This window comes from Streptomonospora sediminis, assembly GCF_054778995.1.
The window spans coordinates 1-41193 of record NZ_BAAGYZ010000001.1; the positions used below are offsets into that span (position 1 = coordinate 1).

A 41193-nucleotide genomic window follows, 5' to 3' on the forward strand; every position below is an offset into this window, starting at 1 on the left:
TGCGCCCGCCGCCCGCCCGCTCGGCGCCGCACGCGTCCGGCCGCCCGAGCGGGCGCGCGCGACACGCCGCTTCCGCCGCCTTGCGTGCAGTGACCCCTGGTGGGGCGGGAACTCGGCGGCAATGTGGACCATTGGTCTAAACCTCCTGTCTAGGCCAACTGGCCTGATGGCCGTGGTGTAAACGATGATGCGGACTGACGCTGACGAAGGAGCCGATGTGTCGCAACAAGTGACTCGCCCGGACGTGGTCCCCACGGAGCACAAGGAACTGACCGAATGGGTCCGCGAGGTCGCGGCCCTGGCCCGGCCCGACGCGGTCGTGTGGTGCGATGGCTCGCAGGCCGAGTGGGACAGGCTCACCGGTCTACTGGTCGAGCACGGCACGTTCGTCCGCCTCAACCCCGAACTCCGGCCCAACAGCTTCTACTGCCGGTCGGATCCGAGCGATGTCGCGCGGGTCGAGGACCGCACGTTCATCTGCGCCGAGCGCGAGCAGGACGCCGGGCCCACCAACAACTGGGTCGCCCCCGCCGAGATGCGCGCGACCCTGGCCGGCCTCTTCGACGGCTGCATGCGCGGCCGCACCATGTACGTCGTCCCCTTCTGCATGGGACCGCTGGGCGGCGATATCTCCCAGCTCGGCGTGGAGATCACCGACTCGCCCTATGTCGTGGTCTCGATGCGCATCATGGCCCGGATGGGCGAGCCCGCCCTGCGGCTGATCGAGGAGCGCGGGACGTTCGTGAAGGCGGTGCACTCGGTGGGTGCCCCGCTGGAGCCGGGGCAGGCCGACGTGCCCTGGCCGTGCAACAGCACCAAGTACATCTCGCACTTCCCGGAGACCCGGGAGATCTGGTCGTTCGGTTCCGGCTACGGCGGCAACGCGCTGCTGGGCAAGAAGTGCTACGCGCTGCGCATCGCCTCGGTCATGGCCCGCGACGAGGGCTGGCTGGCCGAGCACATGCTGGTCCTCAAGGTCACCCCGCCCCAGGGCGAGCCCCACTACGTCGCGGCGGCCTTCCCCAGCGCGTGCGGCAAGACCAACCTGGCGATGCTGGCGCCGACCGTGCCGGGCTGGCAGGTCGAGACGATCGGCGACGACATCGCCTGGATGCGCTACGACGACACCGGCCGGCTGCGCGCCATCAACCCCGAGGCCGGGTTCTTCGGCGTCGCACCGGGCACCGGTGAGACCACCAACCTGAACGCCGTCAAGGCGCTGTGGGGCAACAGCATCTTCACCAACGTCGCGCTGACCGACGACGGCGACGTGTGGTGGGAGGGCCTCACGCAGGAGCCGCCCGCGCACCTGATCGACTGGAAGGGCCGCGACTGGACACCGGACTCCGCCGAGCCCGCCGCCCACCCCAACGCCCGGTTCACCACCCCCGCCGATCAGGCGCCGACGATCGCGCCCGAGTGGGAGGACCCCGCCGGGGTGCCGATCTCGGCCATCCTGTTCGGCGGCCGCCGGGCCACTGCCGTACCGCTGGTCAACGAGTCCTTCGACTGGCAGCACGGGGTCTTCCTGGGCGCCAACGTCGCCTCGGAGAAGACGGCGGCGGCCGAGGGCACCGTCGGCGAGCTGCGCCGCGACCCCTTCGCCATGCTGCCGTTCTGCGGCTACAACATGGGCGACTACTTCGGCCACTGGTTGGAGGTCGGCCGTGCGGCCGATCCGGCCAAGCTGCCGCGGATCTTCTACGTCAACTGGTTCCGCAAGGACAGCGGGGGCCGCATCGTATGGCCCGGTTTCGGCGAGAACAGCCGGGTGCTGAAGTGGATCGTCGAGCGCCTCAACGGCACGGCCGAGGCGCAGCAGACGCCCATCGGGCGCGTGCCGGCGCCGGGGTCGCTGGACACCAGCGGGCTCGACCTGTCGCGGGAGGACCTGGAGTTTCTGCTGTCGGTCGACCCCGGCACGTGGCGCGAGGAGGCGTCGCTGATCCCGGAGTTCTTCAAGACCTTCGGCGACCAGCTGCCGGACGAGCTCTGGGATGAGTACAACGCCCTGGTGAAGCGGCTGGGCTGACACCGGCGCCCGCAGGGCGGGCGCGGACAAGCACCAACAGGAGCGGGAGGTCCCTGCGCAGCACCGCACCGGCGGTAGCGCGCACCAGGGGTGGGACCTCCGCGGCGGACGGCCGGGGACGGCCGGAGGCGATGCGCCTTCGACCGTCCCCGGCCGTCCGCTTTTGTGCCCGGTCGCTTTGGGGCCCCGTTCCGCAGGCGCGGGCGCCGGCCCCGGGGTGACAAGCGAGCTTGACACTCGCGGGCATGTAAAGCACGCTTGTCATGTGCGTAGCGAAGTCAAAGAGCTGCGGGTCTCGGTCGGGATGTCCCAAGGGGCGCTTGCCGGAGTCCTCGGCGTCTCGCGTCAGACGATCAACGCGATAGAGACCGGGCGCTACGACCCATCGCTGTCACTGGCGGTACGGATCGCCCGGCATTTCGAACGAACGGTTGAGGAGGTCTTCCATGTCGATGACTAGGACGATGACCAAGCGCATGTGGCTGGTGGGGACCGTGCTGCTGGTGGCCGCGGCCGCGTTCGCCGCCATGGCGTTCATCACGATCCCCAACTGGTACATGCCGGTCATCCTGACCGTTGTCCAGTGCATCGGCCTGGTCAGTATCTTCCGGGTGCATCTGCGGCCGGAACAGGCCTCCGACTCCCAGCGCGCGACCTTGGGCGGCTTTCTGGACGAGCGCGACCGGGAGCTGACAAAGGGCGCATTCGCCATCGTCGGCGCGGTCGCGCTGCCGTTCAGCGTGGTCGCCGCCTACGCGGCGCTGCTGTTCGACGCGGACGCGCAGACCTTCGTCACCGCGCAGTTCCTGGGGCTGCTCCTGCTCTACCCGGTGGCCGTGCGGTACCTGGCGCGGCGCCGGTAGCACCCGCCCCGCCCCCGGCAGTCCGCCGTCCATCGCCGCGGTCCGCGTACCGGGTCCGGACGGCGGTCGCTGGGGTCCGCCCGCGCTACTCGGCCGACGACTCCGGCGACTCCGCGGATTGCGCCGGCTCGGGCGAGTCCGCCGACTCGTCGCCCTCCAGTTCGACGCGCTCCATGCGCCGCTCGCCGCGCACCGTCTGCTCCTGGGTGACCTGGTGCTTGCGGACCCGCACCCGTTCGACGGGCACGGATTCCTTCGAGACCGTGGCGCTCTCCGCCCGCAGCGTGATCTCCTGATCCTCGGTCTCCATCCGCGTATCGCCGAGTTCGGAGCCGTCCACGGGTTCACGCTCGATGGTGACCTCCTCGTGGGTGACGGGGACGGTCTCCTCGAACTCCTCGGTCTCGACGTACTTGCGCAGGTGGAGGTGGCTTGCCTCCGCGGGCTCCGCGTGGACGCGCACCTGCTCCTCGAAGCGGGTCATCACGGCCGCATCGGTTCCGGCGCCCGTTTCGGCCCCGGGCCGAGCAGCGGCCTCCGGGCCTGCCGCGGCGCCCGCACCGGCATCCGGTGCGGCTTCTGCGCCCATGCCGGCTTGCGCACCCGGCTCGCCGGCGGCGCTCGGTGCGGCCTCTGCGCCACCCGTTCCGGCCCGGGTGCTCATGGTCGCGGCGCTGGAGGCTTCATGGCGGCCGGAACCCTCCGCCGCCCCGCCCGTCTCCTCGGCGCTGCCGCGCTGTTCCGGTACGCCGGAGTAGGGGAGACCGTAGTGCTCGTAGATCCGCCGCTCCTCCTCCATGGAGATGCGCTGCCCGACGTCGAAGTGCGGGGCGTTCTTGATGGTCTGTTTGTCGTAGGGCACCTGGATGGCCTCTTCGGCCGAGCGGGCCCCTTGCAGCGGCACAAAGCTCTCCCGCGTGCCGAACAGACCGGTGCGTACCGTGACCCACTTCGCCACGTCGGTGTTGTCGTCGTAATAGACCTGCCCGATCTTCCCGACACTGCTGCCGTTGCTGTCCAACACGCGGTGGCCGATCAACCCACCCGCTCCGGTGCTGGTGGTCATGGCGAACTCACCCCCGAATCGCTGCCTCGCCAACGGCACGCTCGGTCGAGCGTGTCCGGTGTCTGGACCGTAAGCACCCGCTATCCGTCGCATCACCGGCAATTCGGACATGGTGTAATCCAGGGCCACTCTGGAGGTGCCGTTTACCCCTGCCGGACCACCGGACCTCCGGCGGCCCGCCCCGGTCATGGCGAGCCGCGCAGCCGGTCGCGCCCGCCGGGCAGGGACCCGCCGTGCGCCGGCCGCCGCCATGTTCCCGGGGTGCTGCCGTCTCTGCGCAGGAACGCGCGGCAACCTCGCAGCCGGCGAGGGCATGGACCTGACACGGTTCCTGAACCGCGGCGCGACGCTGCGCACCATCATCGTCGGCAGCCGCGGCGACTTCGAGCAGATGAACCGGGTCATCGGCCGGCACCGGCTGCGCCCCGTCATCGACCGCGTCTTTTCCTTCAGCGAAGCGCCCGACGCGTTCGCCTACTTTGCAACGGGAGCACACTTCGGCAAAGTCGTCATCACGAACCAGCAGTGTGCCTAGCAGTGTGCCTTGGACAGGTCGGACCGACCTATCCCCCCGGTGGGTCGGCCGTGCCGTGCCGCCCGGATGCGGCGCCGGATCCGGGCATTGATTCGCGAGCGGTGGCTTTTCGGTGCGAGGCGGCAGCGGTGGCCGGTGCGGGGCGGAACGGGGACTTGGTGGCCAGGTCGAGGTGTGCAATGCGGCATGGCGGCTGCGGATCGCGGCGGTCGGATCGGTGCGGGTGGGGCGCGGTCCGCGTCCGAAACGCAAGTTCCGCATGCATCGGTCGAGGTTCCGGAATAGCAGGGAACCGAAATAGCGAACCTATTTAGACCGAATCGCGGATTCTAGTGGGATCGCCGGATTCGGAAATACTGGTTGTGGCTGAAGTTGCAGTGGGTTCCATGGTAAAGAATGGGCGGTGATCCGCCGATTTGGTCGGCGGTCACCTGTCGGCGGGGCCGATGTCCGAACAGCCGTGGAACCCACTTTTCAGGAGAGCCATGACGCTCAACCCGATCGCGGTGTTCGTCATCCTTGCTGTGTTGCTGATCACCGGGATCGTGGTCGCCCGCAAGTTCGTCATCTCCGCCGACGACTCCGAAGGCCCGATCGGCGTCCTCATCGCACCCTGCGTGCTGTCCATCTACCTCATCTCGCTCGCGATGGGCCTGGTCATCGGCTGGGAGAACCACCGGGGGGCGGGCGATGCCGCAGTGGTCGAGGCAGGGCACGCAACGGCGCTGTACTGGAACACCGCCGCACTTCCCGAGGAAGAGGGCGCGCGGGTGCGCTCCGACGTGCGCGACTACGTCCGCGCGATCGTGCGCGCCGACTGGCCGGCAATGCACGAACGGCGCGAACTCGACCACAGCGCCGCGGCTGCACTCGACCGCCTGCGTATCAGCGTCAACGAGGTACCCGACGACGATGCGGCCAGCGCCCTGGAGAACCTCCACGCGCGGCAGAACGTGACCGAACTCGTGCAGACCCGGGTGGAGCGCGCCGAATCCGCAGCCGACACGATTCCCCGCTTCGTCACGGGGGCAGCGGCCGTCAGCGGGCTCGCGGTAGTGGTGCTGCCGTTCGGCATGCGGGTGCGCGGGTCGCCGACACGGATCTTCTGGGCGGTGGTGAACACCCTGTTCGTCGCGGCCACGCTGTTGGCGCTGCTGCTGCTCGACAACCCCTACGCCGGGGCGCTGGCGACCGACTCCGGCGCGTTCCAGGACGCGTTGGCCGGATTCGACCGCATCGACGCCGCGATCGGGGGCTCGTGAGTAGCCGACCCCTGGGCTGAAGGGGCCGGGTCGGTACCGGTCCGCTGTGCGGCCTTGCGGTCTGCCGAGCGACGGGTGTTCTGCAGACAAAAGCGGCTCCGAGGGCGGTCGTCGGCCCGGGCGGGTCGGCGTGGGCTGTAGTCGGCGATGACCATGCAGAAATGCCCGTCTCAGCTCGAATATGCTGGCATTTCTGCAGGGTCATCGGTGCGCCGGGTGGACCGCCCCTTGCGGGCGGGAGCGGTGGCCGCCCGCTCGCGGCCGTTGCTGCCGCTTTTCAAGTCCAGATCACCTGTGGGCCGACCGCGGGCAGGGCCGCCCAGCGGGCCCGTTTCCGACCGGATCACAAGCCCACCGATCAGGACATTAGCGGCGGCCGCCTGCGGTCCCCACGGCCGCGGCAGCGGCGATCAGCACGACGATGACCATGATGTGCATCGGCTGGAATCCGTCGGGTCCGGGCTGCTGCCGGCTTTCGAGCGGTGGGGCACCGACCAGTTGCGCCTCCTGCGGTGGCTCGGTTTCGGGGCGGTCGGGCGCCGGCGGTGATGGCGATGGCGCCGGCCCCGCGGGCGCCGACTGCTCGAAGGCGCGCGCCTGCGACAGGAGAGCGGGTTCGGGCTCGGGAGGCCCCGGGGGTCGTTCGGGCGCGGCCGCGGGTGGATCCGCGGGTTCGGGCGCAGGTGGCCCCGGTGGTTCCGGCGGCCCCGGTGGTTCCGGCGGGTCGGGTGGCTGCGGCGGGTCGGGGGGTTCCGGCGGCCCCGGTGGTTCCGGCGGGTCGGGTGGCTGCGGCGGTTCCGGTGGTTCCGGCGGGTCTGGGGGTTCCGGCGGGTCGGGCGGCTGCGGCGGGTTCGGCGGATCCGGTGGGCACGGCAGATCCGGTGGTTCCGGCGGATGCGGGGGACCGGGCGGCCCCGGTGGCCCCGGTGGTTCCGGTGCCGCGGGAGGGGCGGGCGGTCCCGCCGGCCCGACCGGTCCTGCAGGTCCCGCCGGGGGAGCGGCAGGACCGGACCTCGTCGGCGCGGCCGCAGCGGGCGCGGCTCCCGCCCCGGCTGCGAGCGCGGATCCGATGGCGAACACGGCCAGCACGCACGCGCACCAGCGCAAGCGGCGCCGACCGACGGTACGACCTCGGGGCATGGGCGGCGGAACTCCTCATCCGGGGCGGTTTCTCGCTGATCGCCCACCTTGTAGCACGGTAACGGAGGGGCGGGCGTGTTCACCGGGTCGCGCGGGAAGCGCCACCGGCAGCGGAGCGGCTGTTGCGTCCATAGGCCCCAGGGGTTTCGTGCGCGACCGCAACCGGCTGAGGTCGGCGGTTACCGAAGCGGTGCGTGCCCCGGTAACGCTCCCGGACCGTATCTCGGTCCGTCGCCGCCTCGGCAGGATCCACTGTGCACAGGACCCGGCCTCCCGACCGGGTGGCCAGGTCGTCGCTCCGCAGCCGGTGCACGGCCGCCGGAACGGGTCGCGGGGTGGCGAAACCGACGTTGTGCGCCCGGCCCGCGGGGTAGCAACCCGGGCATGAACGCAACCGACCCCGCCGGCCCGCCGGCAGATCCACCCCGTGTCGCCGTGCTCGGCACCGGCATCATGGGCGCACCCATGGCACGCAACATCGCGGCCGCCGGCATGCCCGTCCGCGTGTGGAACCGCACCGCCGCCAAGGCCCGGCCGCTGGCCGACCACGGCTGCACCGTCTGCGAAAGCCCCGGCGATGCCGTCGCCGACGCCCAAATCGTGGTCACCATGCTCACCGACGGCGACGCGGTCGAGTCACTGATCGCGGACCTCGTACCGCCCCGCGGCGCGGTCTGGGCGCAGACCACGACCGTGGGAACGGCCGCCACCGCACGGCTGGCCGAGCGCGCCGCGCAACTGGAGTTGGAGTTCATCGACGCCCCGGTGCTGGGCACCCGCGCGCCCGCCGAGCAGGGCACACTCACTGTGCTGGCCGGTGGCCCGCAGCATGCGCGGGCGCAAGCGGCCCCGGTGTTCGACGCGATCGGTTCGCGCACGGTCGCCCTGGACGAGGCGGGGGCGGCGAGCCGGCTCAAACTGGTCGCCAACAGTTGGGTGCTGGCGCTGACCTCGGCCACTGGCGAGGCGCTCGCGCTCGCCGAAGGCCTGGATGTGGACCCGCGCAGCTTCCTGGACCTGGTCGCGGGCGGTCCGCTCGACAGCGGCTACCTGCACGCCAAGGCCGATGTCATCCTGGGCGGCGACTACACCCCCAGCTTCTCCGTCGCCAACGCCGCCAAGGACGCCCGGTTGGTGCGCGAGGCAGCCGAGGAGGCGGGTGTGCGCGCGGATCTGGCCGCGGCGTCGGAGAACCGCATGCTGCGCGCAACCGCCGCGGGCCACGGCGGCGACGACATGGCTGCGGGCTACTTCGCCAGTTTCCCGCCGTAAGGCCCGGCTGGAGCGGACCGCGCGGGCACTGCGGCCGCCGCCGCGCCGATCTTGGCCTGATCCGGCCAGAGCCGCGGGGTTTGCACGCTGGAACGGCAGGTTGCCCACGGCAAAGGCCGGGGCGGGGCCGCTATAGCCCCGCCCGGTACGGGTGCGCTGCGTGCCGACGGATGTTCCGACGGTCATTCCAGGGTCAAGTGCGGGTAAAAAGTGGGCCATGGACGCACTTAAGTCGGGCATTCGCCTCCACTGCACCAGAGCCGCGGTCTGTGTCGCACTGACAGCCGCGGCCACCGGCGGGTGGAGTGCGGCCGCGCATGCGGCGGCACCTCCGGTCGCGGCGCCGGCGGCCCAGGAACAGCAGGCCGAACAGCCGCTGCTGAATCTGGGCGACTCCGGTGGCGCGGTACGCGAGGTGGAACAGGATCTGCAGGAGCTGGGCTACTGGCTGGGGCCGGTCGACGGCGAGTACGACGTCCGTACCAGCCAGGCCGTCTTTGCCCTGCAGAAGGCGGCGGGTATCGCGCGCGACGGCGTGGTGGGCCCGGATACACGGGCGGCCCTGGCGGAGGAGCCGCGCCCCGAGGCCTCCAGTTCCTCGGGGAAGGCGATCGAGATCGATCTGGACCGCCAGTTGCTGCTGGTCGTCAAGGACGGCGAAGTGCAGCACATCCTGAACACCTCCACCGGTTCGGGCGAGACCTACACCTCCGAGGGGCAGCAGAAAGTCGCCGTAACGCCCACCGGCGAGTACGAGTTCTTCCGCCATGTCGACGGCTGGGACAAGGGCCCGCTGGGCTCGCTCTACCGGCCGGCCTACTTCAACGGCGGGATCGCGGTGCACGGCTACTCGTCGGTGCCGCCCTACCCCGCCTCCCACGGTTGCACCCGGGTGAGCATCCCCGCCATGGACTGGCTGTGGGCCAACGGCCACATCACCGCGGGAACACCCGTCATCGTCCGCTGACCCCCGTATGTGCGGGATCAACGAAAGAGCGGCGTCCGACTCCGTTGCAGGGGTCGGGCGCCGTACTCGTACCGGGGGGGGAGGGGCCGAGCCCGCGGCTCCCCGCCGGCCCACCGGACCCTGCGCCCCGCGGCGCCGAATCGGCTGGGACGGCCGAACCCGTCGACTGAATCGTTTGAAGTCCATCGCCGCAGGTGGCCGCACTGCTCCGGCCAACCGCCGAAGGCACCCGGCGAAGGCGGGTTGCCACGGTGTGTGCCCGTTGTCATACTCGCAGCATCGGTAAGCGCTTACCAAGCAGTGCAGCACTGGCCCCTTTCCTCCCTCCCCCTACTGACAGGAGCGAATGATGGGACTCCACAGCGCACGATCCGGCACGCCCAGCCGCCTGCGGAAACCGGCACTGCTCGCGGCCGGCCTGGGATCGGCCTGCGCACTTGCCCTGGTGGCCGCCGCGCAGGCGCCCTTCAGCCCGGCCGAACCGGCAACGGCAGCGGCGGCCGCCGGTGGTGCGGGAACCACCGCCCAGGCCGCCTGCGGCGACGGTTCCTATCAGGCCGAAGCCGTACGCGAGGGTGACACCTGGACCGCCCGCAACGGCGGTGAAACGGTTTACACCGGCGGCAGCATGCTGGAAGCGATGCGCGCGGCAGTGGGCAGCCTGACGCCCGGGCGCACCTCGATGGAAGGCGTCGTGGTGCGCGGTTCGGGGACGATGAGCGCCGGACGGTCGCTGGACCTGCCCAGTTACACCTTGCTGGATGTCTGCGGCACCATCGACGTGACCGGAACGCCCAGCGGCGACAACGCGGTCGTGCGCGCCCGCGGCGCCCACGACATCTCGGTACCCAACCTGACCGTCACCGGAGCCCCCTACTTCGGTGTGTTCGTGCGCAACGGCGAGAACGTCCACCTCGGCCAAATCGACCTGCGCCTCTCCGGCGGACTGGGTATCCGCATCGACAACCACAGCGACCGCAGCGAGCCCACCCGCAACGTCACCATTGACGATGTCCACGTCTCCGGCACGGACAACCACGGCGTCGAGACCTACGGCGTCGACGGGCTCGACATCGGCACCGTGGTCGCCCGCGATACCGCCTATTCGGGTCTGCTGCTCAACGACACCACCAACGCCGAAGTGGGCACGGTCGACGGCGAGGGAGCCGGGACCGGAACCGGGTACGCGGCCTTTCGCATGGCCAACCGCAACGGCCGGGTCGGCGACTCCTATCCGGTCAACATCCACGTCGGAGAGGTGATCGCCCGCGGCGGCGGGCGCGGGCTGTTCTGCGTGTCGGAGAGCGGCGGCGCCGTCATCGACCGCGTCGACATCGCCGGCACCGGCAGCAATGCCATGCTGCTGGAGAACTGCTATAACGTCACGATCGCCGCGGAATCGGGCAGCGTGTCGGGTCCGGGTGACATCCGCATCGCCTCGCGCGGCGAGTTCCCGGTCTCCCGCGACATCACGCTGCAGAACCTCACGGTCACCGACTCCGCCATCAACGAGAACCCGTGCGGCGAGAACACCACCGTGCGGAACAACACCTTCGTCAACAGCAGCCGCAACGTCTGCTGACCGCCGGCCCGGCCGCGGTGTCCGCGGCCGGGCCGGTCGTGGCGGAGAGCCCGGCTGCGCTCGGCCGCGGATGGCGGTTGTCCGGCGGTTCCGGTCCGTTCCGGCTATCCGGCCGCGGGGCCGTCCGGCTGCGGGGCGGTGAGCTCCAGCGCCGCGGGGATGGCGGCGAAGGCTTCGGCGAGCCGGTCGGCGAAGGCCTCGCGCGTGGGTTCGCCGCCCGCCGCCGGCCAGCCCTGCTGGCCGAGCCGCCATGCGGTGGTCACGAAGTCCAGCAGCGCGCGGGCGCGCAGTTCGCCGGCCCCCGGCAGCCCGAGGCGCCGGCTGAAGGTCCCGAGCGAGGACTCGGTGATGTGCGCGCAGAACGCCAGGTCGTGGGCCAGGACCGCGGGATGGCCATCGGCGATGCGGCGGCTCGCCAGGAACCGGTGCTCCCAGCCTTCGGGCATCGACAGCAGGGTGGCGATGAGGACATCGCGCAGGGTCTCCACCAGGGGGTCGCGTAGCGGGTGCTCGGCCAGCCTGATCTGCACCGCCGCCCAGAACTCCTTTTCGGGGGCGATGGCGACGTCTTCCTTCGAGGTGAAGTTCCGGAAGAACGTGCGCTTGGAGACCTCGACCCGTTCGACCAGCTCATCCAGCGTGACGTGGTCGAAGCCCCGTTCGGTGAACAGCTCCAGCGCCGTGTCGACGAGTGCGCGGCGGGTGCGCAGTTTCTTGCGCTCGCGCAGCGGCAGCTCCTGTTCGCGGGGGGCGAGGGGCGCGCCCGAAGCGGGGGTGTCCATGGTGCCAGCGTAGCCGCCCGGCGGCGGTATGCGCCTGTGTGGTCATCGCCACTAAGACGTTAATGCCACTAAGTGGCAATTGTGTGCCAGGATCTGGGTGACCGCTTCGACCCAGGAGGAACGAACCGATGCATGCGCTCACCATCGACCACACCCGCCCGGGACACCTCGCCCTTGCCGAGGTCCCCGACCCCGACCCCGCACCCGGTCAGGCGCTGGTGCGGATCGGCGCCGTTTCGCTGAACTACGGCGAGGTCACCGGCCTCGCGGACGCCCCGGACGGTGCCGTCCCCGGCTGCGACGCAGCAGGGACGGTTGTCCGCGCCGCCGCCGACGGCAGCGGCCCGCCGGTCGGTGCCCGCGTTTCGACGGCGGGCTACGACGGCGGCTGGGCCCAGCTGAGGGCCGTTGACACCGGGATGCTCGGGACCGCACCCGACGGCGCCGACCTCGGCTTGCTCAGCACGGTCCCGGTGGCGGGTGCGAGCGCGCTGCGGGCGCTCCGGCGCATCGGGCCGATCCTGGGCCAACGGGTCCTGATCACCGGTGCCACGGGCGGTGTCGGCCGCTTCGCCGTGCAGCTGGCCGCGCGCGGCGGCGCCCACGTCATCGCAATGACCGGCGACCGCGCACACGCCGATGGGCTGCATGCGCTCGGTGCCCACGACGTCGTCACCGCCGTCCGGGAGCTGGACTCTCCGGTGTGGGGTGTCATCGACCTGGTCGGCGGCGCGCACCTCGTCGCCGCGTTCGGCACACTCGCCGCCGGCGGCACGCTGGTGGCCGTGGGCGACAGGAGCGGCACGGGGGAGAGCTTCGGGTTCGGGGACCTGACGGCGGACGCCGCCACGCACAACCGCACCATCGCCACGTTCTTCCTGGGCGGCGAGCCTGACCTGGCCGGCGACCTCGCCTGGCTGGCCGCCGAGGTCGCCGCCGGCCGCCTCGATCCGCACGTCACCTGGCGTTCGGACTGGGCCCAGGCTGACGGGGCCGTCGCGGCCCTGCTGAACCGCCGCCTGCACGGCAAGGCGGTGCTGGAGATCCCCGCGTAGCCGAGTGGCCGAGCAACCGAGTGGCCCGTTCGGCCCTCGCCCGCCGTCCGGCCGAATCACCCAGGTGCCCGCCCTTCAGACTGCGCACGGTAGGGGTGCGTAGGATCGCCTGGTACGCCGCCCGGTACAACGGGTGCGCCGATCGATTGCGGGACGGCTGGATGGAATCACCGGAATATACGCGCCGAACCGGTCGGCCGTGGGACTGGAAAACCACCCGGGAAGGCCGGAAAAGCGCCGGGCGGGCACTGTTCTTCTTGTGGGGCGCGGTATATGGAAATGATTTCCAGTGCGGTTTCGCCGCGGAAGCCGAACCCGGTGCGCGGCGTCCCGGACGGAAATTCACCGCGCCCGGTGGGAATTCCGTGCGCGGGCGTCCCGCCGCAGAACCGGCCGGTTCTGCGGCGGGACGCGGTGCCGAGCCGGGGAGGCTCAGGCGGCGCCGACGTTGACGTCGACGCACGCGTAGAAGGCGTTGGCCGTGTCGGCGATGTTCCATACGGCCAGGACCGTCTGGTGGCCGCTGTAGCCGCTCAGGTTGACCTGGTGGCTGACCGTGGGCGCCGGTTGGGCACCGCCGTCGTTGAAGGATGCGACCTTGTCGTTGCCGACGAAGTACTCCCAGGTCGAGGTGCGGTGCCGCACGTTCAGCGACCAGGTGAAGTCGAGGCTGTTGCCGACCGGGGTGACCGCCCACCCCTTGCTGTTGTCGTCGAGCTCGGAGAAGCGGCTGTTGCCGCCGCTGCAGCTCTTCAGTCCCTTGGGGCCCTCGACGCTCTGCGGCTCCCACTTGATCTGGCCGCACTCGACGGTCCCGGCCGCGCACTGCGCCTGGCGGCTGGGCGGCGATGAGACGTAGCCGTGCGCGCTGGCGGTTCCGGCGGGCATGAGCCCGAACAGCAGGGTGGTTGCGGCGGCGACCGCCGCGCTGGAGAGGGTGGCCTTCTTCAGGTTCATGGAAGTCCTTCGTGTCGGGCAGCGCCGCCCCGCGCGGCCGGCAGGGCCGTGTTTCAGAGCGGGGCGTCGCCGTATGCGGGGATAGCGGGGTAGCGGGGGATGGTGAATGCGGGGCGGTTGGAACGGGCGGCCGCCCGGTGCCCGGCCGGGGGTAGCCGGTGGCCGCGGAGGAACACCGGTTCGCCGATGCCGCGGGGCGCGTCGGCTCCCCGCGGTTCCGTGCGGTACGGCATTCCACGGCGTGCGGTTTTCCGCCCTCGACGGCTAACGGCGCCGTTCCGCTGAATTCCGGGGACCGCCGACCCGATCCCAATTCGTTTCCGTCGAGTGGTCCTGACGGTAAAGGGCACGCCACACGCCGTCAAGGACCCGTAGCGCTGCGCGAATTCCCGGAATTCCCGTTCGGCGCGCGTTCGCCGGCCGCGTTTGCGCGTGGGTTGGGACCGACCGGTACTGCTCGGCGCGGAATTAAGGTGCAGGTGCCAACCTGGGGTATTGCCGCCGTCGCGCGGTGCCCGGTCTAGACCGCGTTACCGGACCGCGCTGCGCTGGGGCGCTTCAGCGTCCATGGCCGCGGAGGTAAGCACGGTGTATCTCCGGCGCTACAGTTTCCGCCCGTTGGCGGCACGGTCAACAGGGGCGGCGATGATCGTGCAAAAATGCCCAGCACAGCGGTGAAACTTAGGCATTTCTACACGAAAGTCCACGTCAGTGCGCCGGGTGGCTGGGTGGCCCGCCGCTACCGGGCGGGCCGCTCCGTTGGGAGTCCTCCGTCGAGAGTCCGTCAGGAGTCGGAACCCGCCGGGTGCTCGCCGGGCACCGCAGTGCCGTCCTCGGCGGTCACGATGGCGACCCCGGAGTCGGACTCGCGCAGCCGCCGCAGCCGGTCCTGCCAATTGCGCTTGCGGTGGGCGAGCCGCCGCTTCGTGCTCACCCGTGCGTAGCGCGCCAGGCGGCCGGCCGACGCGCGCTCGGCGCCCGACAGTTCGTAGCCGTTGTCGCGCAGCCGCTTGGCCAGCACGGTCTCGGCGAGCGAGGCCTCCCACGGCTCCAGCCGCTCCTGCCAGGAGCCCGAACTTGCCGCGTTGACGTCGCGCCGGGTGTTCTGGTGCCAGGTCTTGAACTTGGGCACCGCGCTCTTGGCGACCCGGCGCGGCTCGCACATGTCCGGGTAGAACTCCTCGCCCAGGAAGCCGCAGAGCGCGGAGAGTTCGCGGGCCGGGTCGGCGACCAGGTCCTCGTAGCGCAGTTCGTAGAAGGTGTCGGGGCCCAGGCGGCGGGCGGCGGCGCGGCCGTAGTCGATCGCCTCGGCCCACGTGGAGATGGCGTGGAAGCTGTCCAGCTTGTACCACGGCATCTGCTTGAGCGAGCCGACGCAGTCGCGCCCGTCGCGGATGAGGTGCACGAACTGCGCGTTGGGGAACAGCCGCGCTAGCTCGTCGATCCCCTGGTAGTAGCCCGGCCGCTTGTCGCCCCAGCGCGGCTTGTCGAACCGGCGGGCGTACTGGCGGAACACGATGCCCAGGGCCGAACCGATGGTCGGCGGGCCGCCGACGATGGCGGCGACCGTTTCATCGCGATCGAGTTTCAGGTCGCCGTATCGGGTGTTGCGCGGACCGGTGATCGCCTCGGCGAGCGCGCGCCGGTTAGCGGGCTCGTGCAGGTCGCCGAACTCGGCCCGGCGGCGGTAGACGTCCAGTGCGAACCGGGTCTCCGGGGGGATTGCGATCCGCGGGTGAGCGTGCAGCATCAGTTGCAGCAGGGTGGTGCCCGATCGCGGGCACCCCAGGATGATGATCATCCGCTCGGCGGAGGAAGGCCAGCCGTCCACGGGGGAGCCACCGCCCATCGTTACGGGAGCAAGGTGCGAGTGTGGTCGCGGGACCGCCCGGGCGGTCGGCCCGGCCGCGGTGATCAGGACAGCCTAGCGGGATCCGGCCGGTGCGGGACGCATGCCGCGGCCGCACGCCGGGCAGGGCGTGTACCCGCTCGCAGCGCCCGGGCCGGCGCGGTAGATTGCCGCACGTGCAAACGAGCGGAGACCAGGACCCCGGCGCCGCGCAGCCGGTGCAGATCCATACCGACGGTGCGTGCGCGGGCAACCCGGGCCCCGGGGGCTGGGGCGTCGTGCTCAGCTTCGGCGAGCACGCCAAGGAGCTTTACGGCGGCGAGGAGCAGACCACCAACAACCGCATGGAGCTGATGGCGGCCATCATGGCGCTGGAGGCACTCAAGCAGCCGGTGGTCGTGAACCTGCACACCGACAGCACCTACGTGCGCAACGGCATCACCTCGTGGATCCACGGCTGGAAGCGCTCCGGGTGGCGCACCCGCGACAAGAAACCGGTCAAAAACGCCGACCTGTGGCAGCGCCTGGACGCCGCCGCCGGCCGCCACGAGATCCAGTGGCGCTGGGTCCGCGGCCACAGCGGCGACCGCGGCAACGAGCGCGCCGACCAGCTCGCCTGCCGCGGCCGCGACGAGGCGCGCAGCGGCTGAACGCGCCGCACACCGCTATACCGCTCGCTATACGGGCACGCCGCTGCGTGCCGCAGACCCGAATCGGTCATTCGAAGTCGCCCTCGGCGCTGCCCTGATCGGCGAGGCTCTCCGGCTCCACGGCATCCTGCGCGAGATGGCGGTGCTTGCGGGTGACGACCAGGGCCACGGCCGGTACCACCGAGACCAGCGCCGCGTAGCGCATCCACGGCCGGTCCAGGACGTGGCCGGTCAGCTCGTCGAGCGAGATCCGCCCGGGCCCCTGCACCACCAGAGCCATCGCGCTCAGCGCGATCAGCGCCGGGTACTCCAGGCCGCCCTCGGTGTTGAAGAAGCCGTTGGGCGCGTGCATCTCGGCGGCCACGCCCATGGTCCCGGCGACGGCCGCGCCGCCGGCCGGTGTGCCCAGGCCGAGGACAAGCGCGGCCCCGCCCGCGGCTTCGGACAGCCCGGCGGCGGTCGCCATCGGCCGGCCCGGCCGGTAACCCATGCTGTGGAAACCGCTGGCGGTGGCGTCGAGGCCGCCCCCGTTGAACCAGCCGAACAGCTTCTGCGTGCCGTGGGCGAACAGCGTCGCCCCCAGCCCGGTGCGGATGGCCAGGGCGGCCACATCGCCTGCCGTCGCGCGTCCCATGGTGCGAACCTCCCCGCGTCCTACTGCTGCGAGCCGTGCGGTGCCGCCGGTGCGCGGCGGACCGCAGCACCCGCTACCCGTTCCGGTCCGGCCGAAAGCCGACAGCGCAGGAGAAGAGTCAGCAGAAGAGCAGGTGGTTCGCCGCGCAGCGGCCGAACGGCTGCGGCGGCTCGGCGCGGGAGATCCGCAGTGGCGCCCGTGCGGCCGCCGGCTCAGACGTTGGCGCCGACGACAGCGAGCACCGTGGCGACGACCGCGAACACCAGCCCGAGCGCAAGCGTCAGCACCGGCGCCAGCAGCAGCCGCCCCGGTCCGCCCACGACAAAGCGCGTGGGTTCGGCGGGCTGGTAAACCACCTCGACCTGCCGGCCGGGCCGGTTGCGGTCCAGACCGGGGGTATCGTACGCGCGGCGGTGTACCTGGCGGCCGTCGGGCAGCGCGAACCGCACCGCGTAGGGGTGGGCCCGCGACGAGTCGCCATCGCTCGACCGGCGGACCTCCGTCCACGTCTGGGTGACCACGCCCGCGGCCGTGACGGCGGTGCGCTGCTTGCGCCGGGCGTCGGCGACCATGCCGATCCCCGAACCGGCCAGCGCCACAGCGGGCGCGTAGAAGACCAGTCCGGCCGCAGTGAGGAAGTACCCCGTGTAGGCGGCATCGCCGGGCGAGTGGCGGACCAGCGTGAACGCCATCAGGCCGACCCCGCCCAGCACGAGCGCGGCCGTCGCGGCGACGAGGGCCCCGACCAGCCAACGGCGCCCCGGCGGCGGCCCGGAGGTGGCGCCGTTGACGCCGTGCACGTAAGGGTTGCGGGTGATCTCGGCGTTGCCGGGATCGGCCGGGTCGAACAGCACCTCCACCTGCCAGCCCTCGGCCGGGACGATGCCGCCGAACCCGCTGGTGAACCACTGCTCGTGTCCGGCGCCGTCGGGCGCGGCGAAGCGCAGCAGGAACGGCTGCTCGTTCTTCCCGCGCTTTTCCGGGATCGCCGGCTCGACCGCCGCGACGGCGGCCTGCGTACGCACCCCGTGCTCCTCGCGGCGGCGGCGCCTGCGCCGGTCGCGCACCCCCAGGACGGTGAACACGGTGCCCAGGATCGCCAGGACGACCGCGAACATCGCGGCGACCAGAATGGTGACGGTCAACAGGGGGTACCAGCCTTCCCGCATCAGCCGCGGACTCAACGCACCGGCACGATACCGCCCGGGGCGCGTCCGGCCTGCTGGGCGGGGGCCGGTTGCCGTACCGGGCGGAAGCCCCCCGGCCGCGGGCGCGGCCGGGTCAGGAGTCGGTTTCGGCCCCGCCGGCGAGCAGGGGTTCCAGGACCAGATCGGGGTTGTCGCGTTCGATGACCCGCAGCCGGTACTTGTTGTGGATCAGCACCAGCAGCTCGCCGTCGGAGCGGCGCTTGAGGACCTCGGCGCCCGAGAGCGCGTGGGCAGCCGGCGCCGAAGCGGCATCGGTGCGCCGCGCCAGCGAGTACTCCAGATGCGCCAGCTCAATGGGGGCGCGGAACTCCTCGGACATGCGGTGGGCGACCACGTCGAACTGCAGCGGGCCCACCGCGGCCAGCACGGGCGCCTGCTCGCCGCGCACATCGGAGGTCAGCACCTGCACCACGCCTTCGGCATCGAGCTGGGCGATGCCGCGCTGGAACTGCTTGTAGCGGCCGGCGTCCTTGGCGCGGGCCACCGCGAAATGCTCGGGCGCGAAGCTGGGGATGGGCGCGAACTCCACCTTCGGGCCGGTGTAAAGGGTGTCGCCGACACTGAGCGCCGCGGCGTTGACCAGCGCGATCACATCGCCGGGGTAGGCGGACTCGATGGTGGAGCGCTCGCTGCCGAACACGGCCTGGGTGTACTTGGTGGCGAACGGGCGCCCGGTGGCGCCGTGGGTGAGCACCATGCCGCGCTCGAACCGGCCGGTGGAGATGCGCAGGAACGCCATGCGGTCGCGGTGCGCCTTGTCCATGTTGGCCTGCATCTTGAACACCTGGCCGGAGAACGGCGCCCCGACGGGCCGGTGCCCGCCCCGGGAGTCGACCGGGTCGGCCGGGGCCGGCGCCAGCTCGACCAGGGTGTCGAGCAGCCCGGCGATGCCGAAGTTGGGCAGCGCGGCACCGAACAGCACCGGCGAGGACTCGCCGGCCAGGAACGACGCCTCGTCGAACTCGGCGCCGATCTCGCCGAGGAGCTCGATCTCCTCGGTGGCCTGGGTCCAGGTCTCCTGCTCGACCTCGGCGGCCTGGTCGGGAGTCATGTGTTCGGCGATGGCACGGGTGGCGCCGCCCGGTGTGCGGGTGAACTTGGTGTAGGAGCCGTCGCTGCGGTCGATGAGGCCGCGGAAGTCGCCGGCGATGCCCACAGGCCAGTTCATCGGAGTGGGGCGCAACCCGATGCGCTGCTCGATCTCGTCCAGCAGTTCCAGCGGTTCGCGGCCGGGCCGGTCCCACTTGTTGACGAAGGTGATGACCGGCATTTTGCGGGCGCGGCACACGTCGAACAGTTTCAGGGTCTGGGCTTCCAGGCCCTTGGCGGAGTCCAGCAGCATGATCGCGCAGTCGACCGCGGAGAGCACCCGGTAGGTGTCCTCGGAGAAGTCGGCGTGGCCGGGGGTGTCGAGCAGGTTGAGCACGCAGTCGCCGTAGTCGATGCGCAGCGCCGCCGAGGTGATGGAGATCCCGCGGGCCTGCTCCATGTCCATCCAGTCGGAGGTGACGCCGCGCCGGTCGCCTTTGCCGTGGACCGCGCCGGCCGAGGTGATGGCGGCGGCGTGCAGCGCCAGTGCCTCGGTGAGGGTGGACTTGCCCGCGTCAGGGTGGGAGATCACCGCGAAGGTGCGCCGGCGGGCGGCTTCGGCGGTGACCTCGGCGGTCGTCTTCGCTTCGTTGTCGGTTGCTGTGGTGCTCACCGCTGCTATCGCTTCCTCACCTGTGGTCGGCCGTGGGCAGGTGGGTGCGCCGCTGGTCGCGCAGCCGCCCGGCGAACTCCTCGGCCATGTCGAGCTGCTCGCGCAGGGCGCGGCAGCGGGTTTCGGCGGCCTGTTCGAACATGTCCAGGCGTGCGGCCAGGGGCGCGCGGTCCTGCTCGTCCAGGCCGGGTTCGGCCAGTTTGTCGAGGATCTCCAGCAGGTCCCGGGTTTCTTCCAGGCTGAAGTCGAGCGGTTTCATCCGCTTGATCAGCAGCAGCCGGCCGATGTCGGCTTCGGTGTAGAGCCGGAACCCGCCGCGGGAGCGGGCCGAGGGTTCGACCAGCCCGACCTCGCCGTAGTAGCGGATGGTCCGCAGGGACAGGCCCGTGCGTTCGGCCGCCTCGCCGATTTGCATGTGTTCTGCGCCCATCGACGCACCTCCTACCCCGACTCTACCGTCGCGTAAGAATCGCACGTAACGGCTTCGGAGAGGCGGAAGAGTGCGATGGGGCGCGGTGCTCTCCGCTGCGGTTCCGCACCTCCGACGCAGGCACCCCGCGGCCCGCGCCGGCGGGGGAATCGGGGATGGGGGGGGGGGGGGGGACGGCGGCGGTTGTTCACGGGGCGGGAGTTCCGGACTCTGCAGGGAAGGCGCTGTTGATCCGGTACTCGGTCGCCGCCGCAAGAATGTCCTTGGCCAGCGGGGAGAGGCAGCTGGAGAGCAGGCCCGGGTGCCCCTCGGGCGCCGGGCAGATGAGCAGCGCCAGCAGGCGGAGGGTCCGCGTGAGCGCCTCCAGGTTCTCGGTAAGCACCAGCCCGCAGACCGGCCGCCAGATCGCCTGGATCACGGTTTCGGCGATGCTGCGGTGCGATTCGACCCAATGGGGGTGGCCGCCGGTCGCCAGCAGCGCCGACACCGCGAGCTCGGGCACCCGGTCCAGCCCGGCCCTAACGGCCGCCGACGCCCTGGCCAACTCCGCGAGCAGTTCGCACCAGAAGTGTCTGGTGAGCGAGCGCATCGGGGTTTCGCCGTCGATCCGTGATCCCGTAGTGGCGAGAGATGATTCGAATTCGGCGGCCGCGGTCGCGCACGCCGGTCCGGCGATTATGTCACCGACTTCTTTCAGGTTGCAGGCGGGCTTGGGGTTTACAGCCAACCAGTCGACGATATCGGCCACCGCTGTATCGACCGCCGCAACGCGCGCGTTTTTGATCGGCCACTTGGCTCCGGTCTTATCGGCGGCGGCAATTGCGGCCGACCAGTTCCGGTCCGCTTCGGAGCGGCGGGAGTCCCGTGCGTGCGGGGTATCGGCACCGGCCAAGGTGAGGCGGCCGGGCCAACCGTGTTGGGAGCCCCCGCAGCCGCCGCAGCGGCATCGGTGGCGTCTGGCGTTCTCGCATGCTCCGTTGTGCGCCACATGGCCTCCGGTGCGGTCGGCGCGGAATACATCGGGGGACCTGAACGCCGAAACACCCGGAATTAGTGGCCGCTTTTTATCGGTCAACACCCTTGACCGTTAATCCCGAACCGGGGTCGGCACGACATTCGTATCACGCCCCGAACGCCGCGGATTATTCATCCGCCGCCACTTTCCTGTGGCCATTCGGTTACGGGAATGGCCCTACAGCAACCATTGCGTGCCGCGCAGGGAACGGACGGAAAACGGCATAGGCGGTACCGCACCCCGAGCGCCGACGCGCGCTCGCCCGGCCCGGATCCTGTCGCCCGCATGTACCGGGTGCCGGGCCTGTACCCCGGACCCGAGTCCGACCTGTGGGCCGCCGCTGCCGGCACCGCGCTGGACAGTTACATTACAGTCATGTAATTTAATCAATATGACGCAGCCTGACGGTTCCCCCGGCCGCCCCCGCAGCACCGAAGCCGACGCGGCCATCCTTGAGGCCGCCGCCGACCTGCTGATCGAAGAGGGTTTCGACGGGGCCAGTATCGACCGGGTCGCCAAGCGGGCGGGCATCAGCCGGCCGACCATCTACCGGCGCTACACCGGAAAAACGGAACTGCTCATCGCGGCGATCCACTGGATCTACCGGTACCAGCCCGAAGAGATCCCCGAACCCCGCGACATCGAAGAGATGCTCGGGTGGTGGGCGCAGGCGATCGAAGCGCCGGAGAACGCGCGCATCCGCGCCATGGTGCTGCGCCTCATGTCCTCGGCGCGCGACCATCCCGAGTTCGACGAAGCGTTCCGCCGGTTCAGTACCGAACCGCGCAACGCACTGGTCCGCACGGTTCTGAAACGGGAGAAGGAGCGCGGCCGGTTCCCCGAGGACACCGATCTGGAAGTCGTCCAGACGATTCTCGGCGGTGCCGTGGCAACCTACCTGACCGCCCATCCCGAGGGCGGTTCGGTGCCCGAGGCCGAGCGCTTCTTCTTGGCCGTGCTGCACGAGACACGGTTCCGCCCTCAAGGCCGCCCGCGGTGACAGCAGCCACCACCGACCACCACCAGCCCATCCCCACAGGAGGCCCGCATTGACCGGGACCGCACCCGAGGCAGCTCCGCTACCCACCGCCCGCCCCGGCCCGTTCGACCCGCCCGCCGAGATGACCCGGCTGCGCCGCGACGAGCCCATCAGCCGGCTGGCCTACCCCGACGGCCACGTCGGCTGGCTGGTCACCAGCCATGCCCTGGCCAGGCAGGTCCTGGCCGATTCGCGGTTCAGCGCCCGCGGCGAGCTCAGGCACAACCCGGATCCCGGGGCGGACACCACTCCGCCGGGCCCGGCTCCGCGGGGGATGTTCCTCAGCCACGACGCGCCGGAACACACCCGCTACCGGCGCCTGCTGACCGGCCAGTTCACCGTCCGCCGCATGCGCCGGCTCACCGAACGCATCGAACAGGCCACCGCCGAACACCTCGACGCCATGGAACGCCAGGGCCCGCCGGCGGACCTGGTCGAAATGTTCGCCGCGCCGATCCCGGCCCTGGTGATCGGCGAGCTGCTCGGCGTCGCCGAAGACACCCGGGCCCGGTTCCAGCGGAGCGTGGCAGCGGTGTCGCGGGTGGACTCCACCCGGGAAGAGAAGGTCGCCGGCTTCATGGAGATGCAGGGCTTCCTGACCGAGCTGGTGGCGGCCAAACGGGCCGAGCCCACCGACGACCTGCTCAGCGGCCTGGTGACGGGCGGCGAACTGGAGGACGACGAGCTCACCACTGTCGCGTTCCTCCTCCTCGGCGCCGGGTTGGACACCACCGCCAACATGATCGGCCTGGGCGCCTTCCTGCTGCTGCGCCACCCCGACCAGCTCGCCGTCCTGGCCGACGAGCCGCAGCACAGTGCCGGCGCCGTCGAGGAACTGCTGCGGTACCTGAGCATCACCCCCTACACGAGCCGCACCGCACTCCAGGACATTGACCTGGGCGGGCAGCGGGTCCGCTCGGGCGAGACCATTACCGTCTCGATCGCGGCGGCCAACCGCGACCCCGAGGCGTTCGCCGAACCCGAAACCCTGAACCTGCGCGGCTCGGCAAGCGGCCACCTCGCCTTCGGCCACGGAATCCACCAGTGCCTGGGCCAGCAGCTCGCCCGGGTCGAGATGCAGGTCGCCTACCCCGCCCTGTTCGCCCGGTTCCCCACACTGCGACTGGCCGTGCCCGAGTCGGAAGTACCCACCCGCGACGACATGGCCGTTTACGGTGTCCACAAGCTGCCGGTCACCTGGGGGAACGACGACGCGTCCTGAGCCAGTGGGCGACGCGCCGTCCACCGGAGACCCCGGCTGGGCGATCCCCGCCCGGTACTTCTGCTGACCTGCGACGGCGACCGGCGCCCTACCGCCGCCGGGCTCAGGACTGCGGCGGGGGTGCCGGGTTCGCCCGGTTGGTGGCCCATGAAGAGAGGAGGGCGAGTTTTTCGGCCGAGGGAGAGCCGGGTTCCGGCGTGTACAGGGCCACGTACTGGTCGTTGGCCTGGGGGATGGCCAGTGACTGGTACGACAGCTCGAACTCGCCGACCGCGTCGTGCCGGACGCGTTTGGTGAACGCTCCCGGGCCGGAGAGCCGGTGCTCGGTCCAGTACGCGGCGAACTCCGTCGAGCCGGCGGTCAGCTCGCCGATCAGGTCCTGTACCGCCGCGCCTCCGGATTGCGCGGCCGCTGTTCGGAGGGTCGAGGCCATGTCCCGCGCGGAAACCGCCCAATCCGGAAACACGCGGCGCGATTCGAGCCGCAGGAAAATCCATCGGGCGAGGTTGCGCTGACCGGGCGGCGGATCCAGCAGGCCTTCCAGCAGGACACCGGCCATCGTGTTGGCCGCGAGCACGTCCAGCATCGAATTGTGTACCAGCGCCGGGATCGGCGCGAGCGCCTCGATCATGGCGGTGACTCCGGGCGATACCGGCTGAGCGTGCGGTGCGGGGTCCGGTTTCGCGTCCGCGCGAGTGAGCCTGCGCAGGTGCGCACGCTCGATGCCGTCCAGCTGCAGCGCCTTCGCGAGCGCGTCGACGACCTGGTCGGACACGTTCCGCGCGCGCCCCTGTTCGAGGCGGGCATAGTAGTCCGTGCTGATGCCCGCGACGATCGCGAGCTCTTCGCGGCGGAGCCCCGGGGTGCGCCGGCCGATGGCCTCCCACTCCAGCCCGACATCCGCGGGTTCCAGCCGGGCGCGCCGCGAACGAAGAAACCCGCGCAGTTCTTCGGAGCGGTCCATGCCGCCGAGTCTATGACCGTGCGCCGCGGCCGGGGGCGGCGGTAACAAGTACTGCCGGACCTAGGTCCAGGGAGTCCCGAACCGGCGGGCCCCGCTCAACCAGCGCCCGGCTCATCTGTTGCCCCATGGGCGGCGGCGGCGTTGAGTGTGCCGGGTGGGGCGGTCCGCCTGCCCTTTCCCAATCTCGCTGCGACTGAGAAGAGCCCGCAATGGCCACGACGTTCACCGTCATGTACAGCTACACCGCCGACGCCGAACTCCAGGACGCGACCCGCCCCGCCCACCTCGACTACCTGCGCAAGCTTGTCGACGACGGCATGCTGCTCGCCTCCGGTCCCTGGGGACCCGACGATGCCCGCGGCGGCCTGCTGGTCTACCGGACCGGGGACCGGGCGGCCGTGCAGGCGATCGTGGACGCCGATCCGTTCACGACCGCGGGCGTGGTGGCCGAGGCCCGGATCCGCGAATGGGTGCCGCTGCTCGGACCGGCGGCGGGCGCGTTCGCCGACCGGGCATGACGCAACGGCGCTAGCCGACCGGCAATGGCCCGGCCGGGCGGGCGCCGGCGGCCCCGGTGATCAGAATTGCGGAGTTCCGGATGGCTGTATCCCCGGGTGCAGGCGGCGATTCCATTCCGGGTTCCTGCGGGGGTATTCGTCCGCTGCACAACCGCCGGGGCCGGCCGGTGCGCCCCGGGCGACCGCGGTGTTCCCGGCGTCCGATTCCGCCTTAAGTTCGCCGCATATCCGGCGGGGCAAAGGGCGGCAATGGGTCGGTGTGGGCGTGATATCAGGATTGCCCGGGAGCGCCCTTCGTTCGGTGTCCTTTGTTTGCTTCGTGGTTGGTGGTGACTTTTCGATGGGCGGCCGGGAATTGCAGTGTCCGGCTCCGAATGACCGGGTTTGCCGACTGGGGGTATTTCGGCCCTTGAGGAGTTGAGGTTGCCGTCATGACGTGCAACGATCTCGTCTGCAGAGCTCGTGCGCCGGTGCGGCTCCGGAATGCCGGCGATCGTCGGATAGCTGTACCACGATGGCCCTGAGCAACGCGGTAGTGGTAATTCTGCTGGTTTTCGACAGGAGTAGGAGTGTGATGACGAATAGCTGCCGGCGGTCCGCAGAGATCCGTGCGTTCATTCACGATGCCGTCGCACGGAAGACGGGCGCTACCCCGCTTCAGTACGAAGGGCCGCCCTGGGAAAAGCTGGAGGAAGCGCAAACGCTCCCGAACCGGAAGCCCTGGCTTACCTGCAGTGCATCTCCGGCTCAACGGCCGCCCCGCACGGGACGCGGCTGAGACGGCCAAGGTACGCCGACCGCCCGCGCGGTTCCTCCGCCGGCCGTCCCACCGACGGCACTGTGCCCCCGGAGGCCGCGCGGCATCACTGCACATCGAGCGGTAATGACACGGCGACCTCGAACCCTCCCGCTGCCCGCGGGCCGCTGCGAAAGGTTCCGCCATAGGCGGCGGCCCGCTCTTGCATGCCCACGAGACCGTGTCCGCGACCACCGCCGCCGCCGGCGGCTCCGCCCTGCGCCGCCGCGCCGCGGCCGTCGTCGGTGACGCAGACCTCCAAGGTGTCGTCTCCGTACCACAGCCGTACCTGCGTCGTGCTGACTCCGGGGCCGGCGTGCTTGCGCGTGTTGGTCAGCGCCTCCTGCACGACGCGGTACACCGCCAGCTCCATCCCGGTCGGCAGGTCCCGGACGACCCCGTCGATGGTCAACTCCACGGGCAGACCCGTGCGCCGCACGTCGGCCACCAGCTGGTCCAGCTGCGCAGTGCCCGGCTGCGGCGTGTACGTGCCGCCGGCGGGTTCGCCTTCCCGCAGCACGCCCAGCATGCGCCGCATCTCGGTCAGCGCGGTCCGGCCGGTCTCGCCGATGGTCTCCAGCGCCTGTTCCGCGCGGTCGGGCCGGCTGCGCAGGCTGTAGGCGGCCCCGTCGGCCTGGACCACCATGACACTGAGGCTGTGCGAGACCACGTCGTGGATCTCGCGGGCGATCCGGGTACGCTCCGCTGCCGCCGCGATCTGGGCCTGGTTGTCGCGTTCCCGCTCCAGCCGCACGGCGCGCTCCTCCAGGCTCGCCAGGTAGGCGCGCCGGGTGCCGATGGTGTAGCCCCAGATCCACACCGACACGATCAGGATCGTGGCGACGGGCAGCAGTGACTGCACCGAATCGCCGTCGTCCACAACCAGCAGGACCAGGACGGCCCCGAGTTCCACGGCTCCGGCCGCCGCGAGCGAGACCCGCCGGCTGCACCGCGCGGCCACGTTGTAGAACGCGGGGATCCCCATGAAGTCGGCCGGGAGCAGGGCCAGCCCGCCGTCGACCGCCCAGTGCAGGACGGCTGCGAGCGCCGTCGCGGCGAAGACCGCAAGGGGCAGGTCCCGGCGCCAGATGTAGGACGTGCACGCGGCCAGAGCCAGCGGCACGCCGATGCCGGGATGGGAGTACTGGTCCACGAACAAGAGGTTGAACAGGAACACGGCCCCGGCCACCGCACCGTCGGCCACCCGGGGGTGGCTCCGCATCCAGGTGAGCACCGCGCGAAACACGTGCTCAGCCTAGGGTGTGCTTGGCGGTCCGTAGCGAGCGGCGCATCGGGTACCCGGCGATGATCATGCAGAAATGCCTCTCCCAGCGTTGATTCTTGGGCATTTCTGCAGGGTCGGTGCGTCGCCCGCCCCCGACCGCACTTCTGCTCCGTAGGTGCTGCGGGGAGGGGGTTGGGGGACTTTGGCCGTTCCGACGGCAGCGCTCGATCCACGCGGCGCCGCGGCGGTACTCACCCCTGCTCGACCGGGATCGTGTACGCCAGCTCATACCGGTCCGGCGGCACCACGATGTCGGCCGTCTCCACCGGCCGGTCCTCGGTGTAGTACGCCCGCTGAATCACCATCACGAACGCGCCGCGGCCCAGCCGCAGGCGGTCGGCTTCCTCTTCGGCGGCCGTCCGTGCCGTCACGACCTCGCCCGCATGCACGATGAGCTGCCCGATCTGCCGCATCCGCTCGACCACGCCGCGGCCCAGCCGCAGGCGGTCGGCTTCCTCTTCGGCGGCCGTCCGTGCCGTCACGACCTCGCCCGCATGCACGATGAGCTGCCCGATCTGCCGCATCCGCTCGACCACGCCCCGGCCGGCGTGCGGCCCGTCCTCAGGCAGCACCACCGCGGTCCCGCGGGTGATCTCCATTGGCTCATATGAGGCGCTGAGCAAAACGGGCTCGTCGTCGCCCGTGAAGATATAGGAGGTCCGCATCACCTCGGCACCCGCCTCGACCGCCAGCCGGGCGGCGATCCCCTCGGGCGCGGGCTCGATCCCGCCGGGTGCTCCAGGCGTACCGGTCCGGTCGCCCTCTTGGGCGCAGTCCGGCCCATCGCCCTTGCTAAGCGCGGGCTCCACTGTCCCCGTGCGGTGCCGGGGTTGCGGGAGTACTCGGTGCGGCCGCGGTGCGCTTGTTGTCAGCGGGGGAGGTGGCCAGCAGGATTACCGCCGCGATCAGTTGGACGCCCATGATCAGCGCCTGCGTGACCGGTTCCTGGACGCCCGCAAGGACCATCGTCGCGTTGGTGGCGAAGTGCACCGCGATCGCGGCGACGACGCCGCCGCGGTCATAGGCGCCGCAGACCAGCATGGCCATCGGGACGGAGCTGATGGCGAAGAGCACACCGCTGGGTGTCGCGATGCCCAGCATGTGCTGCATGCTCCCCTCGACGAAGAACAGCGGCAGATGCCACACGGCCCAGATCGCACCGAGCACCAGGGAGACCTGGAAGCGGCCCATGGACGCGCGCATGCGGGGGTAGGCGGTGCCGCGCCAGCCCGCTTCCTCGGCCAGCGGGCCGCTGATGAGCAGACCGATGAGGAACGCCGCGACCCCGCCGTAGGTATTCAGCGTGTCCTTGACGGCCGCCAAGGTCGGAGCCGGTTCGCCCGCCGCCTGCGCCACGAGCACCGCTACCACCACGAGCGCCGACGCCAGTACCAGCAGCGGCGGCGTCCACAGCAGTGTCCCGGCCCGGCGGGCCCGGACCGCGTGTGCGGGTACCGGCTCACCGCGCCGGCCGCGGCGGATCCGCAGCACCAGGGCGGCGACGAGCGGTCCGAAGGCGCCGAGGACGTAGACCTGCTGGGCGGCCGCGGTCCCGGCGAGCGCGATCGCCGCACCCCAGGCGATCCAGCTCACGGCGAAGGCGACGACCATGAACAGGATCAGGTCGCTGCGGTATCCGCCGGGGGCGGTTGGGGTTGAGTGGGCGGTCATGGCAGGTTGGTTTCCTCTTCGGTGCTGTGTCGGTACGGGCGCGCCTATACCTGCGAGCAGGGGCTCGCGGTTGCGCGGACTGGCGGGGACCGCGGGTGGCTGCTGAGCGAGCGGGCGCGGCAGCGGAAACGCGGCGGGGGTCAGGAGCGGTGCGGTTCCTGCTCGGCGGGCGCCTCGCCTGAGGCGCCCAGCCGCGCGGCGAGCCAGGATGCGGTGAGTGCCATCAGTTCCGGGTCGATCGGGCTGCGCAGGAGGCGGCTGTAGGAGAGCAAGCTGTGCCGCCCGGGGTCGCGGCGCAGCACGTGGGTGAGGTCCGGCACCAGGTGGATGTCGGTCTCACCCGGGACCAGCCGCCGGACCTCCTCCAGATCGGCGGGGTTGACCTGGAGGTCCTTGGTGCCGGTGACGGCCAGGACAGGGGCTTTGATGGCGGCGAGTTCGTCGCGGGTGTCGTGGGCGATCATCTCGCGCAGCCAGCGGGCGTTGAGCGGGAACCCGGCGACGCGCGCGGAGTCCGTGTCCGTCCGCTTGATTCCGGCCAGGATCCGGTCGACCAGTGCCCACACCGGCCGCCGCAGGAGGCGGAGGGGAGCCGGCAGGCTCCGCACGATCGCGCGCGACTGCCAGCGCAACGCGTCTTCGCCCCGGTTGGCGAATCCGGCCAGCAGCACCACCGCCTGGGCTTGGCCGTCGGCCCCGAGGGACATGGCGTGCAGCGAGCCCTCGCTGTGGCCGATGGCTGCGACGGCGCCGGGGCGGATGGCGGGGTGCTCGGCCAGTGCACGCAGGGCGCAGGAGGCGTCCCGGCGGTTGTCCGTGAATCCGGTGGTACGCCACTCGCCGGCGGTGGCTCCGGCGCCGCGCCGGTCGTAGCGCAGCGTGGCGATCCCCTGCTCGGCAAGGGCCGCGGCGATCGCGGGGCCGAGGTTCACGGCGACCTTGGCGGTGTTGCCGTCCCGGTCCAGGGGGCCGGAGCCGTGCAGGAGCAGGGCCGCGGGGTGCGGGCCGTCACCGGGTGGCAGGGTCAGGGTGCCGACCAAGCGGGTTCCGTCGTCCGCGGTGACCGTCATGTCGGTGTCAGGCACGGCTTCGCCTTCCATTGTTCTCAATCTCGATAATGTTCTCAAGTATGAGACCATGAAGTCATGGCGAATGCAACCGCGAACCTCCTGCTGCATCCCGTACGACTGCGCATCCTCCAGACCCTGGGAGGCGCCGACGAGCTGACCACCGCACAACTACGCGAGCGCCTGCCCGAAATACCGCCCGCCACCATGTACCGGCACCTCACGACCCTCATCGAGGCCGCCATCCTGGAAGTGGCGGCCGAACGGCCCGTCCGCGGCACGGTCGAACGCACATACCGCATCCGCCGGGACGCGGCTCTCGTCGACGACGACGCCCTCGCCACCATGACCAAGGACGACCACCGGCGGGCCGTCGCCGCCTTCGCCGGGGCGATACTGTCCGACTTCGAGCGCTACCTTGTGCGCGAGGACTCCGAACCGCCCCGGGAGAACCTGCTCTACCGCCAGGGTGCGGTGTGGGTGACCGACGCCGAGTTCGCCGCGCTGGTCGACGACATCGAGGCCGCCGTCGCCCGCCGTACCGGCACCACCACCGACGACGGCCGCACCCGCCACCTCCTCAGCTTCGCCTTCGTGCCGGACAAGGCGGTGGTCCGGACGGCGGAGCAGGAGCGGGGCCAGGCGGCGGACGCGCCGGACGACGGGCCCGCGGCGGGCCGCGGCGGCGAGTCCTGAGCGGGCGCCCGAGCGGCTAAGCGGCGCTGGGACGTCGGGGCGCCGCGGTCAGTGGCCGCCTCCCGCCCGAGCCGCGGATCTCGGGGTCGGCCAATCAGTCCGTTCCGCGGCCGATGAGCCCGGGTCCAGGCGGGCGGAGACCTCTGCGAGCCAGTCCCGGTTCCAGGTGAGGCGGCCGGCGTGCAGGTCGTCCACCAATGCCTCGACGCGATGGAGGATGCGCTGGAGCCGGAACGCCGGCTGCGCGGCGGCAACGAGGTCCCTGCCGCACTGGCCGCTTACCAGCACGCGCGCCGCGACCGCGTCGAACGCATCGCGGGCGAAGGGCGCAAACGCCGCGCGCAGAAGGCCGGGGCGTCCCACCCGGTGGCATTGGCGCTGCGGGATGTCTCGATGCGTGTCGCCTTCGCACTCATCCGGCGTTTCGGTTCCCAGCGGTGGATCACCGACCACCGGGTGGAGCCCGAGGCCGGTACGGGCGGCCACACGGCACAGCGCCGGTAGCGCGACACGTGCGCCACGCTTCGGCGATGATCATGCGGGAATGCCCGGATCTGGCGCCGGATCCGGGCAACTGAGCATGATCGCCGGGGGACTACGGCCACCCGCCGCCCAACGGAACTCGGGCCCTGATGGCAACCCGCGTGGCAACCGGGCAGGGTCCGTTCGGGCGGGTCTGGCCCGTTCGTGCAGGTGGGAGGGGTGGCCCCAGCAGGATTCGAACCTGCGACACCCACTTTAGGAGAGTGGTGCTCTGTCCCCTGAGCTATGAGGCCGGAACCGGGGTCCAGCCTAGCGGAGGATGGGCCGGGGGTGGGCCGCGCGGTCCCGGGGCGTGGCGGGCGTTATGGGATTACCCGTGGGGCGCTAAAGTTGTCATGACGCCCCCGTGACCTTCGTCACTATTTGCCCCAGACGGGTTTGATGGGGTTTTTTGCGCTTTGTCGCCCATAACCTGGGCGGAGTAGTTGCAAAGTTGTGACCTGCCGTTTCGCGTGGGCGTTAGCTGTGTGTGGCCCTCTCCACCCCCCGCCCGCACGCTCGCCCGTCCCCGGGAATCCAGCCCGGTCCGTCCGATAGTGGACATGTAGTAACTTGCGATGCGGCCGTGCGCACCCACCGTTTTACTCGCAACCGGAGGACCCTCGTGCCGTTCTTTCTCGACCTGACGCGGCGTTCGGACCGCGTGCCGAGAAGCCGGTCTGCACTGTCTCCGCTTGCGCTTTCCCCCCGCTCGCGGAAGCACGGTGCCCTGTCCGTACTGGTCATACTCATCGTCGCATTCTTCCTGGTGCCCGGCATTCAGACGGCCCTCGCGCCGGTGACCGCGCCCGCCTCGGCCGAGTCGGACCTCGACCAGCTCAAGCAGAAGGCCGACAAAGCTCGCGACGAGCTGGAGAAGGCCACCGATGAGTACACCAAGCGGCAGGAAGAACTGGACGACGCCCAAGAAGAACTGGTCTCCACGCTGCACGACATGCAGCAGACCGAACTGCGCCTGTCAGAGCTGCGCGAACCTTTGGCGCAGCTCGGGAGCACGCTCTACCAGCAGCCCAACGCGGGCGTGCTGGGCATCATGACCGCCGGAAAGCTGAACCAGGACCTCCGGGTCGAGACACACGTGCTCAAGCTTTCCGACGAGCGCGAAAAGCTGCTGGACGAGGCCAACGACGCGCGCGACAAGCAGTCCGAACTGGCTGCGAAAGCGCAGGAGTTGCAGACCGATACGCAGCTGAAGCGGGTCGAACTGGGGGAGGACCTCAAGGACCTGCGCGCCCAGTCCGAGGACAGCACCGAAGAGCTGACCAATGAGCTGAAGGACCGCGGGCTCGACCCCGACGCGTACTTCGCCGGTGCGGAGTGCGACCCCTCGGTCGCCGACAACGCCTCGGGCTACCCCAACGGTCTGCTCCCGCAGGACAGTCTGTGCAAGCTGCACCAGGACGGCGAGTTCCTGCGGGCCGACGCCGCGGTGGACTTCCTGAAGATGAACCAGGCGTTCTCCGAGGAGTTCGGCGAGAACCTCTGCCTGACCAGCTCCTACCGCGACCTGTCCAATCAGGAGCGGCTCTACTCCACCAAGCCGCCCGGCATGGCGGCGGTGCCCGGCACCAGCAACCACGGCTGGGGGCTCGCGGTCGACCTGTGCGGCGGCGTGGAGACCCAGGGGAGCCCGGAGTTCAACTGGTTGGAGAACAACTCCAAGAAGTGGGGTTGGTTCCACCCGCAATGGGCGTATTCGAACCCGTTCGAGCCCTGGCACTGGGAGTACGAGGCCCCGCACGCATAAGGCCGGTCGGCGGGCTGCTCAGCGCGAGCTGAGCGGCCCGCCGCCGCTGTTCGGGGCGGCGCTCAAACCGCCGCGGTCTCGGGCTCGACCTCCGAGGTGCAGTGGGCGCAGCGCGAGGCCGACTTGCTGATGTCGCTGCAGCAGAAGGGGCACGCGCGCGTGGTGGCCTCTTCGGTCTTGGCGTAGCGCTCCAGCAGCTTGGCCATCGGCAGCACCACCAGGAAGTACACGATCGCCGCGGTAAGCAGGAAGCTCAGGGCGGAGTCGATGAACTGCCCGTAGAGGAACCGGCTGCCGTTGATCTCGAAGTAGAGGTCGCCGAAGGCGGGGATTCCGCCGAAAATCCCGATCAGCGGCGTGATGAAGGCTTCGGTGAACGAGCTGATCAGTTCGGCGAAGACCGCGCCGATCACAACCGCGACCGCAAGATCCACCAGGTTGCCCCGCAGCAGGAACTGCTTGAAACCGCTCATGAACTTCCCCCTGTATTGCCGGTGCCTGCGTTATCGGCGCCGCGGCCGTGCAGGCAGCGCGGCGGGCCGCGGGATAGCATCCACCACCTGTAGTGGGAGGTCAACCGCGGATGGTCACGGACAGTCGGGATGCGGTTGCATGCCCGGCCAGCGCGCGGGCTTCGTCGGGGCGTACCGCGAGCAGGAACAGTGCGCCGCCTGTGCCGGTATCGGCACCGGCTTGGGGCACGGCGATCACCGGACGGTCCTCGACGACGGTGCTGGCCGGCGGGGAACCGCCGGCACCGCCGCCCGCAACCCCCGCATCGCCGGCGAACCCGGGATCGCGGGCTGCGGCCAGCACGTCGACCCGGCTGCCCGGGCGCAGGAGCGCCGCGGGCCCCTGATCGGGCAGGCGAACGGGCGCGGCCACCAGGCCGGGCCCGTAGCCGCGCGCGGGAGGTTCGGCGATGCGGGCGCGGGTGAGGACCTCGCCCCGGGTTACCGGGCCGGTGAGCGAACGCCCCACGGGATCATCGCCGGGGCCGAGCGCGTGTGCGGGGACCGCGGCGGGCGGTAGCGCGCGCACCGCGAAATCGCCCGACGCCACGGGCGACAGCGCGTCGAGGGCGCGGGTGGCCACCAGCACCGCGGTGGCGGGTTCGGGCGGCGGGCGCACGAGCAGCACAGCGCCGATGAGCGCCAGCGCCGCGCATAGGGCGCCGAGCGGCCTGCGGTAGCGGGAGAGTGCACGGAGCGGCCGCGGGGCGGCCGGCAGCGGGCTCACGGTTCGGCCGCCGGGCGGCGCAGGGCGGGCGGGGCCGGGTGTTCAGGCGCCGCGGGAGTGCGGCGGCGCGAGGCGGCGGCTGGGGCACGGGACCGGGCAGTGGTTCGCATGCCCGTACGGTAGGCCGCCATCCGCATACCGCGGCGCCGCCGTCCACAGGCCTGGCGCCGCACGTGCCATACGCACGCACGGACGAACGGCGGCCCCTGAAGTGTCCGGCGTCCGGGACCCGGTACCCGGCCGTGGCTGGAGGCCGCCGACCGGAATCCGGAGGACGGCGCCCGGCTTGGCCGGCGGGGGCCTAACTGGAGGTCGAAGCGGCGCCGGAGCCGGCCGGGGCCTTGGTCTCCTTCGCACCACCGGAGGAACCCGAGGAGCCGGCGGAGTCCGACTTCGTCGAGGCGGAGTCCGAACCGGAGCCGGAACCCGCGGACTCGCTCTTGGAGTCGCTCTTCGCGGAGTCGCCGCCCGACGATTCGCCGCTTGCGGAGTCGCCGTTCTTGCCGGAACCCGCCATCGTGGAGCTGTCGGAGGTGGAGTTGCTGTCGGTGCGGTAGAAGCCGGAGCCCTTGAAGACGATGCCCACCGCGGAGTACACCTTGCGCAGCCGCCCCTCGCATTCGGGGCACACGGTCAGCGAGTCTTCGCTGAAGCTCTGCACGACCTCCATTTCGGAGCCGCACTCGGTGCATGCGTACTGGTACGTCGGCACTGGGTCCTCCTCGCTGGCACTCTCACCCGTCGACTGCCAAATATTACGCGGTCCGGCAGCGCAACCGCGACATCGGGGGTGTGGCGCCGTAGAATCCGCGCTGCCGACATGCTGCAACGCAGCGGGGACCGCGGGTGTTCCCCCGGCCGGGCCCGTGCCGCCGCCGGGTCACCCCGCTGCAAGCAGGCGCATCCCCGTGCCCGGAGCCACGATGCCGTCCACGGGCCGGTCGTGCGGTTCGGCCGGCACCGACTCGACCAACTCTGTGTCGTAGATCACCGCGAGCGTGCGCGTATTGGGGCCGATCCGCGCCAGCGCCCGGTCGTAGCAGCCCGCCCCGCGGCCCAGCCGCAGCCCGCTGCGGTCCACCGCGAGCGCCGGGCACACCACCGCCGCCGCGCGGCGCACAGCATCGGGCCCGTAGCGGTGGCCCGCCGGCTCCAGCAGGCCGATCGGGGTCTCCTCCAGGCTGTCGGGCCCATCGTAGGCCGCCCAGTCCAGATCGCCGTTGGCAAGGAAGACCGGCAGCAGCACGTAGGTGCCGCGTTTCCACAGCGCCGCGATCAGCTTGCGGGTGTCGGGCTCGGTGCCCACCGAGTAGTAGACGGCCACCGTCCCGCCCGTCGTGAGCAGCGGCTCGTCCGCCAGCGCGTCGCGGATCGCCGACCCGGCGGCCGCCCGCTCCTGCTCGGGCATCGCCCGCCGCGCCGCGACGATGCGTTTGCGCATGTCCTGCTTGGATTCCTGTGCGGTCACAGCAACGCAGTCTCCCAGGCGGTCCGCACATGCGGCGAAGCCGGGAGCCGTCCCCGCGCACACGCGCCCGCCGCGCGCCCGCCGCGGGGCGCGGCGCGCAGGAACCGCCGGGCAGTTCCGGCAGGACCGCCGCACCCCCGCGCCCTGCCCGTCCCCGGAGCCGCACGCGCGCGCCGGGCACCCGCGCCCGGGCCGGTGTCCTAAAGTGCCGACATGACAGATACAGCACGCCCCTCCGGTGTCGGCAAGGCCGTCGTACCTGCGGCCGGTCTGGGCACCCGGTTCCTGCCCGCCACCAAGGCGACCCCCAAGGAAATGCTCCCCATCGTCGACAAGCCGGCGATCCAGTACGTCGTCGAGGAGGCCGTCGGCGCCGGCCTGGACGACGTACTGATGATCACCGGCCGCTCCAAGCGTTCCATCGAGGACCACTTCGACCGCGCCTACGAGCTCGAAGAGGCGCTGCGGGCCAAGAGCGACACCCAGCGCCTGCACGCGGTGCGCGAGTCCAGCGAACTGGCGCAGGTGCACTACGTCCGCCAGGGCGAGCCGCGCGGCCTCGGGCACGCCGTGCTGTGCGCGGCATCCCACGTCGGCGACGAGCCGTTCGCGGTACTGCTGGGCGACGACCTCATCGGCGGCCGCGAAGCCCTGCTGCAGCGCATGATCCAGGTTCGCGAGACCTACGGCGGCAGCGTTGTGGCCCTGATGGAGGTCGACCCCGAGCAGGTCTCCCTCTACGGCTGCGCCGCCATCGAACCCACCGGTGAAGAGGACGTCGTCACCGTCACCGACCTCGTCGAGAAGCCGGCCGTGGACCAGGCGCCCAGCCGCTGGGCCGTCATCGGCCGCTACATCTGCGACCCCGCCGTGTTCGACGTGCTGCGCGAGACCCCGCCCGGGCGCGGCGGCGAGATCCAGCTCACCGACGCGCTGCTTGAGCTGGCCCAACGCAAACCCGCCGACGGCGGACCGGTGCACGGCGTGCTGTTCCGCGGGCAGCGCTACGACACCGGCAATAAGATCGACTACCTCCGCACTGTGGTGGAATTCGCCTGCGAGCGCCCCGACCTCGCCGCGGAGTTCCTGCCGTGGATGCGCGAGTTCCTCGACCGGCACGCCGACCAGGCGTCCGGCGGAGGGGCCTGAGCGGTCCGCAGCCGGGGCCGCACCGCCTACCCGCCGCCGGACCCGGCGGCACCGCCGACAGTGGGTGAAGGAAGCAGCGATGAAGACCGTCGAGCAGCACCTCCGCGACGTCCTGGACCTGGTCGAACCGCTCGACCCCATTGAGCTGGACCTGCTGCGGGCACATGGCGGCGTGCTCGCCGAATCGGTGGCCTCCCCGGTGTCCCTGCCGCAGTTCGACAACTCCGCGATGGACGGCTATGCGGTGGCCGCCGACGACCTCGCCGGGGCATCCGCCGAGAACCCGGTGCGCCTGCCCGTTGTGGCCGATATCCCCGCAGGCGACTCCGCGGCCACCGCCGTGCGCCGCGGCCACTGCGCACGCATCATGACCGGTGCGCCCCTGCCCAGCGGCGCCGACGCGGTCGTGCCGGTGGAGTGGACCGATGGCGGCCAGGCCACCGTGGCCATCGACCGCCCGGTCCGTGTGGGCAACGCCATCCGCCGTGCCGGCGGGGACGTGGAAAAAGGCGCGGGCGTCCTGCAGCGCGGTGCGCGCCTGGGCGGTGGCGAACTCGCGGTGCTGGCCGCCGTGGGCCGCGGCTCCGCGCTGGTGCACCCGCGCCCCCGCGTGGTGGTGCTGTCGACCGGCGCCGAACTGGTCGAGCCGGGCTCGCCCATCGGGCCGGGCCAGATCTGGGAGTCCAACAGCTACATGCTGACCGCGGCGGCACTGGACGAGGGCTGCGCCGCCTACCGCCACGGCTTCATCGGCGACGACCCCGCCACCGTCATGGGCACCATCGAGGACGTGCTGGTGCAGGCCGACATCGTGCTCACCACCGGCGGGGTGAGCATGGGCGCCTACGACGCGGTCAAAGAGGTGCTGTCGCGGCTGGGCACGGTGCACTTCGACAAGGTCGCCATGCAGCCGGGCATGCCCCAGGGTGCGGGCACGGTCGGTCCCTCCGCCACGCCGATCCTCACACTGCCCGGCAACCCGGTCAGCTCCTACGTCTCCTTCCAGCTGTTCGTGCGGCCCGCGCTGCGCCGGCTGCGGGGACTGGACCCCGATCCGCTGCCATCGGTGCACGCGCGGCTGACGGAGCCGGTGCCGCACTCGCCGCAGGGCCGGCGGTCCTTCCTGCGGGCGTCACTGGAGTACGACGGCAGCGGCGGCCCGACCGCCTACACCGTCCAACCGGCCACGCGGCAGAGCTCCCACCAGCTTTCGGCGCTGGCCGAGGCGAACGCGCTGGTCGTGGTGCCCGAATCGGCCACCGAACTGGCCGAAGGCAGCGTGGTGGAAGTCCTGCGGTTGCCCGCTCACCCCTGACATCCGGCTCATCGGGCAGCGAACCCGCAGCAGCTTCCGCCCCGCCCCGCGATCCCCCACCCCACCACCCCGCCAAGGAGGACGCACACCATGCCTGAAGACCATCCATCCGGGCTCAGCCATCTCGACTCCGCCGGGGACGCCCGCATGGTCGACGTGTCGGCCAAGGACGTCAGCGCCCGCACGGCCACCGCCACCGGGCGGGTGCTGCTGTCGGCGGAGACCGTCGCGGCACTGCGCGACCACCGGATCCCCAAGGGCGACGCGCTATCGGTCGCCCGGATCGCCGGGATCCAGGGGGCCAAGCGCACACCCGACCTGGTGCCGCTGTGCCACCCCATCGCGGTCCACGGCGCCGACGTCGACCTGCAGGTGCACGACGAAGGCGTGCACATCAGCGCGACCGTGCGCACGGCCGACCGCACCGGCGTGGAGATGGAGGCGCTCACCTGCGTGATGACCGCCGCGCTGGGGCTGGTGGACATGGTCAAGGCGATCGACCCCGAAGCCGTGGTGACCGGAGTGCGGGTGGAGGAGAAGACCGGCGGCAAGACCGGCCACTGGAGGCGGTCGCAGTGAGCACAGCGCAGGCACCCGAACCCGGTGGCGGCACCGCCCTCTACCGCGTCGCCGTCATCACCGCCTCCAACCGGGCGTCCGCGGGCGTCTACCCCGACCGCTCCGGTGCGGCGCTGCGCGAGGAACTCGTGCGCCTGGACGGCGTTGCCGTCGCGGGCCCGCCGCGCGTGGTGCCTGACGGTCCGCCGGTCGGCGATGCCCTCCGCAGCGCCCTGCAGGAGGGCTGCGACGCCGCCATCACCACCGGCGGCACCGGGCTGAACCCGTCCGACGCCACGCCCGAGGCGACACGCCCGCTGCTGGTCTACGAGATCCCGGGTATCGCCGAGGCGCTGCGCGAAGCGGGCCGGGCCAAGGGCATCGCCTCGGCCGTGCTCTCCCGGGGACTGGCCGGGGTGGCCGAGCACGGCGGGCGGCGGATGCTGGTGGTGAACCTCCCGGGCTCCAGCGGCGGAGTCCGCGACGGTATGGCGGTGCTGGGCCCGATCCTGGCCCACGCGATCGACCAGATGCGCGGCGGCGACCATCACAGGCCGGTGGCCTGACGCCGCACCCGCGGTGGTGGAATACTGGAAAACGCGAACGGGACGACACCCGTTTCCCGCCCGGTTGCGCGGGCGGGTACACCACACCCGCCTGCCGGCCACCGGGCGCACCATCGGCCGCAGGTGTCGGAAGGACGCGACGTGAACCGGATCCGCGGCTGGCCGATCACCCTCAAGGAGGGGCCGGTCGGCCTGCGCCCGCTGCGGCTGCGCGACGCCGGCGCACTGCGTGATACCCGCATCCGCAACGCCGATTGGCTGCGCCCCTGGGAGCCCACGCACCCGGAGATGCCGCTGCAGACCTCGGGACTCTCGCCCTACGTGGCGATGGTCCAGGCGATCCGCCGCGAGGCCCGCCACGGGATATCCATGCCGTGGGCCATCACCTACGAAGGCGTGTTCGCCGGCCAGCTCACGGTCAGCGCCATCGTCTGGGGGTCGGCGCGCTCAGCCCAGGTGGGTTACTGGATCGACCGCGCTTACGCGGGGCGCGGCGTCACCCCGACCGCGGTGGCGCTCGCCGTCGACCACTCGTTCTTCACCGTGGGCCTGCACCGGATCGAGGCCAGTATCCGCCCGGAGAACCAGGCGAGCCGGCGGGTGGTGCAGAAGCTCGGCTTCCGGGAGGAAGGGCTGCGCAAGCGCCAGCTGCACATCGACGGCGCGTGGCGCGACCACACCGCCTACGCGGTGACCACCGAGGACGTCCCCGGCGGGCTGCTGGCGCGGTGGCGCCGCGGCGGCCACGAGGCCGGATCCGACAGCGCGGCCGGCGGAACTCCGCAGCCCGAGTGGCCGTGACAGTAGTCGATCGGCGGTAAAAACGGGCAGCGCAGCTAAACCGGTGTCGGCGCACCCCTGTTCGCGGGATAATCGCCGTTACTCGGCCGGAGTTGTCGGCGGCACGGCGGCCGGGTCGCCATCTGCGAGCTCGCCTGACCACCGGGTGTTCTCCCTAGCGGCCCGGTATCCAGCGGCGAATGCGGCGGTCGGGGGAAAGAGGAAAGACTGTAATCTCACGACACTCCGGTCCGAATACTGCGCATTTATGGACACCTGGTCGTACCGTGCGGAACGTAGACGTACCAACGATGCAGGCAACACGTGCATATGGCGCATGGGGGACGGCGAATGACGAAGGGCACGGTGGACGGCCGCAGCGCCGGATCGTGACCTCGGTGCGGCCCGTTTTCGGGCCGCCGCCCGCCATGGGCCATGAACGAGCCTCGTTGCCGGAGCGTCTGGGACTGTTCTGTGGTCGGCGGTGCGAGGAGGGGTCATGAGCAGCTCTCCTCTGTATCTCGCCATCGTGGTGGTCTGGCTGATCGTGCTGGTGCCGATGCTGCTGCGCCGCGACTCCGCCGTACACGACGAGGACGGCGCCGAGCTCGACGATGACCTGGGGCCCGACTCCGAGGACGACATCCCCGAGGACGACGGCGTCGAGGATGCCGACGGCGACGGTACGGTCGCGGGGGAGGACACCGAGTGGGATGGCGCCGGCCCCGGCGAACACGGTGCCGCCGCACCGCCCCGCGGACGGGCAACGCGCCGCGGCAACGCGGCGCCGGCCGCGGCCGCCCACGAGCACACCGACGCGGATCCGCACCGCACTCGCGCATCGGCCCGGGGAGCAGCCGGCGAACCGGGCGAGCAGGAAGACGAGGGAGAAGCGGTGGAGTTCGCGGCCGAGTCGGCGCCACCGGCTCCCGCACCCCGGCGGCGCAGCCGGGCCAACGTCATCGCCCGGCGCCGGCGCCGCACCTTCGGGCTGACCACGCTGCTGGCGCTGGCCGGAGTCGGCGTCGGAATCGGCCTGGGTCCGTGGTGGGTGCTGGTGCCCCCGACCGTGCTCCTGGTGGGCCACCTGGCCCTGCTGCGCGAAGCGGCCAAGGCCGACGCCGAGCGCCGTGCCGCCGAGGCGGCGCGGCGCCGCCGCAGGCTGATCGCGGCCCGCCGGGCGCAGGAGGCGGCAGCAGCGGCCGAGGCGGCACGCGAAGCCGAGGTCATCGAACTGATGGAGCGCCGCAACCAGGTCTACGACCAGTACACCGACGCCCACCTGCGCGCGGCCGGCGACTAGGAACGGCCGGCACGCCCCGGAACGGAGGAGCGCTCGCTCCACCGTTCCGGGGCGTTCGGACCACGGGGCGGAAGCTGCTAGTATTTGGGGCGTTGTCAGGGGCTGTGGCGCAGTCCGGAAGCGCACCTCGTTCGCATCGAGGGGGTCAGGGGTTCGAATCCCCTCAGCTCCACACTTCACTCCGGAACGACTCTGCTTGGAGGACTCCGTCCTCCTCGCCGGGTCGTTTCGTTGTTTCTTCCGGGGGGCGACCCCCAGACCCCCGT

Annotated in this window: 40 protein-coding genes and 2 tRNA genes; 23 read left to right on the forward strand and 19 right to left on the reverse strand. The window is 71.3% G+C overall.

Annotated features, from left to right (window positions below; translation table 11 throughout):
• The first annotated feature begins 187 nt into the window (after positions 1-187).
• The 3 genes from ACYVD5_RS00005 (at position 188) to ACYVD5_RS00015 (ending at position 2895) form a co-directional block, all read left to right on the forward strand.
• A complete protein-coding gene (locus ACYVD5_RS00005) occupies positions 188-2032 on the forward strand; it encodes a phosphoenolpyruvate carboxykinase (GTP) (RefSeq protein ID WP_460998767.1) in 1845 nt (614 codons plus the stop codon).
• A 265-nt stretch (positions 2033-2297) separates the two neighbouring features.
• Positions 2298-2492 (forward strand): helix-turn-helix transcriptional regulator, encoded by a 195-nt coding sequence (locus tag ACYVD5_RS00010; RefSeq protein WP_460998729.1) that lies wholly within the window; start codon positions 2298-2300, stop codon positions 2490-2492.
• The gene (locus ACYVD5_RS00015; protein WP_460998730.1) at positions 2479-2895 is read left to right on the forward strand and encodes a hypothetical protein; all 417 of its coding nucleotides are present in this window, start codon (positions 2479-2481) and stop codon (positions 2893-2895) included. The genes ACYVD5_RS00010 and ACYVD5_RS00015 overlap by 14 nt, the downstream gene beginning before the upstream one ends.
• 85 nt (positions 2896-2980) lie before the next feature.
• Here the strand turns inward: ACYVD5_RS00015 and ACYVD5_RS00020 are convergent, their stop codons facing one another.
• Positions 2981-3961: a PRC and DUF2382 domain-containing protein gene (locus tag ACYVD5_RS00020; RefSeq protein ID WP_460998731.1), complete on the reverse strand. Its 981-nt coding sequence runs from the start codon at positions 3959-3961 to the stop codon at positions 2981-2983.
• A gap of 313 nt (positions 3962-4274) precedes the next feature.
• Here ACYVD5_RS00020 and ACYVD5_RS00025 point away from each other — a divergent pair, with 313 nt between their 5' ends.
• The 5 genes from ACYVD5_RS00025 to ACYVD5_RS00045 all read left to right on the forward strand — a co-directional run bounded on the left by ACYVD5_RS00025 (position 4275) and on the right by ACYVD5_RS00045 (position 10719).
• The gene (locus tag ACYVD5_RS00025) at positions 4275-4496 is read left to right on the forward strand and encodes a zinc-binding dehydrogenase (RefSeq protein WP_460998732.1); all 222 of its coding nucleotides are present in this window, start codon (positions 4275-4277) and stop codon (positions 4494-4496) included.
• Positions 4497-4981: 485 nt separating this feature from the next.
• Positions 4982-5758 (forward strand): bestrophin-like domain, encoded by a 777-nt coding sequence (locus tag ACYVD5_RS00030; RefSeq protein ID WP_460998733.1) that lies wholly within the window; start codon positions 4982-4984, stop codon positions 5756-5758.
• Between the two features lie 1524 nt (positions 5759-7282).
• Positions 7283-8170 carry an NAD(P)-dependent oxidoreductase gene (locus tag ACYVD5_RS00035; RefSeq protein WP_460998734.1) on the forward strand — a complete coding sequence of 296 codons (888 nt, stop codon included), beginning with the start codon at positions 7283-7285 and terminating at the stop codon, positions 8168-8170.
• Between the two features lie 217 nt (positions 8171-8387).
• Positions 8388-9137, forward strand: coding sequence for a L,D-transpeptidase family protein (locus ACYVD5_RS00040; protein ID WP_460998735.1), 750 nt, complete (start codon positions 8388-8390; stop codon positions 9135-9137).
• A 346-nt stretch (positions 9138-9483) separates the two neighbouring features.
• Positions 9484-10719: a right-handed parallel beta-helix repeat-containing protein gene (locus ACYVD5_RS00045; RefSeq protein WP_460998736.1), complete on the forward strand. Its 1236-nt coding sequence runs from the start codon at positions 9484-9486 to the stop codon at positions 10717-10719.
• 104 nt (positions 10720-10823) lie between these two features.
• Here the strand turns inward: ACYVD5_RS00045 and ACYVD5_RS00050 are convergent, their stop codons facing one another.
• The gene (locus tag ACYVD5_RS00050; RefSeq protein ID WP_460998737.1) at positions 10824-11501 is read right to left on the reverse strand and encodes a TetR/AcrR family transcriptional regulator; all 678 of its coding nucleotides are present in this window, start codon (positions 11499-11501) and stop codon (positions 10824-10826) included.
• Between the two features lie 128 nt (positions 11502-11629).
• On the opposite strand from ACYVD5_RS00050, the gene ACYVD5_RS00055 reads away from it, so the two are divergent.
• On the forward strand, positions 11630-12556 hold the full coding sequence (locus tag ACYVD5_RS00055) for a zinc-binding dehydrogenase (RefSeq protein WP_460998738.1): 927 nt from the start codon (positions 11630-11632) through the stop codon (positions 12554-12556).
• 432 nt (positions 12557-12988) lie between these two features.
• Here ACYVD5_RS00055 and ACYVD5_RS00060 read toward each other — a convergent pair whose 3' ends face one another.
• Both ACYVD5_RS00060 and ACYVD5_RS00065 read right to left on the reverse strand, forming a co-directional pair.
• Positions 12989-13513, reverse strand: a complete 525-nt coding sequence (locus tag ACYVD5_RS00060) for a lytic polysaccharide monooxygenase auxiliary activity family 9 protein (protein WP_460998739.1) — start codon at positions 13511-13513, stop codon at positions 12989-12991.
• A gap of 784 nt (positions 13514-14297) precedes the next feature.
• Positions 14298-15344 carry a sulfotransferase family protein gene (locus ACYVD5_RS00065; RefSeq protein ID WP_460998740.1) on the reverse strand — a complete coding sequence of 349 codons (1047 nt, stop codon included), beginning with the start codon at positions 15342-15344 and terminating at the stop codon, positions 14298-14300.
• Positions 15345-15538: 194 nt separating this feature from the next.
• Here ACYVD5_RS00065 and rnhA point away from each other — a divergent pair, with 194 nt between their 5' ends.
• The gene (rnhA, locus tag ACYVD5_RS00070) at positions 15539-16012 is read left to right on the forward strand and encodes a ribonuclease HI (protein ID WP_460998741.1); all 474 of its coding nucleotides are present in this window, start codon (positions 15539-15541) and stop codon (positions 16010-16012) included.
• Between the two features lie 67 nt (positions 16013-16079).
• Here rnhA and ACYVD5_RS00075 read toward each other — a convergent pair whose 3' ends face one another.
• The 5 genes from ACYVD5_RS00075 to ACYVD5_RS00095 all read right to left on the reverse strand — a co-directional run bounded on the left by ACYVD5_RS00075 (position 16080) and on the right by ACYVD5_RS00095 (position 20713).
• Positions 16080-16646: a DoxX family protein gene (locus ACYVD5_RS00075; RefSeq protein WP_460998742.1), complete on the reverse strand. Its 567-nt coding sequence runs from the start codon at positions 16644-16646 to the stop codon at positions 16080-16082.
• Positions 16647-16858: 212 nt separating this feature from the next.
• On the reverse strand, positions 16859-17791 hold the full coding sequence (locus ACYVD5_RS00080) for a DUF3592 domain-containing protein (protein ID WP_460998743.1): 933 nt from the start codon (positions 17789-17791) through the stop codon (positions 16859-16861).
• A 136-nt stretch (positions 17792-17927) separates the two neighbouring features.
• Complete coding sequence (locus ACYVD5_RS00085; RefSeq protein ID WP_460998744.1) at positions 17928-19556, reverse strand: peptide chain release factor 3; 1629 nt, start codon at positions 19554-19556, stop codon at positions 17928-17930.
• A 16-nt stretch (positions 19557-19572) separates the two neighbouring features.
• Entirely contained in the window at positions 19573-19986 is a 414-nt protein-coding gene (locus ACYVD5_RS00090) for a MerR family transcriptional regulator (RefSeq protein ID WP_460998745.1), read from the reverse strand.
• 187 nt (positions 19987-20173) lie between these two features.
• Positions 20174-20713: a hypothetical protein gene (locus ACYVD5_RS00095; RefSeq protein ID WP_460998746.1), complete on the reverse strand. Its 540-nt coding sequence runs from the start codon at positions 20711-20713 to the stop codon at positions 20174-20176.
• A 679-nt stretch (positions 20714-21392) separates the two neighbouring features.
• On the opposite strand from ACYVD5_RS00095, the gene ACYVD5_RS00100 reads away from it, so the two are divergent.
• Positions 21393-22001 (forward strand): TetR/AcrR family transcriptional regulator, encoded by a 609-nt coding sequence (locus ACYVD5_RS00100; RefSeq protein WP_460998747.1) that lies wholly within the window; start codon positions 21393-21395, stop codon positions 21999-22001.
• A gap of 49 nt (positions 22002-22050) precedes the next feature.
• Entirely contained in the window at positions 22051-23262 is a 1212-nt protein-coding gene (locus ACYVD5_RS00105) for a cytochrome P450 (protein WP_460998748.1), read from the forward strand.
• A gap of 103 nt (positions 23263-23365) precedes the next feature.
• Here ACYVD5_RS00105 and ACYVD5_RS00110 read toward each other — a convergent pair whose 3' ends face one another.
• Positions 23366-24226 carry a helix-turn-helix transcriptional regulator gene (locus ACYVD5_RS00110; RefSeq protein ID WP_460998749.1) on the reverse strand — a complete coding sequence of 287 codons (861 nt, stop codon included), beginning with the start codon at positions 24224-24226 and terminating at the stop codon, positions 23366-23368.
• A gap of 209 nt (positions 24227-24435) precedes the next feature.
• Between ACYVD5_RS00110 and ACYVD5_RS00115 the strand changes: the two genes are divergently transcribed.
• Positions 24436-24744: a YciI family protein gene (locus ACYVD5_RS00115; protein ID WP_460998750.1), complete on the forward strand. Its 309-nt coding sequence runs from the start codon at positions 24436-24438 to the stop codon at positions 24742-24744.
• A gap of 863 nt (positions 24745-25607) precedes the next feature.
• Here the strand turns inward: ACYVD5_RS00115 and ACYVD5_RS00120 are convergent.
• The 4 genes from ACYVD5_RS00120 to ACYVD5_RS00135 form a co-directional block, all read right to left on the reverse strand.
• A complete protein-coding gene (locus ACYVD5_RS00120) occupies positions 25608-26786 on the reverse strand; it encodes a sensor histidine kinase (RefSeq protein ID WP_460998751.1) in 1179 nt (392 codons plus the stop codon).
• 230 nt (positions 26787-27016) lie between these two features.
• Positions 27017-27634, reverse strand: a complete 618-nt coding sequence (locus tag ACYVD5_RS00125) for a UTRA domain-containing protein (RefSeq protein ID WP_460998752.1) — start codon at positions 27632-27634, stop codon at positions 27017-27019.
• Positions 27618-28496, reverse strand: a complete 879-nt coding sequence (locus ACYVD5_RS00130; RefSeq protein ID WP_460998753.1) for a CPBP family intramembrane glutamic endopeptidase — start codon at positions 28494-28496, stop codon at positions 27618-27620. Before ACYVD5_RS00130 ends, ACYVD5_RS00125 begins: the two co-directional genes overlap by 17 nt.
• A gap of 140 nt (positions 28497-28636) precedes the next feature.
• The gene (locus tag ACYVD5_RS00135) at positions 28637-29581 is read right to left on the reverse strand and encodes an alpha/beta hydrolase (RefSeq protein WP_460998754.1); all 945 of its coding nucleotides are present in this window, start codon (positions 29579-29581) and stop codon (positions 28637-28639) included.
• Positions 29582-29641: 60 nt separating this feature from the next.
• On the opposite strand from ACYVD5_RS00135, the gene ACYVD5_RS00140 reads away from it, so the two are divergent.
• Together ACYVD5_RS00140 and ACYVD5_RS00145 are read left to right on the forward strand one after the other, a co-directional pair.
• The gene (locus tag ACYVD5_RS00140; protein ID WP_460998755.1) at positions 29642-30259 is read left to right on the forward strand and encodes a helix-turn-helix domain-containing protein; all 618 of its coding nucleotides are present in this window, start codon (positions 29642-29644) and stop codon (positions 30257-30259) included.
• A gap of 180 nt (positions 30260-30439) precedes the next feature.
• Positions 30440-30763, forward strand: coding sequence for a hypothetical protein (locus tag ACYVD5_RS00145; RefSeq protein WP_460998756.1), 324 nt, complete (start codon positions 30440-30442; stop codon positions 30761-30763).
• Positions 30764-30962: 199 nt separating this feature from the next.
• Here ACYVD5_RS00145 and ACYVD5_RS00150 read toward each other — a convergent pair.
• Positions 30963-31035: transfer RNA gene (locus ACYVD5_RS00150), tRNA-Arg, on the reverse strand.
• Positions 31036-31550: 515 nt separating this feature from the next.
• Here ACYVD5_RS00150 and ACYVD5_RS00155 point away from each other — a divergent pair.
• On the forward strand, positions 31551-32549 hold the full coding sequence (locus ACYVD5_RS00155; RefSeq protein ID WP_460998757.1) for a D-alanyl-D-alanine carboxypeptidase family protein: 999 nt from the start codon (positions 31551-31553) through the stop codon (positions 32547-32549).
• Positions 32550-32611: 62 nt separating this feature from the next.
• Here the strand turns inward: ACYVD5_RS00155 and mscL are convergent, their stop codons facing one another.
• The 4 genes from mscL to ACYVD5_RS00175 form a co-directional block, all read right to left on the reverse strand.
• Positions 32612-33022, reverse strand: a complete 411-nt coding sequence (gene mscL / locus ACYVD5_RS00160; RefSeq protein WP_460998758.1) for a large conductance mechanosensitive channel protein MscL — start codon at positions 33020-33022, stop codon at positions 32612-32614.
• Positions 33023-33122: 100 nt separating this feature from the next.
• Positions 33123-33788: a CpaB family protein gene (locus tag ACYVD5_RS00165; protein ID WP_460998759.1), complete on the reverse strand. Its 666-nt coding sequence runs from the start codon at positions 33786-33788 to the stop codon at positions 33123-33125.
• A gap of 301 nt (positions 33789-34089) precedes the next feature.
• Positions 34090-34500, reverse strand: coding sequence for an FmdB family zinc ribbon protein (locus ACYVD5_RS00170; protein WP_460998760.1), 411 nt, complete (start codon positions 34498-34500; stop codon positions 34090-34092).
• 168 nt (positions 34501-34668) lie between these two features.
• A complete protein-coding gene (locus tag ACYVD5_RS00175) occupies positions 34669-35229 on the reverse strand; it encodes a 5-formyltetrahydrofolate cyclo-ligase (protein WP_460998768.1) in 561 nt (186 codons plus the stop codon).
• Between the two features lie 240 nt (positions 35230-35469).
• Here ACYVD5_RS00175 and galU point away from each other — a divergent pair, with 240 nt between their 5' ends.
• The 7 genes from galU to ACYVD5_RS00210 all read left to right on the forward strand — a co-directional run bounded on the left by galU (position 35470) and on the right by ACYVD5_RS00210 (position 41099).
• A complete protein-coding gene (gene galU, locus ACYVD5_RS00180; protein WP_460998761.1) occupies positions 35470-36405 on the forward strand; it encodes a UTP--glucose-1-phosphate uridylyltransferase GalU in 936 nt (311 codons plus the stop codon).
• A gap of 79 nt (positions 36406-36484) precedes the next feature.
• On the forward strand, positions 36485-37720 hold the full coding sequence (glp, locus tag ACYVD5_RS00185) for a molybdotransferase-like divisome protein Glp (protein ID WP_460998762.1): 1236 nt from the start codon (positions 36485-36487) through the stop codon (positions 37718-37720).
• 90 nt (positions 37721-37810) lie between these two features.
• The gene (gene moaC, locus ACYVD5_RS00190) at positions 37811-38299 is read left to right on the forward strand and encodes a cyclic pyranopterin monophosphate synthase MoaC (protein WP_460998763.1); all 489 of its coding nucleotides are present in this window, start codon (positions 37811-37813) and stop codon (positions 38297-38299) included.
• The gene (locus ACYVD5_RS00195) at positions 38296-38844 is read left to right on the forward strand and encodes a MogA/MoaB family molybdenum cofactor biosynthesis protein (RefSeq protein ID WP_460998764.1); all 549 of its coding nucleotides are present in this window, start codon (positions 38296-38298) and stop codon (positions 38842-38844) included. The genes moaC and ACYVD5_RS00195 overlap by 4 nt, the downstream gene beginning before the upstream one ends.
• A 141-nt stretch (positions 38845-38985) precedes the next feature.
• Positions 38986-39645 (forward strand): GNAT family N-acetyltransferase, encoded by a 660-nt coding sequence (locus tag ACYVD5_RS00200; protein WP_460998765.1) that lies wholly within the window; start codon positions 38986-38988, stop codon positions 39643-39645.
• Positions 39646-40123: 478 nt separating this feature from the next.
• Complete coding sequence (sepX, locus tag ACYVD5_RS00205; protein WP_460998766.1) at positions 40124-40927, forward strand: divisome protein SepX/GlpR; 804 nt, start codon at positions 40124-40126, stop codon at positions 40925-40927.
• 98 nt (positions 40928-41025) lie between these two features.
• A tRNA-Ala gene (locus ACYVD5_RS00210) sits at positions 41026-41099 on the forward strand.
• Positions 41100-41193: the final 94 nt, after the last annotated feature.

Bases quoted from the DNA above. Each gene is read 5' to 3' on its own strand.
- moaC (WP_460998763.1), top strand. From the start codon at position 37,811: ATGCCTGAAGACCATCCATCCGGGCTCAGCCATCTCGACTCCGCCGGG.
- ACYVD5_RS00090 (WP_460998745.1), bottom strand. From the start codon at position 19,986: ATGGGCGCAGAACACATGCAAATCGGCGAGGCGGCCGAACGCACGGGC.
- ACYVD5_RS00025 (WP_460998732.1), top strand. From the start codon at position 4,275: ATGGACCTGACACGGTTCCTGAACCGCGGCGCGACGCTGCGCACCATC.
- ACYVD5_RS00175 (WP_460998768.1), bottom strand. From the start codon at position 35,229: ATGCGCAAACGCATCGTCGCGGCGCGGCGGGCGATGCCCGAGCAGGAG.
- ACYVD5_RS00030 (WP_460998733.1), top strand. From the start codon at position 4,982: ATGACGCTCAACCCGATCGCGGTGTTCGTCATCCTTGCTGTGTTGCTG.
- ACYVD5_RS00055 (WP_460998738.1), top strand. From the start codon at position 11,630: ATGCATGCGCTCACCATCGACCACACCCGCCCGGGACACCTCGCCCTT.
- ACYVD5_RS00045 (WP_460998736.1), top strand. From the start codon at position 9,484: ATGATGGGACTCCACAGCGCACGATCCGGCACGCCCAGCCGCCTGCGG.
- ACYVD5_RS00115 (WP_460998750.1), top strand. From the start codon at position 24,436: ATGGCCACGACGTTCACCGTCATGTACAGCTACACCGCCGACGCCGAA.
- ACYVD5_RS00060 (WP_460998739.1), bottom strand. From the start codon at position 13,513: ATGAACCTGAAGAAGGCCACCCTCTCCAGCGCGGCGGTCGCCGCCGCA.
- ACYVD5_RS00110 (WP_460998749.1), bottom strand. From the start codon at position 24,226: ATGGACCGCTCCGAAGAACTGCGCGGGTTTCTTCGTTCGCGGCGCGCC.
- sepX (WP_460998766.1), top strand. From the start codon at position 40,124: ATGAGCAGCTCTCCTCTGTATCTCGCCATCGTGGTGGTCTGGCTGATC.
- ACYVD5_RS00015 (WP_460998730.1), top strand. From the start codon at position 2,479: ATGTCGATGACTAGGACGATGACCAAGCGCATGTGGCTGGTGGGGACC.
- galU (WP_460998761.1), top strand. From the start codon at position 35,470: ATGACAGATACAGCACGCCCCTCCGGTGTCGGCAAGGCCGTCGTACCT.
- ACYVD5_RS00035 (WP_460998734.1), top strand. From the start codon at position 7,283: ATGAACGCAACCGACCCCGCCGGCCCGCCGGCAGATCCACCCCGTGTC.
- mscL (WP_460998758.1), bottom strand. From the start codon at position 33,022: ATGAGCGGTTTCAAGCAGTTCCTGCTGCGGGGCAACCTGGTGGATCTT.
- ACYVD5_RS00020 (WP_460998731.1), bottom strand. From the start codon at position 3,961: ATGACCACCAGCACCGGAGCGGGTGGGTTGATCGGCCACCGCGTGTTG.
- ACYVD5_RS00130 (WP_460998753.1), bottom strand. From the start codon at position 28,496: ATGACCGCCCACTCAACCCCAACCGCCCCCGGCGGATACCGCAGCGAC.
- ACYVD5_RS00140 (WP_460998755.1), top strand. From the start codon at position 29,642: ATGGCGAATGCAACCGCGAACCTCCTGCTGCATCCCGTACGACTGCGC.
- glp (WP_460998762.1), top strand. From the start codon at position 36,485: ATGAAGACCGTCGAGCAGCACCTCCGCGACGTCCTGGACCTGGTCGAA.
- ACYVD5_RS00075 (WP_460998742.1), bottom strand. From the start codon at position 16,646: ATGGGACGCGCGACGGCAGGCGATGTGGCCGCCCTGGCCATCCGCACC.
- ACYVD5_RS00050 (WP_460998737.1), bottom strand. From the start codon at position 11,501: ATGGACACCCCCGCTTCGGGCGCGCCCCTCGCCCCCCGCGAACAGGAG.
- ACYVD5_RS00040 (WP_460998735.1), top strand. From the start codon at position 8,388: ATGGACGCACTTAAGTCGGGCATTCGCCTCCACTGCACCAGAGCCGCG.
- ACYVD5_RS00100 (WP_460998747.1), top strand. From the start codon at position 21,393: ATGACGCAGCCTGACGGTTCCCCCGGCCGCCCCCGCAGCACCGAAGCC.
- ACYVD5_RS00005 (WP_460998767.1), top strand. From the start codon at position 188: ATGCGGACTGACGCTGACGAAGGAGCCGATGTGTCGCAACAAGTGACT.